Source organism: Paraplanobispora takensis (genome assembly GCF_016863195.1).
In the GTDB taxonomy this organism is placed as follows: domain Bacteria; phylum Actinomycetota; class Actinomycetes; order Streptosporangiales; family Streptosporangiaceae; genus Planobispora; species Planobispora takensis.
On sequence record NZ_BOOK01000014.1, the window covers coordinates 225,217 to 281,955 of the forward strand.

The 56,739-nt window shown below is 72.3% G+C and carries 51 protein-coding genes and 1 riboswitch (2 of these 52 cut by a window edge); of the genes, 18 read left to right on the plus strand and 33 right to left on the minus strand.

Annotated elements, in window-relative coordinates:
* On the plus strand, positions 1 to 205 hold the 3' end of the coding sequence (locus Pta02_RS11315; protein ID WP_203874684.1) for a GAF and ANTAR domain-containing protein. It extends 479 nt beyond the left edge of the window; the window shows 205 of its 684 coding nt (coding positions 480–684); its start codon lies off the left edge, out of view; the stop codon is at positions 203 to 205.
* A 69-nt stretch (positions 206 to 274) separates the two neighbouring features.
* The gene (locus Pta02_RS11320; RefSeq protein ID WP_203874685.1) at positions 275 to 2,383 is read left to right on the plus strand and encodes an ATP-binding protein; all 2,109 of its coding nucleotides are present in this window, start codon (positions 275 to 277) and stop codon (positions 2,381 to 2,383) included.
* 73 nt (positions 2,384 to 2,456) lie between these two features.
* Here Pta02_RS11320 and Pta02_RS11325 read toward each other — a convergent pair whose 3' ends face one another.
* Genes Pta02_RS11325 through Pta02_RS11340 form a run of 4 tightly spaced genes read right to left on the minus strand, consistent with a single transcriptional unit; the run spans position 2,457 to position 5,208 of the window.
* Entirely contained in the window at positions 2,457 to 3,194 is a 738-nt protein-coding gene (locus Pta02_RS11325) for an ABC transporter permease (RefSeq protein ID WP_203874686.1), read from the minus strand.
* A gap of 45 nt (positions 3,195 to 3,239) precedes the next feature.
* Entirely contained in the window at positions 3,240 to 4,226 is a 987-nt protein-coding gene (locus Pta02_RS11330) for an ABC transporter ATP-binding protein (protein WP_203874687.1), read from the minus strand.
* A gap of 38 nt (positions 4,227 to 4,264) precedes the next feature.
* Positions 4,265 to 4,585, minus strand: coding sequence for a winged helix-turn-helix domain-containing protein (locus Pta02_RS11335; RefSeq protein ID WP_203874688.1), 321 nt, complete (start codon positions 4,583 to 4,585; stop codon positions 4,265 to 4,267).
* The gene (locus Pta02_RS11340; RefSeq protein WP_203874689.1) at positions 4,582 to 5,208 is read right to left on the minus strand and encodes a hypothetical protein; all 627 of its coding nucleotides are present in this window, start codon (positions 5,206 to 5,208) and stop codon (positions 4,582 to 4,584) included. Before Pta02_RS11340 ends, Pta02_RS11335 begins: the two co-directional genes overlap by 4 nt.
* A gap of 164 nt (positions 5,209 to 5,372) precedes the next feature.
* On the opposite strand from Pta02_RS11340, the gene Pta02_RS11345 reads away from it, so the two are divergent.
* The 5 genes from Pta02_RS11345 (at position 5,373) to Pta02_RS11365 (ending at position 10,342) form a co-directional block, all read left to right on the plus strand.
* Positions 5,373 to 5,765 carry a GntR family transcriptional regulator gene (locus Pta02_RS11345; protein ID WP_239130196.1) on the plus strand — a complete coding sequence of 131 codons (393 nt, stop codon included), beginning with the start codon at positions 5,373 to 5,375 and terminating at the stop codon, positions 5,763 to 5,765.
* A complete protein-coding gene (locus tag Pta02_RS11350) occupies positions 5,762 to 6,652 on the plus strand; it encodes an ABC transporter ATP-binding protein (RefSeq protein ID WP_203874691.1) in 891 nt (296 codons plus the stop codon). Before Pta02_RS11345 ends, Pta02_RS11350 begins: the two co-directional genes overlap by 4 nt.
* The gene (locus Pta02_RS11355; RefSeq protein ID WP_203874692.1) at positions 6,649 to 7,692 is read left to right on the plus strand and encodes an ABC-2 membrane transporter-related protein; all 1,044 of its coding nucleotides are present in this window, start codon (positions 6,649 to 6,651) and stop codon (positions 7,690 to 7,692) included. Before Pta02_RS11350 ends, Pta02_RS11355 begins: the two co-directional genes overlap by 4 nt.
* A gap of 64 nt (positions 7,693 to 7,756) precedes the next feature.
* Entirely contained in the window at positions 7,757 to 9,175 is a 1,419-nt protein-coding gene (locus tag Pta02_RS11360) for a S41 family peptidase (RefSeq protein ID WP_203874693.1), read from the plus strand.
* 12 nt (positions 9,176 to 9,187) lie between these two features.
* Positions 9,188 to 10,342 (plus strand): alpha/beta hydrolase family protein, encoded by a 1,155-nt coding sequence (locus Pta02_RS11365; protein WP_203874694.1) that lies wholly within the window; start codon positions 9,188 to 9,190, stop codon positions 10,340 to 10,342.
* On the opposite strand, the gene Pta02_RS11370 is transcribed toward Pta02_RS11365, so the two are convergent.
* The 4 genes from Pta02_RS11370 to Pta02_RS11385 are packed head-to-tail and all read right to left on the minus strand — an operon-like array spanning position 10,343 to position 15,865.
* Positions 10,343 to 12,097, minus strand: coding sequence for an amino acid ABC transporter ATP-binding/permease protein (locus tag Pta02_RS11370; protein WP_203874695.1), 1,755 nt, complete (start codon positions 12,095 to 12,097; stop codon positions 10,343 to 10,345). It lies immediately after the preceding gene.
* Positions 12,094 to 13,869, minus strand: a complete 1,776-nt coding sequence (cydD, locus tag Pta02_RS11375) for a thiol reductant ABC exporter subunit CydD (RefSeq protein ID WP_203874696.1) — start codon at positions 13,867 to 13,869, stop codon at positions 12,094 to 12,096. The genes Pta02_RS11370 and cydD overlap by 4 nt, the downstream gene beginning before the upstream one ends.
* A gap of 36 nt (positions 13,870 to 13,905) precedes the next feature.
* A complete protein-coding gene (locus Pta02_RS11380; protein WP_203874697.1) occupies positions 13,906 to 14,664 on the minus strand; it encodes a cytochrome d ubiquinol oxidase subunit II in 759 nt (252 codons plus the stop codon).
* Positions 14,665 to 14,674: 10 nt separating this feature from the next.
* Positions 14,675 to 15,865 (minus strand): cytochrome ubiquinol oxidase subunit I, encoded by a 1,191-nt coding sequence (locus Pta02_RS11385; RefSeq protein ID WP_203874698.1) that lies wholly within the window; start codon positions 15,863 to 15,865, stop codon positions 14,675 to 14,677.
* A 96-nt stretch (positions 15,866 to 15,961) separates the two neighbouring features.
* Between Pta02_RS11385 and Pta02_RS11390 the strand changes: the two genes are divergently transcribed.
* Positions 15,962 to 16,291, plus strand: coding sequence for a PadR family transcriptional regulator (locus Pta02_RS11390; RefSeq protein ID WP_203874699.1), 330 nt, complete (start codon positions 15,962 to 15,964; stop codon positions 16,289 to 16,291).
* A 172-nt stretch (positions 16,292 to 16,463) separates the two neighbouring features.
* Here Pta02_RS11390 and Pta02_RS11395 read toward each other — a convergent pair whose 3' ends face one another.
* Together Pta02_RS11395 and Pta02_RS11400 are read right to left on the minus strand one after the other, a co-directional pair.
* Positions 16,464 to 17,159: a permease prefix domain 1-containing protein gene (locus Pta02_RS11395; RefSeq protein WP_203874700.1), complete on the minus strand. Its 696-nt coding sequence runs from the start codon at positions 17,157 to 17,159 to the stop codon at positions 16,464 to 16,466.
* Between the two features lie 108 nt (positions 17,160 to 17,267).
* Positions 17,268 to 18,464 (minus strand): pentapeptide repeat-containing protein, encoded by a 1,197-nt coding sequence (locus Pta02_RS11400; protein WP_203874701.1) that lies wholly within the window; start codon positions 18,462 to 18,464, stop codon positions 17,268 to 17,270.
* Between the two features lie 175 nt (positions 18,465 to 18,639).
* On the opposite strand from Pta02_RS11400, the gene Pta02_RS11405 reads away from it, so the two are divergent.
* On the plus strand, positions 18,640 to 21,006 hold the full coding sequence (locus Pta02_RS11405) for an ExeM/NucH family extracellular endonuclease (RefSeq protein WP_203874702.1): 2,367 nt from the start codon (positions 18,640 to 18,642) through the stop codon (positions 21,004 to 21,006).
* A gap of 163 nt (positions 21,007 to 21,169) precedes the next feature.
* On the opposite strand, the gene Pta02_RS11410 is transcribed toward Pta02_RS11405, so the two are convergent.
* Positions 21,170 to 21,724, minus strand: a complete 555-nt coding sequence (locus Pta02_RS11410) for a hypothetical protein (RefSeq protein WP_203874703.1) — start codon at positions 21,722 to 21,724, stop codon at positions 21,170 to 21,172.
* A gap of 61 nt (positions 21,725 to 21,785) precedes the next feature.
* Entirely contained in the window at positions 21,786 to 22,370 is a 585-nt protein-coding gene (locus tag Pta02_RS11415; protein ID WP_203874704.1) for a DUF5709 domain-containing protein, read from the minus strand.
* A 128-nt stretch (positions 22,371 to 22,498) separates the two neighbouring features.
* Between Pta02_RS11415 and Pta02_RS11420 the strand changes: the two genes are divergently transcribed.
* On the plus strand, positions 22,499 to 22,954 hold the full coding sequence (locus Pta02_RS11420; protein WP_203874705.1) for a protein-tyrosine phosphatase family protein: 456 nt from the start codon (positions 22,499 to 22,501) through the stop codon (positions 22,952 to 22,954).
* A gap of 58 nt (positions 22,955 to 23,012) precedes the next feature.
* A complete protein-coding gene (gene trxA, locus Pta02_RS11425) occupies positions 23,013 to 23,447 on the plus strand; it encodes a thioredoxin (RefSeq protein ID WP_373872362.1) in 435 nt (144 codons plus the stop codon).
* Positions 23,448 to 23,584: 137 nt separating this feature from the next.
* On the opposite strand, the gene Pta02_RS11430 is transcribed toward trxA, so the two are convergent.
* Complete coding sequence (locus Pta02_RS11430; protein WP_203874707.1) at positions 23,585 to 24,916, minus strand: class II 3-deoxy-7-phosphoheptulonate synthase; 1,332 nt, start codon at positions 24,914 to 24,916, stop codon at positions 23,585 to 23,587.
* Between the two features lie 114 nt (positions 24,917 to 25,030).
* Complete coding sequence (locus tag Pta02_RS11435) at positions 25,031 to 26,284, minus strand: FAD-dependent oxidoreductase (protein ID WP_203874708.1); 1,254 nt, start codon at positions 26,282 to 26,284, stop codon at positions 25,031 to 25,033.
* A 107-nt stretch (positions 26,285 to 26,391) separates the two neighbouring features.
* Here Pta02_RS11435 and Pta02_RS11440 point away from each other — a divergent pair, with 107 nt between their 5' ends.
* Positions 26,392 to 26,898: a GNAT family N-acetyltransferase gene (locus tag Pta02_RS11440; protein WP_203874709.1), complete on the plus strand. Its 507-nt coding sequence runs from the start codon at positions 26,392 to 26,394 to the stop codon at positions 26,896 to 26,898.
* 406 nt (positions 26,899 to 27,304) lie between these two features.
* Positions 27,305 to 27,601 carry a hypothetical protein gene (locus Pta02_RS11445; RefSeq protein ID WP_203874710.1) on the plus strand — a complete coding sequence of 99 codons (297 nt, stop codon included), beginning with the start codon at positions 27,305 to 27,307 and terminating at the stop codon, positions 27,599 to 27,601.
* 61 nt (positions 27,602 to 27,662) lie between these two features.
* Here Pta02_RS11445 and Pta02_RS11450 read toward each other — a convergent pair whose 3' ends face one another.
* From Pta02_RS11450 to Pta02_RS11505, 12 genes are all read right to left on the minus strand, one after another.
* Positions 27,663 to 28,649 carry a phosphotransferase family protein gene (locus Pta02_RS11450; RefSeq protein ID WP_203874711.1) on the minus strand — a complete coding sequence of 329 codons (987 nt, stop codon included), beginning with the start codon at positions 28,647 to 28,649 and terminating at the stop codon, positions 27,663 to 27,665.
* Between the two features lie 29 nt (positions 28,650 to 28,678).
* On the minus strand, positions 28,679 to 29,575 hold the full coding sequence (locus Pta02_RS11455; protein ID WP_203874712.1) for an aldose 1-epimerase family protein: 897 nt from the start codon (positions 29,573 to 29,575) through the stop codon (positions 28,679 to 28,681).
* Between the two features lie 102 nt (positions 29,576 to 29,677).
* Entirely contained in the window at positions 29,678 to 30,685 is a 1,008-nt protein-coding gene (locus Pta02_RS11460) for a LacI family DNA-binding transcriptional regulator (RefSeq protein ID WP_203874771.1), read from the minus strand.
* A 33-nt stretch (positions 30,686 to 30,718) separates the two neighbouring features.
* Positions 30,719 to 32,143 carry a GH1 family beta-glucosidase gene (locus tag Pta02_RS11465; RefSeq protein ID WP_203874713.1) on the minus strand — a complete coding sequence of 475 codons (1,425 nt, stop codon included), beginning with the start codon at positions 32,141 to 32,143 and terminating at the stop codon, positions 30,719 to 30,721.
* The gene (locus tag Pta02_RS11470) at positions 32,140 to 33,021 is read right to left on the minus strand and encodes a carbohydrate ABC transporter permease (protein WP_203874714.1); all 882 of its coding nucleotides are present in this window, start codon (positions 33,019 to 33,021) and stop codon (positions 32,140 to 32,142) included. The genes Pta02_RS11465 and Pta02_RS11470 overlap by 4 nt, the downstream gene beginning before the upstream one ends.
* Complete coding sequence (locus tag Pta02_RS11475) at positions 33,018 to 33,998, minus strand: carbohydrate ABC transporter permease (RefSeq protein ID WP_203874715.1); 981 nt, start codon at positions 33,996 to 33,998, stop codon at positions 33,018 to 33,020. Before Pta02_RS11475 ends, Pta02_RS11470 begins: the two co-directional genes overlap by 4 nt.
* An 82-nt stretch (positions 33,999 to 34,080) precedes the next feature.
* Positions 34,081 to 35,421, minus strand: coding sequence for an ABC transporter substrate-binding protein (locus Pta02_RS11480; RefSeq protein ID WP_203874716.1), 1,341 nt, complete (start codon positions 35,419 to 35,421; stop codon positions 34,081 to 34,083).
* Between the two features lie 1,052 nt (positions 35,422 to 36,473).
* Positions 36,474 to 37,280 (minus strand): calcium-binding protein, encoded by an 807-nt coding sequence (locus Pta02_RS11485; RefSeq protein WP_203874717.1) that lies wholly within the window; start codon positions 37,278 to 37,280, stop codon positions 36,474 to 36,476.
* Positions 37,281 to 37,601: 321 nt separating this feature from the next.
* A complete protein-coding gene (locus Pta02_RS11490) occupies positions 37,602 to 38,300 on the minus strand; it encodes a CHAP domain-containing protein (RefSeq protein ID WP_239130199.1) in 699 nt (232 codons plus the stop codon).
* Positions 38,301 to 38,361: 61 nt separating this feature from the next.
* Positions 38,362 to 38,497, minus strand: a riboswitch (cyclic di-AMP (ydaO/yuaA leader).
* 247 nt (positions 38,498 to 38,744) lie between these two features.
* The gene (locus Pta02_RS11495; RefSeq protein ID WP_203874719.1) at positions 38,745 to 39,572 is read right to left on the minus strand and encodes an aldo/keto reductase; all 828 of its coding nucleotides are present in this window, start codon (positions 39,570 to 39,572) and stop codon (positions 38,745 to 38,747) included.
* A gap of 25 nt (positions 39,573 to 39,597) precedes the next feature.
* Positions 39,598 to 40,176, minus strand: coding sequence for a TetR/AcrR family transcriptional regulator (locus Pta02_RS11500; RefSeq protein ID WP_203874720.1), 579 nt, complete (start codon positions 40,174 to 40,176; stop codon positions 39,598 to 39,600).
* Positions 40,177 to 40,191: 15 nt separating this feature from the next.
* Positions 40,192 to 41,055, minus strand: a complete 864-nt coding sequence (locus Pta02_RS11505; protein WP_203874721.1) for an oxidoreductase — start codon at positions 41,053 to 41,055, stop codon at positions 40,192 to 40,194.
* A 253-nt stretch (positions 41,056 to 41,308) separates the two neighbouring features.
* Between Pta02_RS11505 and Pta02_RS11510 the strand changes: the two genes are divergently transcribed.
* Together Pta02_RS11510 and Pta02_RS11515 are read left to right on the plus strand one after the other, a co-directional pair.
* Entirely contained in the window at positions 41,309 to 42,349 is a 1,041-nt protein-coding gene (locus Pta02_RS11510; RefSeq protein WP_203874722.1) for a hypothetical protein, read from the plus strand.
* A gap of 11 nt (positions 42,350 to 42,360) precedes the next feature.
* Entirely contained in the window at positions 42,361 to 43,599 is a 1,239-nt protein-coding gene (locus tag Pta02_RS11515) for a DUF6716 putative glycosyltransferase (protein ID WP_239130202.1), read from the plus strand.
* A 134-nt stretch (positions 43,600 to 43,733) separates the two neighbouring features.
* On the opposite strand, the gene Pta02_RS41880 is transcribed toward Pta02_RS11515, so the two are convergent.
* Entirely contained in the window at positions 43,734 to 45,080 is a 1,347-nt protein-coding gene (locus Pta02_RS41880; RefSeq protein WP_203874724.1) for an alpha-2,8-polysialyltransferase family protein, read from the minus strand.
* Positions 45,081 to 45,123: 43 nt separating this feature from the next.
* Complete coding sequence (locus Pta02_RS11525) at positions 45,124 to 46,053, minus strand: glycosyltransferase family 2 protein (protein WP_203874725.1); 930 nt, start codon at positions 46,051 to 46,053, stop codon at positions 45,124 to 45,126.
* A 232-nt stretch (positions 46,054 to 46,285) separates the two neighbouring features.
* Between Pta02_RS11525 and Pta02_RS11530 the strand changes: the two genes are divergently transcribed.
* The gene (locus tag Pta02_RS11530) at positions 46,286 to 47,149 is read left to right on the plus strand and encodes an SDR family oxidoreductase (RefSeq protein WP_203874726.1); all 864 of its coding nucleotides are present in this window, start codon (positions 46,286 to 46,288) and stop codon (positions 47,147 to 47,149) included.
* 657 nt (positions 47,150 to 47,806) lie between these two features.
* Here the strand turns inward: Pta02_RS11530 and Pta02_RS11535 are convergent.
* From Pta02_RS11535 to Pta02_RS11545, 3 genes are all read right to left on the minus strand, one after another.
* Complete coding sequence (locus Pta02_RS11535) at positions 47,807 to 49,219, minus strand: phytoene desaturase family protein (protein WP_203874727.1); 1,413 nt, start codon at positions 49,217 to 49,219, stop codon at positions 47,807 to 47,809.
* Positions 49,220 to 49,480: 261 nt separating this feature from the next.
* The gene (locus Pta02_RS11540; RefSeq protein ID WP_203874728.1) at positions 49,481 to 51,598 is read right to left on the minus strand and encodes an N-acetylneuraminate synthase family protein; all 2,118 of its coding nucleotides are present in this window, start codon (positions 51,596 to 51,598) and stop codon (positions 49,481 to 49,483) included.
* A 388-nt stretch (positions 51,599 to 51,986) separates the two neighbouring features.
* Complete coding sequence (locus Pta02_RS11545; RefSeq protein WP_203874729.1) at positions 51,987 to 52,199, minus strand: hypothetical protein; 213 nt, start codon at positions 52,197 to 52,199, stop codon at positions 51,987 to 51,989.
* 207 nt (positions 52,200 to 52,406) lie between these two features.
* Between Pta02_RS11545 and Pta02_RS11550 the strand changes: the two genes are divergently transcribed.
* The gene (locus Pta02_RS11550) at positions 52,407 to 53,327 is read left to right on the plus strand and encodes an NADP-dependent oxidoreductase (RefSeq protein ID WP_203874730.1); all 921 of its coding nucleotides are present in this window, start codon (positions 52,407 to 52,409) and stop codon (positions 53,325 to 53,327) included.
* A 53-nt stretch (positions 53,328 to 53,380) separates the two neighbouring features.
* Here the strand turns inward: Pta02_RS11550 and Pta02_RS11555 are convergent, their stop codons facing one another.
* Entirely contained in the window at positions 53,381 to 54,397 is a 1,017-nt protein-coding gene (locus Pta02_RS11555) for an alpha/beta hydrolase (RefSeq protein ID WP_239130281.1), read from the minus strand.
* 13 nt (positions 54,398 to 54,410) lie between these two features.
* A complete protein-coding gene (locus Pta02_RS11560; protein WP_203874732.1) occupies positions 54,411 to 55,463 on the minus strand; it encodes a LacI family DNA-binding transcriptional regulator in 1,053 nt (350 codons plus the stop codon).
* A 159-nt stretch (positions 55,464 to 55,622) separates the two neighbouring features.
* Here Pta02_RS11560 and Pta02_RS11565 point away from each other — a divergent pair, with 159 nt between their 5' ends.
* On the plus strand, positions 55,623 to 56,739 hold the 5' portion of the coding sequence (locus Pta02_RS11565; protein WP_203874733.1) for a sugar ABC transporter substrate-binding protein. Its footprint extends 152 nt past the window's final position; the window shows 1,117 of its 1,269 coding nt (coding positions 1–1,117); its start codon is at positions 55,623 to 55,625; the stop codon falls past the right edge of the window.

Consider the following 56,739-nt stretch of genomic DNA (forward strand, 5'->3'; position numbering starts at 1 on the left):
CACCCGGCAGCTGCAGGTCGCCCTGAACAGCCGGGTGCTGATCGAGCAGGCCAAGGGCATGCTGGCCGGATACCTGCGGCTGACCCCCGACCAGGCCTTCACCCTGATGCGCGACTACGCCCGCGCGCACCACCTCAAGCTGACCGCGCTCAGCCGTGCCCTGCTGCATGGGGAGATCACCCTTCCGGCACCCTCCCGGGAGTAGGTCCGCTTGCCTGTGGCCGGTACCGGTGGTGCCATGGAAGCCGCCGGATCAACCCAGGCAGGTGGCGATATGGTGATGAACCGGAGAGGGGCGGGCAATCTGCCCGCTGAGACCACCACGCTGATCGGTCGGAGCGCGGAGCTGGACCGGCTGCGGCACATGTGCGAGCGGTCCCGGCTGGTGACGGTGACCGGTCCGGGCGGGGTGGGCAAGAGCCGCCTGACGCTGCGGGCCGCCGCCGAGCTGGCGCCCGGCTTCGCCGACGGGGTCTGGCTGGTGACGCTGTCGCCGCTGGAGATGGGCGCCTCGCTGCCGTACGCGATCGCTGAGGCGCTGCTTGTGGTGAACCAGAGCACCGATCCGATGATCGAGGTGGTGGCCCGCTATCTGGCCGACCGCCGGCTGCTGCTGGTGTGGGACACCTGCGAGCATCTGGCCGAGGCGTGCGCGGAGGTCGCCGAGCAGCTGCTGGCCGCCGCGCCGGGCCTGCGCATCCTGGCCACCAGCCGCCGGGTGCTGGGCGTCCCGTCCGAGGAGGTCCTCCTCCTGGAACCGCTGCCGATCCCCGCCGCCGCGCACTGGGACGGGGACGGGGACGCGGCGGCGCTGCTGGTCGAGCGGGCCGCCGCCGTGGCGCCCGGCTTCGCCGTCACCGAGGACAACCGGCAGGCCGTGGTGCGCATCTGCCGGAAGCTGGACGGATTGCCGCTGGCCATCGAACTGGCCGCCGCCCGGCTGGGCGAGTGGTCGCCGCAGCAGCTGGCCACGCGGCTGGGGGACCGTTTCGCGGTGCTGGACGCGGGTGAGGCCGGCTACGCCGCAGATCCGCCCTGGCATCAGGGTCTGCGCACCGCGATCGGGTGGAGCCACCAGTGGTGCAGCCCGGCCGAACGCCTGCTGTGGGCCCGGGCCTCGGTGTTCGCCGGATCCTTCAGCCCGGCCGCGGCGAGGCGGGTGTGCGCCGACGCCGGCCTGCCCGCCGACCGGATCCCGGCGCTGCTGGCCGCCCTGACCGACAAGTCCATCCTGACCTGGGTGCCGACCGGTGACGGCGAGCGCTACAGGATGCTGGACACGGTGCGCGAGTACGGCGCCTTCTGGCTGGCGCACCTGGGGCAGGAGCACGAGCTGCGGTGCCGGCACCGCGACCACTACCGGGAGCTGGCCGCCGCGGGCGAGGCCGCCTGGTTCGGTCCCGACCAGTTCCTCTGGTTCGACCGGATGAGCGCCGAGCTGGACAACCTGCGCGCCGCGCTGGAGTTCGCCCTGGCCACCCCCGACGATCATTGCGCGGCCGAGCTGGCGGGCGTGCTGTGGTTCGTGTGGTACGCCTGCGGCCACATGCAGGAGGGCCGGTACTACCTGGATCGGGCGCTGGCCGCAGACACCGGTGCGAGCCGGGCTCGCGTCCATGCGCTGGCGGTCGTGAGCCTGCTCACGGCGAGCCAGGGGGACAGCGAGACCGGGAGGCTGCAGGCCGAGGAGTGCCTGCGTCAGGCCGAGAAACACGGTGACGTCCGCGGTCTGCAGCTCGGGCAGGCCCTGCTCCTGGCAGCCGCGATGGTCCGGGGCGACCAGGAGCAGGCGACGGCCCTGACCCGGGACCTGTCGGGACGCATATCCGACGAACTCACCTTGACCTACCACGTGTACTGCCTGTGCGCGATCAGCGTCCACATCATCGCCGGCCGGTTCGGGGAGGCCGTGACGCTGCTGGAGCGGATGCGTCACCTCTGCGAGCAGCATGGCGAGCAATGGCTGCGCGCCTATGCCGACGTCTTCCGTGCCCAGGCCGAACTGGCCCTGGGCCGTCCCCTGGTCGCGCAGGCCCACGCCCGGGCGGCGCTGGAGGTCAAGTACCGCATGCACGACAACGCCGGAGTCGCCATAGCCCTGGACGTGCTCGGTCCGGCCGCCCTCGCCGTCGGCCAGGCCCGGCACGCCGCCTATCTGCTGGGCCTGGCCCACCAGGTCTGGGAGACCGTCGGCCGGCGGCAGGCCGGCATCCCCGCATGGGTCGCCGCCCGCCGGGACTGCGAGGACCGCGCCCGGCAGGCCCTGGGGGAGCAGGCCTATCTGGGTGCCTACGCGGCCGGATACGGCACCGATCTCGACAAGGGCGTCGCTGCGGCGATCAGCGGTCCCGACGCCCGTTCGACGGCACCCGACGTACGGTGACCCGCCACGGGCGCCACGCGCCCGGCGGCGGGCGGAGCCCCGGGGGCCCCGCCCGCCGCCGGGCCCGGGACCCTCAGGAGAAGCGGTCGCCCTCGTCTCGGCGGTAGGCCCAGGCGGCCAGGACGGCGGCGACCGCGGTCCAGACACCGAACATGACCAGCGCCAGCGTGTCGGGGGTGCCGTAGCCCAGCGCCGCCCAGACCAGCTCCACCGCGCCCCGGCTGGGCAGGAACGGCGCCACCGCGTCGATGAAGGCCGGGGGGTCCACCGGGTTCGTCAGCAGGCCGCCGCCCACGGCCATCGGGAACAGGGTCAGCTGCACCACCGCGATCGCGGCCTTGGAGGGCAGGGCGTAGCCGATGAACAATCCCAGGAGCTGGAAGGGGGCCGAGGCGAGCATCAGGGCGAGGAAACCCAGCAGGAACCGTACGGGGGTCACGGTGGCCTCGGTGAACAGCGCGGCCACGATCAGCACCGGCACGATCCCGATGAGCGTCATGGCCAGCGCGTTGAGGATCCTGGCCCCGAACCGCGGCCAGGGCCCGGCCGGGAGGGTGCGGGTGTAGGGGTCCCACGGCTGGGCGCGGTCCTCCGAGACGCCCAGGCCGTGGGTGAACAGGCCGCTGGACATCACCGCGAAGACCATCATCGACGCGGTGGCCAGCGTCGCCCCGACGGGGTCGTCACCGGCGAAGGGCACCACGAAGAAGAGCATCGAGGCGGCGGGGAAGAAGCCGTTCCCGATGACCGCGATCGGCACGCGGACGGTCTCCAGGAACTGATATCGGGTGTGGGTCAGCAGAAGCGACACGGGGGATGGTCCTCTCGTACGGGGGGCTGCGGGCCGTCCCGGGGCTCAGGCGTCCTGGGGCTCGCGGGCGGTGATGGTGAGGAACGCCTCCTCCAGGGAGGTGGGGCGGATCTCCAGGTCGGAGAAGGGCACGTCGGCCCGGACGAGCTCGCGGACCAGGGCGTCGGCGTCGGTGGTGAGCAGGTGGACGCGCTCGCCCTCGCGCTCCGTGCGCAGGACGCCGGGCAGCTCGGGCAGGTCCCCGCCGGTCAGGGCGACGCGGCGCACGCCGGCGATGCCCCGCACCTCCGCGATCGGGCCGTCGGCCAGGACCCGGCCGTGCCCGATGACCACGACCCGCTCGGCGAGCGCCTCGACCTCCTCCAGATAGTGGCTGGTGAGCACCACGGTCCCGCCCTCGGCGTGGAAGCCCCTGATGGCCTCCCACAACCCCCGGCGGGCCTCGACGTCCAGCCCGGTGGTCGGCTCGTCGAGGAAGACCAGCCGGGGATCGCCGACGAAGGCCAGCGCCACGGCCAGGCGCCGCTTCTGCCCGCCGGACAGCCCGCCGATCTGGCGGCGCTCAAGATCTGACAGCCCGAACCGCTCCAGCAGCGCCCCCCGCTCGACGCCGCGCGGGTAGTGGGCGGCGGTGAAGTCGACGACCTCGCGCACCCGCAGCGTCGGCGGGAGTCCCGTCTCCTGCGGGGTGACGCCGATGCCGCGCCGCCGTACGGCGTCGACGGGGGAACCGCCGAACAGCTCCATCCGGCCTGAGGTGGGCCTGCGCAGCCCGACGAACAGGTTGATCAGGGTCGACTTGCCCGCGCCGTTCGGCCCGAGCAGGCCGACCAGTTCACCGGAGCGGATGTCGAGGGAGACGCCGTCCAGCGCCAGCACGTCCCCGTAGCGCCGGGTGACCTCGACGGCGCGGGCCAGGGTCTCGGGCCGCGCTTCCGTGCCCGTCCCGGGGGCGGTCCCGGCTGCCGGGTCCGCGGGCAGAGCCGTCGTCGTGGTCGATGTCGTCGTGGGCCCGGTGGTGGATTCCGTCATCGGACGGTTCCTTTCTCGGAGGAGGCTCGGAAAACAGGTCAGGTGTCTTCGGACGCCGGCGCTCTGGCCGTGTCCAGCAGTTCGCGGATCGCCGCGGTGTAGCCCTCGAAGGCGGCGCGGCCCCGGCGGGTGAGGGCGACGTAGGTGACGGGGGTGCGGCCCTTGTGGGTCTTGACGATCTCCACGTATCCGGCCTCCTCCAGTTTGCTCAGGTGCACCGAGAGGTTGCCCGCCGTCATCCCCAGGAGGTCCTTCAGCCCCGGGAAGGTGATCTGGTCGCCCTCGGCCAGCGTGTTGAGCGTGGCGACCACCCGCAGCCGGGCCTGGGCGTGGATCACCGGGTCGAGTTCGGGGGTCATCGGCGCATCCGCCGGCGCAGTACGAACCCGGCGATGATGGACCCGCCTCCGGCGCCCACCGACATCAGCAGGGCGTGCCAGCCCGGCCCGGCGGCGGTGCCGACCGCGTTGAGCACCGCCACCCCCGCGCCCAGGACGAACATCGGCCGGACCAGCCAGACGGCCCCGCCCGCCATGTAGAGGACGGCGACCACCATCATCGACAGGCTCGACCACAGCAGGCCCTGCTCCGGGATGGGCAGGCTCGGGCCGAACCGGACGCCGATCATCCACATGGCCAGGAAGCCGAAGGCCCAGGAGAAGCCGTACATCGTGCCGCGCTGCTGGGACGCGCCCCGCACGGGGCTGCCCAACTGCCACATCGTCATCGCGCTGACCACCATGGCCAGCGCCATCAGCCCGAACAGCAGCGCCAGCGTGACCCCGAGGGGGATCGCGAGGTACGGGGTGCCGGACAGGCCGTCGCGAAGGAAGAACGCGCCGAACCCGACGAACCAGGCCACGCCCCACGCCAGGTAGTGCGGGACCGGGTTGGGCGCCAGACGGCTCACCGTCGCCGTCTCCTGCTGCTCGATCAGCCGGAGCATCTCCTCCGGGCTCAGCGCCTGCTCGTCGTTGTCCATGCGTTCCTCTTGAAGTCTCAAAGGAGTTTGCATCGCAAACCTCTGGTTTGAACTGTAAACCACATTGCGATGCCAACTCAAGACTCCGGCGCCTTAGGCTTCTTTATCGGATCCATATATGGAAGTATCTAAAGTAATAGGACAATAGATAAATGGAGGAACCGGTGATCGAGTTCCATCTGGATGCGAAGTCCGGCCTCTCGCCGTACCTGCAGCTGGTCCAGCAGGTACGGCACGCGCTCCGGCTCGGCCTGCTGGGTGAGGGCGATCAGCTGCCGACCGTCAAAGAGGTCGTCTCGCAACTGGCGATCAACCCCAACACCGTCCTGAAGGCCTACCGGGAGCTCGAGCACGAGGGCCTGGTCGCCGCCCGGCCGGGGGTGGGGACGTTCGTGACGGCGACCCTCACCGGCACCTCGCTGGCCGCGCACGGCCCGCTCCGGCTGGAGCTGCGGCGCTGGCTGGCCAAGGCCCGGCGGGCCGGCCTCGACGAGGAGAGCATCGAGGCCCTGTTCATGACCACCTTTCGGACCACCGCTCAGGAGGACATAGCGTGACTTCCGTCTTACAGGCCCAGGGACTGGGCAAGAGGTACGGCAGGCGCTGGGCGCTGCGCGAGTGCACCGCCGACATCCCGGCCGGGCACGTCGTCGGGCTGGTGGGCCCCAACGGAGCCGGCAAGACCACGCTGCTGAAGCTGGCCGGCGGCCAGCTCGAACCGACCACGGGTGGCATCACCGTGCTCGGCGGGCGGCCCGGGGGCACGCCCGCCCAGCTGGCCAGGGTCGGCTTCGTCGCCCAGGACACCCCCGTCTACACGGGGCTGACCGTCGCCGAGCACCTGCGGCTGGGAGCCCGGCTCAACCCCCGCTGGGACGCCGCCATGGCACGGGAGCGCATCGCGCGGCTCGGTCTCGACCCCACCCAGCGGGCCGGCAGGCTGTCGGGCGGCCAGCGCGCCCAGCTCGCCCTCACCCTGGGTCTGGCCAAGCGGCCCGAGCTGCTGATCCTGGACGAGCCCGTGGCCTCGCTCGACCCGCTGGCCCGCCGCGAGTTCCTGCAGGGACTGATGGAGGCCACCGTCGAGCACGAGTTCAGCGTCGTGCTCTCCTCTCATCTGGTCTCCGACCTGGAACGGATCTGCGACTACGTGATCGTGCTCGCCGACTCGCGCGTACAGGTCGCCGGGGAGACCGAGAGGCTGCTGGCCACCCATCACCGGCTCACCGGCCCGCGCCGCGATCCCGACCGGCTCCCCGCCGACCAGCACGTGGTCTCCGCACGCCACACCGACCGGCAGAGCACGTACGTGATCCGCACCGACGCGCCGATCCACGACCCCGTCTGGACGGTCACCCGGCTCAGCCTGGAGGACCTCGTCCTGGCCTACATGGACAAGCCCACCACCGCCGACCGGCGAGCCCCCCTGGAGGTCCGGCGATGATCTGGCTGACCTGGCGCCAGCTCCGCGGCGCCGCCACGATGACGGCGATCCTGCTCGTGCTGCTCGCCGCGGTCCTGGTCCCGACCGGCGCACAGCTGGCCGCCGACTACACCGGCGGGCTCGCCGCCTGCGTACGGGGCGAGGACTGTGCGGGCTTCTACGACCAGTTGTTCGACGACTACGAGATCCCCTTCCTGGCCAGCATCCTCGTCGTGCTGGTCCTGCCCGCCATGATCGGGCTCTTCTGGGGAGCGCCGCTGATCACCCGGGAGCTGGAGGCGGACACGCACCTGCTGGTGTGGAACCAGAGCATCACCAGGACCCGGTGGCTGGTGGTCAAACTCGGGTTCACCGGCCTGCTCGCCGTGGCCGCCGCGGGAGTGACCGGTCTGGCGGTGACCTGGTGGTCCGGCCCGCTGGACCAGTCCGCCCCGGGGGGCTTCGCGCTCATGGACCCCCTGGTGTTCGGCGCGCGGGGGATCGCTCCCCTGGGGTATGCGGCCTTCGCCTTCGCCCTCGGGGTGACCGTGGGGATGCTCGTGCGCCGCACCCTGCCCGCCATGGCCCTCACCCTGGTCGTCTTCGCCGCCGTCCAGCTCGCCATGCCCATGCTGGTCCGGCCCCACCTGATCCCTCCGGTCACCTCGGCCTTCGAGCTCGGCCGGGAGAACGTGGGCGGCTTCGGCATAAACCGCGACGGCACCTTCGACGTCCGCATAGAAGCGGCGATCCCCGGTCACACGGGTGCCTGGGTCCTGTCCAGCGAACTGGTCGATCCGTCCGGGCGCACGATCGCCACCAGCGGCGCGGACGGCATCGTCCAGGGGGTCTCCACCACGTCGGGGCCCTGCTCACCGGCGGCGGGACCACCGACCGGGTGCCCGGCCGAGGTCAACCGGCTCGGCTACCGGCAGAAGGCGACCTACCAGCCCCTGGAGCGCTTCTGGCCCCTGCAGTGGATCGAGACCGGGGTCTACGTCCTGCTCACCGCAGGTCTCACGTGGTTCTGCTTCCGGTGGATCCGCAGGCGGATCTCATGACCGGGCCCGCCGAGGTCGTCGACGGACACGGCACCCCGGTCGGGAGACCGGCGAAGGAGGGCCGATGACCCCCTTCAGGACCGCGGCCGCCGGGCTCGCCCTCCTGCTGGCCGCGGCCTGCACGGCGCCGACGCCGCCGCGCAGCCAGGCGAGCGCGGCAGCCGGTACGGCCTGCGCGCGGCCTTCGGGGGCCCCCGGGGCGGAGACGCCCACCACGATCGACGTGATCGAGCAGGCGTACTTCTGCATCCTCGACCGCTACTACAGCGGCGCCGTACTGGACGCCCGCGCGCTGCTGACCGCCGGATTCCTCGCCCTGACCCAGGAGCTCAACCGCAACGGGCGCGACGTGCCCGAGGCGATCATGCCGGCGCTGACCGGTGACAGGAAGGCCGACTGGACCGCCTTCGAGACCGCCTACCGGAAGGTCACCGACCGGGTCCCCGATCTCCGCGACAAGCTGGCCGTCGTCACTCTTGAGGCCGTCGTGGCCGCCCTCGACGACAACCACGCCCGCTGGGCGCACGACGTCGGACGCCCGCCCGACTCCTACGACGGCGACGGCTACGGCCTGGGCCTGCAGACGAACGTCGTCGGCGCGGAGGCGGAGGGCGACCCCGGCGTCACCGTCGCCCCGCTGTTCATCACGGCCGTACAGGGCGGCGCCGCGCAGGCCGCCGGGCTGCGCCCGGGCGACATCATCGAATCGATCAACGGCTCGGCACCCTTCATCGGCGGCAGGGCCGGCCCCGCCATCGCCTCCCTCTCCCCGCAATACCCGGAGGCGAGCCCGGTCCGGCTGCGGCTGCTGCGGCAGAGCACCGGCCACCGCTGGAGCGTGGCACTCAAGCCCGGCCTCTTCGCGCGCGATCCGGCCGCCCTGCGGGTGGTGCAGTCCAAGCTGCTGGAAGACGACATCGCCTACGTACGGCTGCGCGGGTTCGCCTCCGACTCCGCGAAAAGGGTTCTCACGGCGATCACCCGGCTGCGTACCGGCCGGACGTTGTCGGGCCTCGTGCTGGATCTGCGCGGCAACGGCGGCGGCAGCCCCACCGAGGCGGTCCGGTTGCTGAGCGCGTTCGTCCACGGCGAGGTCACCGCCTACCAGTGCACCGTGGACGACGCATGCGAGACCATACGGACCGACGACACCGTCGCGCTGCTCGGCCTGCCGCTGGTGGTGCTCACCGACCGCGGCTGCGCCTCGGCCTGCGAGCACTTCAGCTCCGCGGTCAAGGATCTGCGCGCCGGCCGGATCGTCGGCACCAGAACCTCCGGGACCATCTCCGGCCCGGCCTCCTCCTACCTGCTGAGCAACAACACCCTGCTGGGCTTCCCGTCCAAGCGCCATCTCGGGCCCGACCGCGAGGTGATCGACCGGATCGGCGTGCCGCCCGACCACCATGTCCCCCTGACCGCCGGGGACGCGGCCGCCGGGCGCGACCCCGCCCTGGCCAGGGCCCTGACCTTGCTGCACGAGTGAATGGACCTCCCGATGAGACAGCTCCTGGCAGTCGCCGCGGGACTGGCCGTCCTCGCCGCGTCCGCCTGCACCGCGCCCGCCCCGCCCAGACCCGCCGGCGTGGCGCCCACGCCGACCGGCCCCGCCACCCTGCCCGCCCCCACCGGCGACCATCCGGTCGGCACCACCGTCCTGTACCTGAAGGACACCTCGCGCCCCGATCCCTGGAACCTCGACGCCGACGCCAGGGAGCTCAAGGTCACCCTGTGGTACCCGACCGGGCGGCGGGACGGGCAGCGGGCGCCGTACATGACGCCGAAGGAGTCGGAACTCCTCCTGAAGGGTTCCAGGATCACCGGCGTGCCGTACGACACGCTGAGCAAGACGCGCACGAACGCCGTCAAGGACGCCGACCCCGCAGGGCGGAGGCTCCCGCTGGTGGTGCTCTCACCCGGTTTCACCAAGCCGGTGAGCACGCTCACGTCCCTGGCCGAGGATCTGGCCAGCCGGGGATACGTCGTGGCCGGGATCGACCACCCCTACGAGAGCTACGTCACGACCCTGTCCGACGGGCGGGTCGCCGAATGCATCGCGTGCGACAGCGACGGCGACCCGGGCTTCGGCACGGGGGTGGTGCAGGGCCGGGCGGCCGACGTCTCCTTCGTGCTCGACCGGCTGCCGGCGGAGTGGGAGGGTTCCGGCCGGATCGACCGCTCCCGCATCGCGATGGCGGGCCAGTCGATCGGCGGGGCCGGCGCCCTGGCGGCCCTGGTGAAGGACTCCCGCGTGCGCGCCGGGATCGACATGGACGGCACCACCTACGCCCGGATCCCCGAGGGCGGGTTCACCCGGCCGTTCATGTTCATCGGTTCGCCGCAGCACGTCCCCGGCGGCCGGGACATCTCGTGGGACCGCGACTGGAAGCTGCTGACCGGGTGGAAGCGCTGGATCGTGCTGACGGGCGGGGAACACCAGTCCTTCACCGACGGCCCGCTGCTGGCGGGCGCCCTCGGCGTCACGCCCGCCTACGGCGTGCTGGAGGCGGCGCGCGCCGCCGAGCTCACCCGCACGTACGTGGCGGCCTTCCTCGACCGGCACCTGAAGTCGCGGCGGCAGCCCCTGCTGGAGGGGCCCTCGCCGAGCCATCCCGAGGTCAGGTTCTGCCCGGCGGCGTGCGGCCGATCGTGATCACCGCCGGGAGACCAGCGCCTCCGAACGCCACAGGTCCCGGTAGTAACCGGGGGCGTCCACCAGCTCGTCATGGGTTCCCCGCTGGACGACCACGCCGTTCTCCAGCACGACGATCTCGTCCACCTCCTCCAGGCCGCGCAGCCGGTGCGTGACCAGCAGCGTCGTGTGCCCCCTGGTGGCGTCGAGCAGGTCGGCCATGAGCGCGTCGGCGGTCTCCTCGTCGAGGGCCTCGGCGGGCTCGTCCAGCAGGAGCACGGGCGGGTCGTTCAGCAGCGCCCGCGCCAGCGCCAGCCGCTGCAGCTGGCCGCCGGAGACCGTCCGCCCGTCCTCCCCGAGCGGGGTGTCCCATCCGGTGCGCTCCACCCACGTCTCCAGCCGCGCCCGCCGTACGGCCTCGGCCAGCTCCTCCTGCCCGGCCTCCGGCCCGGCCAGCCGCAGGTTGTCCCGGAGCGAGGCCTGGAACACGTACGGATCCTGCGTCAGCCCCGTCATCACCCGGCGGGCCTCCTCCGAGGACACCTCCCGCAGATCGACCGCCGCCCCACTGCCCCCCGCTCCCCGCGCCCCCGTGTGGTGCGGGGGGTGGCCGGAGTCCGAGCCGGAGGCGAGGGGGTGCAGTCTGATGGTGCCGGACTCGGGCTCGACCAGGCGCATCAGGGCGGCCAGCAGGGTGCTCTTGCCCGCGCCGCTCGGGCCGACGATCGCCACGCGCCTGCCCGGGGTGAGGGTCAGGCTGACGCCGTTCAGGGCGGGGGAGCGGCCGGGGGCGTGCCGGACGACCAGGTTCTCGACCTCCACCGTCAGCGGCCCGCCGGGCACCCGCCGCGGACGCTCCGGCTCGGTGACGGCGGGAGGGGTCGCGCGGACCTCTCTCAGACGGCGCAGGGCGGCGGACACCCCGGTCATCCGCTCGGCCGCGGCGGCCATCGGCAGCACGGGCTCGAACGACACCAGGGAGGTCAGAGCGAGTACGGCGGTCGCCACGCTCCCGGCGCCCGCCGCCCGGGCCGCCAGCACCACCCCGGTGACGGTCAGCCCCTGGGCGAGCACCCCCAGGCAGGCGGCCGCCGCGTTCACCCGTGCCTGACCCCGCTCCAGCACGGCCAGCCGGGCGTCCGCCTCGTCGCAGGCCGCCAGCGCCCGGTCGGTGGCGCCGTAGGCGGCCAGGTCGGCCGAGCCGTGCAGCAGGTCGGCGACCCGGGCGGCCAGCTCCGCCCGGGCGGGGGCGATCCGCGCGGACCGGCGCCGCGTGATCGCGGCGACCCCGGCGGGGAGGGCGACTCCGGCGACCAGCAGCCCGGCCAGCAGCACCAGCGCCGCCGCGGGCAGCAGGAACAGCCCCAGCGTCACCGCCGCGAGCCCGGTCACCAGCGCCGCGACCGCCGGGAGCAGTCCCCTGACCAGCAGATCCTGTACCGCGTCGGTGTCGTCGACCATGCGGCTGAGCAGGTCGGCCCCGCCCTGGTTCAGCGGCCCCGCCGGGACGAGCGCCCGGTAGAGCTCCTCCCGGGTCGTCGCCTGGGCGCGGAGCGCGACGTCGTGCCCTGCCAGGCGCTCGCCGTACCGGAAGACCCCCTTGGTCGTCGCGAACGCCCGCACCCCGACGATCGCCACGCTCAGCGCCGCCAGCGGCGGCTGCTCGGCCGCCCGGGTGATGAGCCACGCGGCGGAGCCGATCAGCCCCAGCCCGGCCAGCTCCGCCGCCGCCCCGGCCGCCATCGCGAGGGCGAGCCGCTTACCTGTCCGGCTCATCGTGACTCTCCGCCCTGCGCCGTGGAAACGCTGTCATCGAACCCGTCGGGAGATACATCCAGGGCGGAGGGTCTCTGGTTCTCGGTGTCGTGCCGGGGGACTCTCCGGTCGGAGACGATCCGGCCGTCGGCGATTCTGATCACCCGGTCGGCGAGGTCGATCATCGCGGGGCGGTGGGCCACGATCACCGCGGTCCGGCCCTCGGCGAGGTCGCGGGTCGCGGCGACGACGGCGGCCTCGCTGCGGCCGTCGAGGCGGGCGGTCGGCTCGTCCAGCAGCAGGGCGTCCGCACCGGGCAGGCAGAACGCGCGGGCCAGCGCGACCCGCTGACGCTGTCCGGCCGACAGGTTCGTGCCGCGCTCGCCGAGCACCGTGTCGTAGCCCTGCGGCAGCTCCGTCACGAACCCGTCCGCGTGCGCGGCCCGGGCCGCGGCGCGGACCTCGTCCGGCGTCGCGCCGGGGGAGCCCAGCCGGATGTTGTCGGCCACCGAGACGGCGAACAGGTGCGGGCGCTGCGGCACGAACGCCGGCCGCCAGGATCCGGCGGCGAGGTCGTCCCCGTCGACCAGCACCCGCCCGCGCTCCGGGGTGACGAAGCCGAGCAGCAGGTGGAGAAGGGTGCTCTTGCCCGCGCCGCTCTCGCCGACCAGCGCCACCCGCTCGCCCGGCGCGATCACCAGCGAGACCTCCTCCAGCGCCGCCTCCCCGCGGCCGGGATAGCGCACCGTGACGTTCTCCAGCCGGATCTCCGGGGCGCCCCGGCCCGGCCCGTCCGCCGAAGGCGCGCCGTCCCCGGCCCCGGACCCGTCCGCGGGGGAGGCGGGCCGCGGGTCCGGCTCCGTCTCGGCGTCCAGTACGGCGAAGGCCTGGTCGGCGGCGGCGACGCCCTCCATGGCCGCGTGGAACCTGGTGCCCATGTTGCGCAGCGGCAGGTAGGCCTCCGGGGCCAGAAGCAGCACCAGCAGCGCGGTCGACAGCTCCAGCGTCCCGCCCAGCAGGCGCAGGCCGATCGGGACCGCGACCAGGGCCAGCGACAGCGACGCGGCCAGCTCCAGCACCAGCGACGACAGGAACGCCACCCGCAGCGTGCGCATGGTCGCGGCCCGGTGCTCCTCGGCGACCCGCCTGATCACCTCCGCCTGGTAGCGGGCCCGGCCGAAGGCGCGCAGCGTCGGCAGGCCCCGCACCACGTCGAGGAAGTGCCCGCCGAGGCGGGACAGGGCCCGCCACTGGCGCTCGGTGACGGCCTTGGTGTGCATGCCGACCAGCGCGCCGAAGACCGGGATCAGCGGGAGCGTGACGAGCACGATCACCGCGCTGGCCAGGTCGGCGGTGAGCAGCCGGACGAGCACGGCGATCGGGACGACGCCCGCCACCGCTACCGAGGGGAGATAGCCGTTCAGGTAGGGGTCGAGGGCGTCCAGGCCCCGGCCGCTCAGCGTCACCAGCTCACCCGAGCGGTGCGAGGTCAGCCTGGCCGGGCCCAGGTCCCGCAGCCGGGACAGCAGCCGGTGGCGCAGGACCGACTTCACCGCGGTCGTGGTGCGCCCGGCCGCCACGCCCTGGACCAGGCCGAGCAGCCCCCGGGCCCCGACGACCAGGGCCAGCGGGAGCAGGGCGGCGACGGCGAACCGCCCGGACAGGACACCGGCCAGCAGCTCCGCCTGGACCAGGACGAGCAGCCCGGCGAGGACCGCGGCGGCCAGGCAGAGGGCCAGGTGACGGCGGACGGCTCGCTCGCTCCGCGCCAGCCGCAGAAGATCCTTGTGCATGCGTGCCTTAGGGGGTCGGGGGTCCCCGTAGGGGCTCTAGAAGAAGGACAGGGTGCGTTCAGGCGCCCGCCCGGGGCCGAACGTGCGCCACACCCATACTTGCCCGCCGAGCATGACCGGCGCGAGGGGCAGGATCATGATGCTGAGCACACTCAGCGTATCGGCGGGGGCGGTGCGGTCCATGATCCAGGGGGCGGATCCGGCCAGCAGCGCCGCGGCGGGCGCGGCGGCCACGCAGGCCGAGACGAGGAGTGCGGTTCCGCCCCGGCGCGCGCCCGTCACCCGGCCGGGCAGCCGCCAGGAGACGAAGGTCCAGCCGTGGAAGGCGAGCGCCGCGGCGACCGCGGCCCCGCCGGCGAGCCCGAGCGGGGTGATCGACATTCCGCTCGCCAGGGCGACCAGGGCGGCGCCCCAGCCGAACGCCAGGCCGTACGACGCCAGGCAGATGATCCAGTCCCAGCCCGCCCGCCAGGCGCGGCCGTCCGCGCGGCGGCGGAACCACAGCCCGGCGTCGCGCAGGATCCACGAGACCAGCAGCGCGACGACCAGCGGGTAGAGGCCGAACAGGACCTCGCCCTCGGCGCGCGGGTAGGCGCCGAAGAGCACGCCGGCCACGGCCACCAGCCAGACCTCGTTGGCCAGGACGAACGGCGCCATGGCGGCCACGATCCGGTCCCGGCCCTCCTGGGTCCTGCCGAGGAACGGCAGGAGCATGCCCAGGCCGATGTCGAAGCCCTCCAGGGCGAAGTAGCCGAGCACCAGGACGGCGAAGACGCCGAACCAGAGGATGTCCATCGATGTCTCCTTACAGGCTCAGCGCGGTGGCGCGCTCGGGGGCGGGGCCGCCGGGGCCGGGGGGAACGCCCAGGGTGACGGCGGCGGGGCCGCGGCGCACGGTGCGGGCGATGAGGAGATAGTCGGCCACCGCGAGCAGGCCGAGCACGGCGGTGAAGGCGACGAGTGAGGTGGTGACCATCCCGGAGGTGAGCCCGGGGGACATCGCGTCGGCCACGGTCAGCTTGCCGTAGATCAGCCAGGGCTGGCGGCCGGCCTCGCGGGCCAGCCAGCCGAGGATCGCGGCCAGGAACGGCAGCGGGGTCAGCATCATCATGATCGGGTGCGCCCACCGCCAGCGCGGCAGCCAGCGGACCGTGGGCAGGAGGAAGAACAACACGACGAACTGGAACAGCTCCCCGATCAGGATCATGAAGCCGAGCCCCGCCCCGGCCAGCGGCTTGCCGCCGAACTTGTCCGGCTGGAACTCCCCGAGCGGGCCGAACTGCGCGAAGCCGAAGGCGACCGCGACGACCGCGCCGACCGCCGCGACGACCACGCCGAGCCGCAGGGACTTGGTGAAGAACTCCCGCTCGGCGCTCCCGCGGAACAGCTGGTAGGCGCTGGCGCCCATGAGCACGCAGCCGCCGGTGAGCAGGGCCGCGCCGATCACGTGGGGGAGGGCGAAGGTGAGCATGGGGTTGGTGAGCAGCGCGCCGAAGTCGGCCAGCTCCAGGTGGCCGCCCCGGTCCACGGCGCCGGCCGGGTTCTGCAGGAAGGCGTTCGCCGCCATGATCCAGAACGCCGAGGCGTAGGCGGTCAGCGTGACGATCCAGATGCACGCCAGGTGGAGCTTCGGGGGCAGCCGGTGCCAGCCGAAGATCCACAGGCCGAGGAACGTGGACTCCAGGAAGAACGCGCCCAGGGTCTCGACGGCCAGCGGGGCGCCGAAGACGTCCCCGGCGTAGTGCGACAGCCCGCTCCAGCTCAGGCCGAACTGGAACTCCATCACCAGGCCGGTCATGATGCCCAGCGCGTAGTTGATCACATAGATCTGGCCCCAGAAGCGGGCCATCCGCTCGTGGACCGGATTGCCGCGGAAGGTCCAGAGCGTCTGCATGATCGCCACGAGGGGGGCCAGTCCCAGCGTCAGCACGACGAACAGGAAGTGCAGGCTCCCCGTCACCGCGAACTGCGTCCGGGCCAGGTCGAGCACGTCCATGGCGTCACCTCAATCATTGTGTCTGTCTACCTATAGACACTCTACATGTAGAACGGCTACATGTAGCCTGTCTATGCGAGAGGTAGGGTGAGGGACGTGAACACCGATGCGCTCCGAGGGCACATGGACGCCCTGCTGCTCTCCGTTCTGGAGGCCGAGCCCCTGCACGGCTACGCGATCATCGAGGCGCTGCAGGCGCGGAGCGGCGGCGTGCTGAACGTGCCGACCGGCACGGTCTATCCGGCGCTGCGCCGCCTGGAGCAGGCGGGATACCTGGCGAGCGAGTGGGCCACCGTGGGCGGGCGCAAACGGCGCACCTACCGGCTGACCTCCGCGGGCCGTACGGCGCTGGCCGGGGAGCGCTCGGCCTGGCGGGAGTTCACGACCACGATCGCGAGCGTGCTGGAGCCGCGCGCCGCCGAATGAGAGTCCCGCGGGGTCACGGGCGCCGGCATGACGGGACCCGGAGCCCCGGCGTCGGGCAGGCTCCGGGTCCGGTGGGGAACGCGGGCGGGGGAGGGGTCAGGGAGCGAAGACGGTGCGGACGCAGCCGTCCTCCGCACCGGCCGCGATCACGGCCGGTGGGGCGTCGGGGAGGTCAGGACGAATGGGCCACGGCCGGCACCCGGTTGCGGGTGATGCCGATGCACCGCGTGGCCAGGGCGACCTTCACGCCCCAGAGGCCGTAGCTCACCGCGGAGGCGACCAGGCCGGGAGGGTAGTCGGAGAAGCCGACCGGGCCGTTCGAGCCGTACATCAGGGCGCTGCACAGCACGAACATGACCGGCACCATGGCCCAGACGAACACCGCCAGCGCCCGGGCCACCCGCTCCGGCCGCCGGATCCTGCGCCTGCCCCGGCCCAGCGCGAGCAGCGCGATCGCGCCGATCGCCCCGATGAGCAGCTGCGTGGCGTCCACCACGCGCGCCACCGGCGCGAACCAGTCCGGCGCGGCCTCGTAGGAGACGACGTCCGCCGGGAAGACCCGCCAGAGCATGTTCCACATGATCGCGGTGATCGGCACGGCGACGAAGAGCAGGACGGCCAGCCTGCGGCCCGCCGAGACCGACAGCTCCTCCTGGTATCCCGGCGCGATCTCCTCGATCGTGCCGAAATCCCGCACCGCGGCGCGCTCGGCCTCGGCCCGCTCCAGGCCGTCGCACTCCAGGGCCTCGGCGGCGTCCAGCAGGCTGTCGCGGGCCTCGGTCATCAGATCGAGCTTGGGACGCCTGGGCCCCCTGAGCGCGCGGCTGAGCCCGGTGACGTAGTCGTCGATGACTCCGGTGCTCGTCATGGTCTCCCCTGTGGTGCGGTCCCGTCGCGGGACTCCGGGCAGCCTCATCCTGGCCGACGCCCGCGGGCCGCGCATCGGGGACCTCCCTGAGAAGACCCGGAGGCCGGGTCATCCCGCCAGGTGCGCCGGAGGCGCGGAGGCGGGCGGGTCGGCGGGAGGAGCGGCGGACCGGCCGGCGGGCGGGTCGGCGGGCGTACCGGCGGGCGGGGAGGACCACTCGTGCCAGGCGTGCTCCTCGGCGATGCGCCGCCGCCCGGGCCACCAGCGCAGGATCGGCCACTTCGAGGGGAACCGCAGGCCCCGGGGGGCGGCGGCGAACGCGCACCCGGTCAGGCGGACCCGGTCGGGACGCGGGAACCCGGCGAAGCGGCAGGCGGTGAGGTCCAGGCGGGTCAGCTCCAGGGACTCGGCCTCCACGCCGCGCAGCGAGACCACCCGGGCCGTGCCCCGCCCGATGACGGCGGCCGGGCCGCGCAGCGTGGCCTCCTCCAGGTCGACCTCCGCGTCCTGCAGGCGGACGGTGAGCTCCCCGGAGGCGTGCAGCCGCCGCAGGTCCACCGGGCAGCCCGCGGCCGACAGCTCCAGGGCGCCGCTCGCCCGGGCCCCGGCCAGGGTCAGGCGCCGGCCGGTCACGGCCGGCGTCAGGTAGGTCCTGGCCGAGAAGCGCACCGCCTCGAACCCGGCCAGGCCGTCGAAGCGGGCCTTGTGGAAGGAGACCGTCCGGCCGAACCGGCAGCCCCGGAACCCCGCGTCGCCGGCGAACCGCGCGTCGTCGAAGCTGGTGAATCCGCGGAACTCGGCGTGACGGAAGGAGGAGGTGCGGCCGAAGCGGGCCGAGCCGAACAGCGCGTCGCCGCCGGCGACCACCCGGTCCAGCGCCGCGTGCCCGGTCACCGTGACGCCGTGCAGGGACAGCTCCCTGGCGAACCTGACCTCCCCGAAGGAGACGTTGCCGGTGAAACGGGCGTCGTAGAAGGAGGCCAGGCGGTGGAAGGCCGCGTGGTCGAAGGAGGCGTCGCCTCTGAACAGGACGGCGCCGAAGCGGGCCTCGTCGGGGAAGAGGGCCCAGTCGAACCGGGCCCTGCCCAGGGTGCGCCGGGTGGCGGTCAGGACCTGCTCCAGCAGGTCTTCGCCGACGACGGTGCCCCGCAGGTCGACGGGGGATCCGGGAGCCAGGCCGCGGATGACCTCGCCGAGTTCGTCACGCTCCAGATGGGCCAGGCAGCGTCCGTACGGCGGCCGCGCCGACCCGGTGCACTCGGGGGAGGCGGCGCAGACGACCCAACCCATGTCGAGGGGTCTCATGTCCCAGTGATACCCCCGTGAAGGGGCAAGTGATACCTGCGAGATCCGGAGCTAGGTCAAGGGCAGCCAGCGTTGGCGTGCGCCCCTCGACATGAAGTGTCAAGATTTCCCGATTTCACCTTCCGTCCACATATAGGGGAATGTAAGCGGATCCAAGGGGCTCTACGCTCCTGCTATGCGTGCTTTATCCCGGGCGTTCGCCGCCCTCGCGGCCGTCGGCGTCACCGCCGCCGGCGTCGCGACCCTCACCACGACCCCGGCCCTGGCCGCGCCGGGCTCCGTCGTCGTCAGCCAGGTCTACGGCGGCGGCGGCAACAGCGGTGCCCCCTTCGCCAACGACTTCGTGGAGCTGTTCAACCGGAGCTCCGCGCCCGTCGCCCTGGACGGCTGGTCCGTCCAGTACGCCAGCGCCACCGGCACCGGCCCCTTCGGCTCCAACGCGGTCGCCTTGTCCGGCACCCTCGCGCCCGGCCAGTACCACCTCGTCCAGCTCGCCGGCGGCGCCAACGGCGCCGCGCTGCCCGCGCCCGACACCACCGGCACGGCCAACATGAGCGGCAGCGCGGGCAAGGTCGCCCTGGTCCGCTCGGCCGAGGGGCTGGCCTGCAACGGCGGTTCCCTGCCCTGCACCCCCGAGCAGACCGCGCTCATCGCCGACCTCGTGGGCTACGGCACCGCCAACTACTCCGAGGGCGCCGCGGCCCCCACACTGTCGAACACGACCGCGGGCCTGCGCAAGGCCGGAGGCTGCACCGACACCGACGTCAACGGCTCCGACATCGAGGCCGGCACCCCGGCGCCGCGCAACCGGGCCACCGCCGCGGCGCCGTGCGGCGACGTCGAGCCCACGCCCACCCCGACGCCGACCGTCACCCCGACGGTGACGCCGACCCCGACGCCGACGACCGCGCCGTGCGAGACCCCGGCCACCCACCAGATCGCCCAGGTCCAGGGCAGCGGCGACGCCAGCCCGCTGGCCGGTCAGACCGTCCGCGTCGAGGGCGTGGTGACCGCCGACTTCCAGGAGACGAACCAGCTCAGCGGGTTCTTCCTGCAGGACCCGACGCCCGACGCCGACCCCGCCACCTCCGACGGGCTGTTCGCCTTCGCCCGCGCCTCCTTCAAGGACGTCAAGGTCGGTGACCGGGTCCTGGTCACCGGCAGGGTCGTGGAGTTCAACGGCTGGACCGAGCTGACCTCGGTCACCGCCGTGGACGTCTGCGGCACCGGCACGATCGCTCCGGTGAAGCAGAGCCTGCCGCGCGCCGAGGGGAAGACCTTCGAGCCGGTCGAGAGCATGCTCGTCACCTTCCCCGAGGTGCTCAGCGTCAGCGACCACTACAACCTGGCCCGCTACGGTGAGATCAACCTCTCCTCCGAGGGCCGGATCTACCAGCCGACCGACCGTCCCGGTGTGGACCCCGCCCTGAACGCCCGCCGTACGCTCCTGGTGGACGACGGCTCGGGTGTGGAGAACCCGCCGGTCACCCCGCACACCGACCCGCGCGTGGTCCGGCTGGGCGACACCACCCTCGGCGTCACCGGCGTGATGGGCTACGGCTTCGGCAAGTACCGCCTCCAGCCGACCAAGCCGATCTCCTTCCTGCGCACCAACCCGCGCCTGCCCAAGCCGTTCCCGGTGATCGGCAACGTCACGGTGGCCAGCTTCAACACCTTGAACTGGTTCACCACGCTGGGTTCGCGCGGCGCGAGCAACGCCGAGGAGCAGCAGCGGCAGCTGACCAAGCTGGTGGCCGCGCTCAAGGGCATGAACGCCGACGTGGTCGGCCTGATGGAGGTCCAGAACAACGGGCAGACCGCCGTGCAGGCCCTGGTCGACGCGCTCAACGCCGAGGTCGGCGCGGGCACCTACGCGGCCCTGGCCCACCCGTACCCGGGCACCGACCTCATCCACGTCGCGATGATCTACAAGCCGGCCAAGGTGCAGCTCGTGGGCGCGGCCCAGTCCTCGACCGACCCGGTCTTCCGGCGGCCCCCGCTGATCCAGACCTTCCGTCGCGTCCAGGGCGGCCAGCCGTTCACCGTCCTCGTCAACCACTACAAGTCGAAGGGCTGCGACGAGGAGGCCACCGGCCCGGACGCCGACCAGGGCGACGGGCAGAGCTGCTACAACGGTGAGCGCGTCCGCCAGGCCCAGGCCACCCTCGGCCTGATCGAGAGCCTGGACCTGCCCAACCCGCTGGTGCTGGGCGATCTCAACGCCTACGGCGAGGAGGACCCGATCGACACCCTGGAGGCCGGCGGCCTGACCAGTGTGACGAAGAAGTTCGTCCCCGCCCCGCTGCGCTACAGCTACCTGTTCGAGGGCCAGATCGGCGAGCTCGACCACGCCCTGGTCGGCAGGCAGCTGCTCAAGCGGGTGACCAGCGCGACCATCTGGCACATCAACGCCGACGAGCCCAGGGCGCTGGACTACAACATGGAGTTCAACCCGCCGGGCCTGTACAAGCCCGACGCGTTCCGCTCCTCCGACCACGACCCCGTGATCGTCGGCCTGACCATCCCCGGCGGCCGGGGCTGATCGAGCCGCCCGCGCGGCCGTACGCACAAAGGACCCGCTCCGCCTGCGCGGCGGAGCGGGTCCGTCGTTTCCCGGGCCGGGTCCCGTCCGCGTACGGACACCTGCTCGCGTACGGGACGCCCTCGTCTCGTGTACGGACGTCCCGTCCGGGGCGGGTGCCCGGTCAGGCGGGCGGGCGGCCGGTCCCCTCGCCGGGCAGGTAGCCGCCGTCGTCCTCGTCGGTCCGGCCGGACCCCGCGTCCGGGTCGTCCACGTCGGAGTCCTTCCAGTCCAGGTCGGCCCCGACGTGCCCCCCGGTGTCCGGGATCCTACGGTCCGGCAGCGGGCCGTCGTCGTCGGGACCGGTCTCCACCGGGCCGCCGGCCCGCCGGGCGTAGTCGGGGCCGCCCTCGGACTCGTTCGGGTCGAAGGGCATGCGGTGCGGCTCGGACGAGGCCGGGGTGTGGTCCTCGATCTCGTCCGTCCTGGCGCCCACCGCCTTCTCGTCCGATCCGGCGATCTCCGGGCGCTCGTCGTCGCGGCCGGTCATGTTCCCCATGGGCTGGGACCAGCCGCTCTTGGGCGCGGCGTCGTCGTCGGGATCGCCGCCCGGCTTGGCGTTGGACCCGCGGATCGAGGCCGGGCCGACGTCACCGCCCATGTTGTGCAGCTCGGGGTCGAAGGTGGTGCCCTTCAGCTGCTCCCTTTCCTTCTCCTTCTCCCGCTCCCTCTGGTTCACCGCGTTCTCCTCTCCTCTGACGGGTCCTCTGACGGGGCCGGCCGGCTCGGGCTCCGGTCGCTCACTCGGGCTCCACCCGCATGGCGGCCTCCTCGGCCGTGTAGCCGCCCATGTCGGGCCCCACCTCGCGGGCGACCAGATCGGGCTCGGCGTCCTCGTGGGCGCCCTCGTCGGGGGCCACCAGCCGCCCGGCGGGGCGGGGGTCGTCCCAGACGGCACCCGAGGGCTCCTCGGGCTGGGCCGGCCACGGCTGGTCGAGGTCGTCACCCTCCTCGAAACGGGTGTCGAGGTCGGAGCCCACCCCCAGGCCGCTCTCCTCCGTCACGCGCGGCTCGGGGCCGGAGGCGCTCAACTCCAGATCGTCCCTGTCGTCATCCATCCGGCCGGCCCTCTGCCCGGGATCGACCCCGAACACCGGCTGCTCCTCGGGCACCTCACGGCGGATGCGGCCCTCCAGCGACTCACCCTGGATCTGCTCGTCGACGGTGGTGCCGAAGTCGTCGAGGGCCATGGGGCGGTCACCGGGAATCGGAGCCTCCTGCGGGTCGACCGCCCACTGCTGCTGCGGGGTGCCGTCCTGGAGGTCCGGAATCCCCTCGTCCTCGAGGCGCGAATGCGGATCGTGCTCCGGAATATTCTCAGTCATCACCACTCCTAGCTGGGTTCCCCCTTCTCCTCCCCGTTTCCCTGCCGTTCGGGGACGTAACAAATCCGGGGAGAACACCCACCGGTACGGGTGAAGACACGACGACCGGATTCCATGACAATCACCGCATGGCAGAGTCCCTCATCAACGCGGTCCAGATCCCCGACGGCACATGGATCCGCGGTCGCGGACTGCGCGACCCGACTCCCATCGGCCCCGTTCCCGACTTCGCGCTCTACCTGGGGCTGTCCCGGCTCCGCAACCGCCACGAGGCGAAGCTGCTGTGGCCGCACGAGTGGGTTCCCTGGCCCGACTACATGCTTCCGCTGGACTGGCACGAGACCGCCCTGGCCATCGTCCGCCTGTACGACCGCGCGCGCTCGGGCGAGGCCGTCGAGGTCGCCTGCAAGGGCGGCGTCGGCCGCACCGGCACGGTCATCTCCTGCATGACGATCCTGGCGGGCCTGCCGGCGCATCTGGCCGTCAGGTGGACGCGCAGGAAGTACAACCCCCGGGCGGTCGAGACGCCCTGGCAGCGCCGGTGGGTGGCCTGGTTCGCCACCCATCACCCGCCGGTGCCGTGAACCCGCCGGTGCCGCGGGCCCGCGCTGAGGTCGCGCGTTTTGGCCGGGGGCGCGGGGGATGGAATGCTCGGCAGGGGTACGGGGTTATGCGAGCCGTACAGAGTCGGAGAAAGAGGAGCCAGTAGTGGCGACCATCGCGGTAACCGAAGACAACTTCAACGAGATCGCCGATCAGGGGATCGTCCTGCTGGACTTCTGGGCGGCCTGGTGCGGGCCGTGCCGGACGTTCGGGCCCATCTTCGAGAAGGCCTCCGAGAAGCACGAGGACATCACGTTCGGAAAGATCGACACTGAGGCCGAGCAGGCGCTGGCCCAGGGGTTCGAGATCACCTCGATCCCGACCGTCATGGCCATCCGCGACGGCATCGTCGTCTTCGCCCAGCCCGGGGCGCTGCCCGAGCCGGCCCTGGAGGACCTGATCAGGCAGGTCCGGGCCCTCGACATGGACGCGATCCGCACCGAGCTCGCCAACGAGATGGGCGCCCAGAACTAAGCCCTGGACCACGCAGGGGACGCGGCCGGCGGGGCGCCGGGTGAACCGGCGCCGTGGCCGGGCCCCCGTCCGGGGCTCCGGGCCTTCCGCATGAGCTCGGAAGGCCCGGAACTCCGGACGGAGCCGGGGAGTCCGGCTCAGACCGAGCGGTAGAGCTCGGCGACGCGGAAGGCGAGGTCCAGCGACTGGCTCCGGTTGAGCCGGGGGTCGCAGGCGGTCTCGTAGCGCAGCGCCAGGTCGTCCTCGACGATCTCCCGGCCGCCGCCCACGCACTCGGTGACGTCGTCACCGGTGAACTCGATGTGGATGCCGCCGGGGTGGGTGCCCAGCGCGCGGTGCACCTCGAAGAAGCCGGCCACCTCGTTCAGCACGTCGTCCAGGCGGCGGGTCTTGTGGCCGCTGGGCGCCTCGAAGGTGTTGCCGTGCATCGGGTCGCAGATCCAGGCCACCTGCGCGCCGCTGGCCGTGACCTTCTCCACCAGCGAGGGCAGGTGGTCGCGGATCTTCGAGGCGCCCATGCGGGTGATGAAGGTCAGCCGGCCCGGCTCGTTGTCCGGGTTCAGCTTCTCGACCAGCGCGAGGGCGTCCTCGGGGGCGGTCGTCGGGCCGAGCTTCACGCCGATCGGGTTGCGGATGCCGGCGAAGAACTCCACGTGCGCCTGGTCGAGCTGGCGGGTGCGCTCGCCGATCCAGACCATGTGCGCCGAGACGTCGTACGGCAGGCCGGTACGGGAGTCGATCCGGGTCAGGGCCCGGTCGTAGTCCAGGATGAGCGCCTCGTGGGAGGAGTAGAACTCCACGGTGTGGAACTCCTCCGGGTCGGCCCCGCAGGCGCGCATGAACGCCAGCGCCTGGTCGATCTCACGGGCCAGCTGCTCATAGCGCTTGCCCGCCGGGGACTCGGCCACGAAGTCCTGGTTCCAGGCGTGCACCTGGCGCAGGTCGGCGTAACCGCCCTTGGTGAAGGCGCGGATCAGGTTCAGCGTCACCGCGGAGGAGTGGTAGGCGCGCAGCAGCCGCCACGGGTCGGGGGTGCGGGCCTCGGGGGTGAACTCCAGGCCGTTGACCATGTCACCGCGGTAGGCGGGCAGCTCCACGCCCTCGCGGATCTCGGTGCCCTTGGAGCGCGGCTTGGCGAACTGCCCGGCCATTCGGCCGATCTTCACCACCGGCACCTTCGCGGCGTAGGTGAGCACGATCGCCATCTGCAGCAGCGTCTTGAGCTTGTTGCGCACGGCGTCGGCGGTGGCCCCGGCGAACGTCTCGGCGCAGTCGCCGCCCTGCAGCACGAAGGCCTCGCCCCGCGCCACCGCCGCCAGTTCGGCCTTGAGGTTGTCGCACTCCCCGGCGAAGACGAGGGGAGGAACGCCGTTCAGCTCGGCGACGACCTTCTCGAGCTCGCCGCGGTCGGGCCAGTCGGGCTGCTGCGCAGCGGGCAGCTGCCGCCAGGAATCGAGGTTGATGCTCACGGTATGACAGGCTATTGCACCCTGCCCGGCGAACTTACCCCTATGTCCACCTATTGAGAACGTCTTTTTCCCTGGTGAGACTCCGCCGGACGCTTCACGGCCCCTCGGCGCGCGTCAGGGGCGGGCGGAGGCGACGGGCGTCCGGACGTGCTCGGGGCGTACGCCCAGCCCGATGAACCGGCGCACCAGGGGGGCGACCACCGGCAGGCGGGAGACGTCGCGCGGGAACCGCACCGGCTCGGCGACCCCGTGCAGGGCCGGGCGGATCAGCCGGTTCTGGACCACGCGCTGGGCGAACTGGGTGATCACCGTCGGCGGGGTGCGCCGTCGCTGGACGCGGGCCAGCAGCGACTGCGGGATCTGCCCGCCGGCCAGCAGCGGCCCGGCCAGCAGGTTGGCCGCGGCCACCGCGTCCTGCACCGCCAGGTTGATGCCGACGCCGAAGACCGGGGACATGGCGTGCGCGGCGTCGCCGATGACCAGCAGGCCCGGCCGGTACCAGCGGCGCAGCCGGTTGAGGGCCACCGACAGCACGCTGACGTCGCCGAAGTCCTCGATCAGATGGACGCGCCCGGCGAGGAACGGCAGCATCCGCGCCACCGGCTCGCGCAGCGCCTCGACGCCGCGGCCCTTCAGGTCCTCGAAGCCGCCCTTGGGGATGACGTAGGCGAGCTGCCAGTAGCTCTCCCGGTTGATCGCCACCATCAGGTGGCCGCTGGAGACCCGCAGGAACGTCTCGCCGGTGTCGCCGGGCTCCCGGGGCAGCCGGAACCAGACCACGTCCATCGGGGCGCCGTGCTCGACCGGCACCAGCCCGGCGGCCCGGCGCACGTCGGAGTGGCGGCCGTCGGCGGCCACGGTGAGCGTGGCCCGGATCTCGTGCTCCTGCGAAGCGCGGCCCGAGCCGTCATCCGAGATGCCGCCCGAGGTGTCGCGGTAGCGGACGCCGCGCACCGCGCCGCCCTCCCGGATCACCCCGGTCACCTCGGCGTTCATGATGAGCCGGAAGCCGGGGTGGCGGGCGGCGGCGGTGGTCACCAGGTTCAGGAAGTCCCACTGCGGGACGAAGGCGATGTAGGGATAGCGGCTGCCGAGCCCGGACAGGTCGGCCAGGGGGATCTCGGCGTCGTCGGTGCGGATCGACATGCGGCGGGCCTTGCGGTGGGGGAGCCGGTGGAACTCCCCGGCCAGGCCGAGCTCGTCGAGGACCTCCAGGGTCGAGGGATGGATCGTGTCGCCGCGGAAGTCGCGCAGGAAGTCGGCGTGCTTCTCCAGCAGCGTCACCGGGACGCCGGAACGGGCCAGCAGCAGCGCGAGCACGGCCCCCGCCGGGCCGCCCCCGGCGATCACGCATCTGTTCTCAGTCATAATTCATCACCCATTGAATTATGGCACGGCCCGGTGGGACGGGGAAGCCTCCCGGGTCCGTCCGGCGGGTGACGTGGGGCGGCCGGGGATGCGGGAGAGTGTCCGGCGTGACGATTTACGAAACCGAACGCCTGATCGTCCGCGAGTGGACCGCGGCCCAGGACGACCTCGACCGGATGACCGACATCTACACGCGCGAGGAGGTGACCCGCTGGCTGCCGCCCTTCGAGTTCGACGCGGCCAGGGCGGTGGAGGGCTGGCGCGCCTTCCACGAGAGGGACCGCCGGTACGGTTCCTGGGCGGTCCAGGTACGCGACAGCGGGGTCGCCGCGGGGACCGTGCTGTTCCGGCCGATCCCGGGCGGGGACGGGGAGGTGGAGGTGGGTTGGCACCTGCACCCCGACTCCTGGGGCAGGGGGTACGCCACCGAGGCGGCCGGGGGCGCGGTGGAGCGCGGCTTCGCCTCCGGGCTGGAGGAGGTGTACGCCCTGCTGAAGCCGGACAACGAGGCCTCCAGGGCGGTGTGCCTCAGGCTCGGCATGACCTCGCTGGGCAGGACCCGCCGCTTCTTCGATCTGGAGTCGGAGATGTTCCGCCTGCGCAGGGACGGCTGAGACTCGGCGCCGGGCCCCGGCGGATCCGGATCTCACGCTCCCGCGGGGCTCCAGGGCTCGGCAGGGTCGCGGGACTCGGGCCCGGCGGCTTCCGTCCGCCGCGGCCCGTCCAGCAGCGACTGGGCGGCGTACACGCCCCCGCCCAGTCGTCACCGCCATGCCCGTGCCGTACGCGTAGGACGCGAAGATCGGCATGCGCCCGAACGCCGCCGCCGAGACCAGCGTCGCCGCGACACCGCGCCGCATCGGCATCCCACCTCCGGGGAGCCGTTGTGGCCGACGGGCAGCCCGGCATCACCCCCTCTGAGCTGCGATATCGCCACTGTGTCATTTCGCGTGTTCAGTCGGTTACATCTCGATAGGCAGGGGTAACGATACGTACGAACCATCATCGGGGGGTTGAGAAATGATCAGCATGCTTCACAAGATGGGCGTGAAGTCCGGCATGATGTACGCCGCCGGAATCGGCTCGATCGGCCTGTCGTTCGTCTCCTGGCTGACGTCGAAGACGGCCGAGAACGCCGGGCTCGACCGGGCCGACCGCTGGGGCATCTTCATCGGCGAGTGGGCGCCGACCTTCTTCGCGATGGGCATCGCCCTGCGCATCGAGGAGACGCACAGCAGCAACGCCCAGACGGCGGAGCGTGAGATGTTCGACAGCACCTACGCCGAGGGCAGGATCCCCTCGCACGCCCGGATGTAGCCGGGGCGGACACACCACGGGCCGTGCCCTCACCGGGGCGCGGCCCGTGGCGTGTTCCGGGTCAGGCGACGGGGGAGCCCAGGAGCTCCAGGGCCCGGACGACCGAGGCGGCGCTGTTGTCGCGCAGGGGGGCGTACTCCTGCTCGGGATACTGCCGGGGCCCGTTCTCCACCAGCAGGATCAGGCCGAGATAGAGCCGGTAGCAGGCCATCCGCAGGCGCGCCGCCTCGTCGAAGGGCACCACGCCGCCCGCCTCGCGGTAACCGGCCACGATCTCGTCGGTCTCCCGCAGCTCACCGAAGATCGTCGGGGTGACGAAGTCGGCCAGCGGGTCACCCCAGAACGCGCGCTCGTGGTCGATGATCGCCTGGACGCGGGGCGCGCCGTTCGGCGGACCGGGGGCGAGGAAGACGTTGCCGGGCCAGACGTCGAAGTGGACCAGGCGGGGGGAGGTCACCTCCTCCAGGGCGCCGGCACGCGACCGGACCGCCGCCATGATCTCCCCGGCCGGGGCGGGCAGCGCGATGTCGTAACGCCGGGCGTCGTCGAGGAGCGCCCCCACCATCGTCAGGAAGGCCGAACGCCAGGTGGGCCCGGTCAGCCCGGCGTGCGGGTAGCCGTACACCTCGCCGGTGACGGTGTGCAGCCGGGCCAGGTGCCCGCCGACCTCCCGCCACAGGACCCCGGTCTCGGGCGGCTCGGCGTGGTTCCACGACACCCCGTCCAGCGCGGACAGGATCAGGTAGTCGCCGCCGAGCACCGGGTCGTCGAACCCGGCCCGCAGCAGCTCGGGACCCGGCAGCGGGGCCAGGCCGTAGACCATGGCCTCGGTGCGCAGCAGGTCGCGCTCATAGCGCAGCTGCTCCAGCTCGGGCGGGGGCGACAGCTTGAGCACCACCTCGCGGCCGTCGTCCAGGGCCAGCCGCCACACGGCGTTGGCGAAGCCGTCGGTCAGCTCGGTGGAGGAGACCACCCCCGCCCCCAGCGCCCTGCGCAGCAGCGCGTCCAGCTGGTCGGGGGCGAGAATCCGTTTGGTCCTGCTGTCCATCGCCGTCCTCTCCGGGGCCCCGCCGGGTCTCAGCAGGGAGAGATCGTCCAAGAGTGCTCGGCCTTGTCGCCCGGCTGGAGCACGATCAGGTCCGTGCCGGAGTTGTAGGCGTCCGGCGGGCAGCTCATCGGCTCGACGGCCAGTCCCGCGTAGCCGAGCCCGGTCCCGGTGCACACCTGCGCCCAGGGCATCGCGGCCGCCTCCCAGGCGATCTCGACGCCCCCCTCCGGGCCGCGCACCCGGACCCGGACCAGCCCGTCGCCGTCCGGGACGAGCCCGGTGAAGGCGTGGTCCACGGGCGTGGCGCCGATCACGCGCGACGTCCGGAAGTCGTACGGCGTCGCGGCGACCTCCTCCAGCGAGCGGGGGAGCAGCAGGTCGTCCACCAGCAGCACCCGATCGGCGGGCACGTGCAGCTCGTAGTCCTCTACGACGGGGCCGGCCAGCAGCCAGGGATGCGGACCGGCGCCGTACGGCGCGGCCTCCCGGCCGATGTTCTCGGCGGTGAGCGTGGTGGTCAGCCCTTCGGGAGTGAGGGTGTACAGCACCTGCAGGGCCAGCGTGAACGGATAGCCGGGGACCGGGGTGATCGTGTGCGTCAGCCGTACGGAACCTTGCCCGTCCCGCTCCTCGGACCACTCCACCGCCTCCCAGTCGACCTCGGCGACCAGCCCGTGCAGGGCGTTGCCCCGGTCCTCCTCGTTGACCGGCAACCGGTGGGTCCGCCCGGCGAAGGAGTAGCGGGCGCCGCCGACGCGGTTGGGCCAGGGGGCCAGCAGTGTGCCGCTGTAGCAGGGGATGGGGCCGTCGGCGGGCCAGCTCGCCACCAGGTCGCGCTCACCGCGGCGGAGTACGCGCAGGGCCGCGGCCCGTTCGGTGATCTCAGCGCTCAGAGCGCCGCTGCGGAGGGTGAACTGCCGGGACACAGGGGTCCTTTCGCCGGGGGAGGGGGACGGGGAGGGCGGTGGGAACAGGGGGAGACCGGGGTCACCCCGGGGTGCGCGGGGGGCGTCCGGGACGGGCGCCGCTCACGCGGAGTCCCGCTCGACCAGGTGGGTGTCCAGGATCACCACGGGCTGCTCGAGCTGCTCGCCGTTGATCCGGGCGACCAGCAGGTGGGCCATCTGCCGTCCCATGGCCTCGGTGGGCTGGTGCACGCTGGTGAGGGTGGGGGAGGAGTGCGCGGCCGCGGGGGAGTCGTCGAAGCCGATCACCGCGACGTCGCCGGGGATGCTCCGGCCCGCCTCGCGCAACACGCGCATCGCGCCCAGCGCCATCGGGTCGGAGGCGGTGAAGACGGCGTCCACGTCCGGGTTGCCCTCAAGGAGAGCGCGCATGGCGATCATGCCGCTCTCCTCGCTGAAGTCGCCGTAGGCCACCATCTCGGGGATCCCGGTGGCCAGCAGCGCGTCGCGGTAGCCCGCCAGACGGTCGACGCCCACGCCCATGTCCTGCGGGCCGGCGATCGTGGCGATCCGGCGCCGGCCCTTGCCCAGCAGGTACTTCACCGCCTGCCGGGCGCCGGCCCGGTTGTCCACGTCGACGTAGCTGTAGGGGTCGAGGCCGATCGGGCGGCCGCCGATGACGGTCGGCACGCCCATCTCCTCCAGCCGCCCGGGCAGGGGGTCGGCGCCGTGCAGGGAGATCAGCAGCACGCCGTCGACGTGCTGGCCCGTCAGATAGTGCTCGAGCCGCTCGTGCTCCTGCTCGGACTGGGCCATCGCCAGGATGAGCTGCAGGCCGGTTTCCGACAGCGCCGATCCGATCCCCCGGATGGTCCCGGCGAAGTAGGGCTCGTCGAAGACCCGCAGCTCCGACTCGGAGACCACGAGGGCGACGGTGTCGGTGCGCCGGGTGACCAGGGCCCGGGCGGCCCGGTTGGGGACGTAGCCGAGCTCCTGGATGGCCCGGTGCACCGCGTCGCGCGCCTTCTCGCTCACCTTGGGTGAACCGTTGATGACCCGCGACACCGTGCCACGGCCGACACCGGCCAAGGCCGCGACCGCCTCGAGCGTCGGACGACGGTCGCCGTTCATCTGCTTCGCCCCCATGGATGGACTCGTAGCGTCTTATTCTGCCGGACCGTTCAGGCCTCCGCGCCTGATGGTCCCGGAATACCAGAGAGCGCTCTCTTTCGGAACCCTGCGCTGGGTCTCGTAGTCGACGTGGACCAGCCCGAACCGCTTGCCGTACCCCCAGGCCCACTCGAAGTTGTCCATCAGCGACCAGGCGAAGTACCCCTGCAGCGGCACCCCCGCCTCGATCGCGGCGTGGCAGGTGCGCAGGTGCGCCTCGATGTAGGCCAGACGCTCGTGGTCCCCCACGGCCCCGGCCTCCGTCATGACGTCGTCGAAGGCCGCGCCGTTCTCGGAGATGACCAGCGGGACCCGCGGGTACTCCTGGGCCAGGCGGACCAGGATCTCGTACAGCCCGGCGTCGTCGATCTCCCAGCCCATGGCCGTGACCGGCCGCCCGGCGTTGACGAACGACACGTGCTCGCTGCCCACCCACGGCGAGCCGCTGTCGGTGGGGGCCGCCGCCGCCGAGGCCGCGCCGCCCGGGACGCCGGAGACGGTGAAGCGGCTGTAGTAGTTGATCAGCAGCATGTCCAGCGGCGCCGAGATGACGTCCATGTCGCCGTCGCGGACGAAGTCGGCCATCGGGCCCAGGTCCTGCAACACGTCCTCGGGGTAGGCGCCCTTCAGCAGCGCGTCCAGGAAGAACCGGTTCTGCAGCCCGTCGATGCGGCGGGCGGCGTCCAGGTCGGCCTCGGAACCGGTCTGCGGGGAGATCGCGTAGAGGTTGACGCAGCCGCCGATCCGGGTGTCCTGACGCTGGGCGCGCATGGCCCGCACGGCCAGGCCGTGGGCGCGCAGCAGGTTGTGCGCGGCGTGCATGGCCTGGGCCGGCTCGCGCCGCCCGGGGGCGTGCTCGCCGGAGGCGTAACCCAGGAAGGCCGCGCACCACGGCTCGTTGACCGTGCTCCAGTTGCGCACCCGGTCGCCGAGCGCGTCGTGCACGATCGCCGCGTAGTCGGCGAAGCGCTCGGCGGTGTCGCGGGAGGGCCAGCCGCCCGCGTCCTCCAGGGCCTGGGGCAGGTCCCAGTGGTAGAGCGTCACCCAGGGGTCGATGCCGCGGGAGAGCAGCTCGTCGACCAGCCTGCTGTAGAAGTCCAGGCCCTTGGCGTTGACGGCACCGCTGCCGTCGGGCTGGATCCGGGGCCAGGAGACGGAGAACCGGTAGGCCCCCAGGCCGAGGTCGGCCATGAGCGCGACGTCGTCGCGGTAGCGGTGGTAGTGGTCGATGGCCACGTCGGCGTTCTCGCCGTTGACCACCCGGCCGGGCTGGCGGACGAAGGTGTCCCAGATCGAGGCGCCCCGACCGTCCTCGGAGACGGCCCCTTCGATCTGGTACGCGGAGGTGGCCGCTCCCCAGGCGAAGTCGGTCGGGAACACCAGGATCGGGCTCTGAGTATGCGTCTCTTGCGTGGTCACGCCTTGACCGCACCTTCCATGAGGCCGCCGACGATCTGACGGCCGAACAAGATGAACACGACGAAGAGGGGGAGGACCGAGGCCGCCGTGCCGGTGAAGAGCATGACGTAGTCGGTGCCGTGCGCCTGGTTGAGAGCGGCGATCGAGGTCTGCACCACCGGGTTGTCCGGGTTCAGCACGATCGACGGCCACATGAACTCGTTCCAGTTCTGCATGAAGGTGAGCAGAGCCAGGACCGCCATGCCGGGCCGTACGGCGGGCAGCACCACGCTGGCGTAGATGCGCATGGTGGAGGCCCCGTCGACGCGGGCCGCCTCGACGAGCTCGTCGGGCACCGCCTGGGTGGTGTACTGGGTCATCATGAAGACCCCGAACCCGTTCACCAGGAACGGCAGGATCACCGCCTGGATCTGACCGGTCCAGCCCAGGTTCACCATCATCTCGTACAGCGGGACGATGCCCATCTGCTGCAGCGGGACCATCATGGTCAGCAGGATCGAGCCCAGCAGGATCTTGCTGCCCCGGAACTTGAGCTTGGCGAAGGCGAAGCCGGCCAGGGTGGAGATGAGCACGACCGAGAGGGTCACGGTCGTCGAGATGATGATCGAGTTGATCAGCCCGGTGGCGAAGTGGGCGTCCTCGGTGTTGAGCAGCCGGGTGACGTTGTCGCCGAGGTTGCCGCCGGGCAGCAGCGGCGGCGGGGTGTCCAGGGCCTCGTCGTTGGTGCGCGTGGCCATGATGAACATGTAGTAGATCGGGAAGGCCGACAGCACGAGCGCGAAGGCGAGGACCACCTTGGTCAGCGGGCCCGCGTCCCAGATGCGGTTCGCCGCCGACGCCGGTGACGCCGGGCGCCGGCGGGTCTGGATCGCCGTCACTTGTTGCCCCCGATCCGGCGGGTGAAGGAGTAGTTGATCAGGATGCCCACGAGGATCAGTGCGAACAGCATCCAGGCGGCCGCCGAGGCGTAGCCCATGTCGAAGTCGCGGAAGGCCTCCTTGACGATGAACATGGCCACCGTCTGGTACTGGCCGGTGGCGCCGCCCGCCATGGTGGGGTTGCCCTCGAACATGACCGGTTCGGCGAACAGGGTCAAGCCGCCGATGGTGGAGATGAAGACCACGAAGACGAGCGTCGGGCGGAGCATCGGGATGGTGATCTGCCAGAACTGCCGCCGGGGCGAGGCGCCGTCGAGGGAGGCGGCTTCGTAGAGGTCCTTGGGGATCGTCTGCATGGCGGCCAGCAGGATGATCGCGTTGTAGCCGGTCCAGCGCCAGTCGATCATCGTGGAGATGGCGAGCCACGCGGTCCAGCTCTGGTTCTGCCACTCGATGGGCTCGACCCCGAAGAAGCCGAGGAACCAGTTGATCATGCCGTAGTCACGGCCGTAGAGCTGGGTGAAGACCACCGCCACCGCGACGACCGAGGTCACCAGCGGCAGCAGGATTCCGAGGCGGAAGAAGAGCCGGCCCCGGATGCGCTTGTTGAGGGCGTTGGCGAGCATCAGCGCCAGGACGAGCTGCGGGATCGTGGAGATGACGAAGATTCCGACGGTGTTGACCACCGCGTTCCAGAAACTCTCGTCGGCGATCAGCTCGATGTAGTTGTCGATGCCGAGGAAGGTCTTGTCCCCGCCGAGCTCCCAGTCGTGCAGCGAGGCCCAGAGCGTGTAGCCCAGGGGGAACAGACCGAAGAGGGCGAACAGCAGGAAGTACGGCGAGACGAGGAAGTAGGGAGTCGCCCGGAGGTCGAACCTGGTGAGTCCGCCCCCGCCCCGTCCCGCGGCCCGGCGCCCGGACGTCCGGCGGGGACCGGAGCGCCGCGGGGGGGCGGGAGTGTCGATGTTCAGGGTCATCGGTGAGCCTTTCAACGCAGGGCAGGCGACGGGCCCGGCGGCGGGGTGGCCGCCGTCGGGCCCGTCGATCGGGGAGAGGGGATCAGCCCGCTGCCTTGGTGCCGGCCTCGACGAACTTGGTCCACGCCTCGGCGTAGGGGATGGAGCCCTTGTCCATGCCCTCCAGGACCTTCTCCGCGGCGGTCTTCACCTGGGCGTGCTTCTCACCGAGGAACACGGGGAGCAGGTTCGCGGTCGAGTCGCCGAAGATCTTGCCCACCGGGGCGTCGTTGAAGAAGGCGTTCTTCTTCTCGGAGACCTTCGGGTCCTGCTGGCCGGACAGGGAGCTCGGGAAGGCGTTGGCCTCCTCGAAGGCCAGGACGTGGCCCTCCTTGCCGGTCAGGAAGTTCAGGACCTCGGCGGCCTCCTTCGGGTGCTTGCTCTGCGACGGGACGGCCAGGTAGGAGCCGCCCCAGTTGCCGGCGCCACCGGGAACGCCGGCCACGTCCCAGTTGCCCTTGTTCTCCTCACCGGCCGCGCCCTCGATCACGCCGACCATCCACGCGGGGCAGCCCATGACGGCGAAGCCGCCCTTCTTGATGGCCGCGTTCCACTCGGGGGTGAAGGAGGCGAGCTTGGCGGTCAGGCCCGCCTCGCTGTAGGCCTTGACGGTGTCGAAGGCCGTCTTGATCGCCGGGTTGGTCTCGATGATCAGCTGGTTGCTCTTGTCGAAGTAGGCGACGTTGCCGTTCTTCGGCGCCTCCTGCGACAGGACCGTGTTGTAGAGGGTGTTCGGGCCGTCGAGGAACTTGGCGTCCTTGACCTTCTCCTGGAACTTCTTGCCGGTCTCCATGAAGGAGTTCCAGTCCGGCCAGAGCTTGGTGACCTCGTCGCGCTCGCCCGGCAGGCCCGCCTTCTCGAACAGGTCCTTGCGGTAGCACATCGCCATGCCGCCGATGTCGGTGCCCAGGGCGAAGAGCTTGCCGTCCTTGTTGACGCCGTTCTCCCACTTGGCCGCGGGGAAGTCGCTCTTGCGGTCCTGGAGACCGTACTGGCCGAGGTCGGTGAAGAACTGCGGACGCTGGGCCATCAGGCCCATGGCGCCCTCGTCGATGCCGACGATGTCGGCGGTGCCGCTTCCGGCCTGCAGCTTCTGCAGCAGCTGAGGAAGGTAGACGTCCTCGAAGCGGTCGGTCAGGTTCTGGTACTTGACCTGGATGTTGGGGTGCGCGGCGTTCCACGTCTCGACGGCCTTGTCGTAGCCGAAGTTCTCGCCACCGCCGAAGGTGTGCACGGTGATGGTCACCGGCTCGGCGGGAGCGGCGGAGCCGCCGCCGCCGGCGGTGCTGGCAGGCTCGTCAGAGCCGCAGGAGGTCAGCGCCAGGGCGGTGGCCGCCGTGACGGCGATAGCGGCGAGCTTGCCGTGCCGCTTGTGGTTCAACATTCCGGACCCCTCTCAGGTGGTCGCCCGAATCGATGGGAGGTGGCATCGCAGACCCGTCCCCGACAGCGTGGTCTGCGATGGGATGGATCGTCAGCGTTTTTGGGAGCGCTCCCACGAAGAGTGGACGATGGGCAACCAGGCCGTCAATATGCCGAAACTCAACCGTTACATCTAGGCCATACTTGCAGGACAAACGGGCATGTTGGCTGCGATACCACCCAACCGGGTGTTTGGGAGCGCTCCCATCGTGGAAGTGCCATCAGGGCGATTACCGGCCCATATGCCGCTTCGAAGGCTTGTGATCACTATGTGACGCGGGTGGTTCGGGCGCCCCGGGCGGGGCGGTGGGCCGGGGGAGATGTTTGGACGCGCCGGCGGTGAGCAGAAGAAAAGGTTCGGGCGGACGGCGGGAGAGAGGCGGACGCGCCAGCGATTCGGTGGGCGCCGGGTTGTGGGGCCGGAGTAAGCCGGGGTGTTGGGACTGGAGTAAGCCGGGTTGTTGGGGCCGGAGTGAAGGCGCCTGAAAAGGAATTCCGGATGATCCGGTTGCGGGGGAAGTGGTGTAAATCACTTGAAATGCGGGGAAATAGATTCGCCTGCCGATGATCCCCGAACCTGCCGGATCCGCACCGGGGAGCACCCGGACGACCTCCTCGCCGACCGGTGGAGACGGAGAGGACGCCCGGCCGGGACGGCGGGCCGGAAGCGCTCTGACGGAGAACCTCGATCGCCATTCGCCCCTCTCGTGGAGACCCGGCGGAGACGGGACGAATTGGCGGATGTCAATGGCCGTGCGAGCGGAAAGGCGTCCGCGGAATAAACGGCGGGATATGCGGCCGGAGAGGGCCGTGGACGGCTCTCTCCTGCGGCGGGTGCGGTGCGTTCTCCGGTGGCGAATGCGGTACGGCGCGCCGTGCGGCGGCGGTGCGGTGCGTTCTCCGGTGGCGAATGCGGTGCGTTCTCCGGTGGCGGGGACGGTTCGGCACGGTGCCGTGCGGCGGCGGGTGCGGGGTGGTGGGGTGCGGTTCCGTGGGGAACCGCACCGGGCCGGGTCAGCTGTTGACGGTCTCGCAGTCGGTCGGCTGGTCGGCCGCGTCGGCGTCCGCGATGTCGCCGGTGCCGGAACCGCAGCTCACCACGGCGTCGAAGCCCCCGTCGTCGGCCACGATGCGGTCGTTGCCGCCGCCGGCCGAGAGGCGGTCGTTGCCGCCGAGACCGTTGATGATCTCCGGTGCGCTGTCGCCCTCGATGGTGTCGCCGAACCGGCTGCCCACGACGACCTCGACGTCGCCCAGCACCTTGTCGCGGTCGATGTTCCCGCCGGCGTTGCGCCCGTCGTTGTTGACGGTGTCCTTCCTGATGAAGACGCCGACGTTCGCCTGGGCGTAGCTGACCATGTCACTGGAGCCCGCGCCGCCCTGGTAGGTGAGGGTGGTGCCGCCGCCGGTCGACAGGCCGGCGTTGAAGACGTCGGAGCCGTCGCCGCCGACGACCGCGCCGGTGAGCGGGACGCGGGCGGTGAAGGTGTCGTTGCCGCCGCCCAGGTTCGCCGACAGGCCGGTGACGCCGGTGCCGCAGTCGACCACCTTGGTGGTGACCTGGGTACAGCCCTTGCCGGGGGTGGCCTTCAGGGTTCCGGTGGTGTTGCTCACGCGGAAGACCGAGCCCACCTTGAGCACCTCCACGGTGTCGTTCACCGCGGTGCCGCCGGGCACGATCGTGATGGCGCCGGACACGCGCTCGACGACGAGGTCGCCCGGAGCGGCGGCGGCCTGGGCCGTGCCGGGGGCCGAGGCCAGGGCGGCGACGAGGCCGCCGAGCATGGTCAGACGCAGCGCGCCTCGCTTGAGGGTGTTCATGTTCGGTTCCTTCTATGTGACGGAGTCAGGAGCGGGCTGAGTCGAGCCCTGCTCACCTTTCGTCCTCATGATCTGAAGGAAGACCGCCCTTATCTGCGCAAAACTGCACACTTCCCGGGCTTTTCGATAGGTAAAGATCCTCACTGCGATCTCGGCCATGCCGTCCGGAGCGAGCCTCGTCATCGGCGTGAGCCGGGCCGGGAGGCCGGACGGGGCGGGCGGGAGGCCGGACGGGGCGGGCGGGAGGCCGGACGGGGCCGGAAAGCCGCGAAGGGGCGCGGCTCGCGTGAGCCGCACCCCTCGGACGTGATGGGCGGGCGGTCAGCCCAGGTAGACCGGGTAGCCGTAGCCGACGACCTGCGACTTGGGGCGGATTCGCTGCTCGACCTCGCCGTTGCCGGTGTTGCCCTCGACCGTGATGATCGTGCCGTCGCCGTTGTCGTGCTCGACGAAGCCGACGTGGTCGATCCCGTAGACGCTGTCGCCGCCGTCCCAGTCGAAGAAGACGACCGCGCCCGGCTCGGCCTTGGTGCCCCAGCGCTTGTTGTTCTTGAACCACTCGGCGTGGGTGACGGTGTAGGCGTCCCAGCCGACGACCGGCCGGATGCCCGCCTGCTCGCCGACCCAGGAGACGAACATGTCGCACCAGGGGGCGTTGGCGTAGCCCCGGACGTTGCCGCCGTCACGCGCGATGGTCTCCTTCACCCGGGGGGAGCTCATGTACCAGGAGTGGAACTTGGTCCCGCCTCCGGAGGAGTTCTCCTTCACGCCGATCTGCTCCTTGGCGATGGCCAGCAGCTGCCGGGCCGACACCTTGGGCAGTCCCTCGGCGATGGTCAGCAGGGGGCTGGCGGACGCCTTGGCGGACGCGGAGCTCGTGGCGGAGGCCCAGGAGAGCTGGGGAACCTCGGCGGCGGGGGCGTTGAGGGGGTTCTGGGCGCCGGTGGTGGCCAGGGCCGGGGGCGCCATGACGGCACCGCCGGTGACGGCGAGCGACATGCCGATGGCGATGCGGGCCATATGGCGCTTCTTGGCAGGGGAAATGCGGCGATGCTTGCCCATAGAGGGGTTCGACTCCTTGATCGGCTTCCATTTCGCCTACCGGGTTAGCTGACGGGTTCGGGCTGGGAAGTGCCCTACAACGGCGAGCGCGTTGATTCACCCCGGAAAACCTGGGTTCCCGGTTCCGCGAGATGCGGATTCGGCGTCCGTGTACCTCCCATCGGCAGGAACCTCGACCTGGTGAGTCACGGTGCGGCAAGGGTCGGGTAAACGGCGTGCCGGAAATTCCCCGCAGTGTTTCCGTACGGCACGCGAAGGTGGAGGCGAGGGTAAAAACCGGGCCCGGCCGGAGAACCGGCCGGGCCGTGGAGAACGGGCCGGACGGGCGTCGCCGGCCCGCCCGGTCGAACAGGTCGGAGTGGTGGCCTCAGCCCGCCCGGTCGAACGGGTCGATGAGCGGCCTCAGCCCGCCCGGTTGAACGTGGCGGGGTCGGGGCCCAGCCGGGTGCCGGTGTCCAGGGCGTCGATCGCGGCCATGTCGCCGGCGTCCAGCTCGAAGCCGAAGACGTCGAAGTTCTCGGTGATCCTGGACGGCGTCACCGATTTGGGGATCACCACGTTGCCCAGCTGCAGGTGCCAGCGCAGCACCACCTGGGCCGGGGTCCTGGCGTGCTTGGCGGCCAGCTCGGCCAGGACCGGCTCCTGCAGCAGCCCGCGTCCCTGACCGAGTGGGCTCCAGGCCTCGGTGAGGATGCCGTGCTCGGCGTGGAAGGCCCGCAGCCCGGCCTGGGGGAGCATCGGGTGCAGCTCGATCTGGTTGATCGCCGGGACGACCTCTCCCTCCTTGAGCACGTGCTCCAGCTGCTCGACGGGGAAGTTCGAGACCCCGATGGCCCGGACCGCGCCGTCGGCGTAGATCTTCTCCAGGGCCCGCCAGGTCTCCACGTACTTGCCGTGGGCCGGGAGCGGCCAGTGGATCAGGTAGAGGTCGAGATAGTCCAGGCCGAGCCGGTCCATGCTCGCGTCGAAGGCGCGCAGGGCGCTGTCGTAGCCGTGGTCGTCGTTCCAGAGCTTGGTGGTGATGAACAGCTCCTCGCGCGGCACGCCCGAGGCGCGTACGGCGCGGCCCACACCCTCCTCGTTGCGGTAGAGCTTGGCGGTGTCGATGCTGCGATAGCCCGCCTCGATCGCGGCGGCGACCGCCACGCCCGCCTCGGCGTCGGGCACCTGCCAGACGCCGAAACCGAGCTGTGGCATCCGCACGCCGTTGTTGAGAGTGACGAATTCCATGATTGTCATACTGTCGTACCGGCCGTCACACGCCCGCGCCGGTCCAGGAGCGGATCAGCGGCAGCAGCGTCCCGTCGACCGCCTCCTCGGCGAACTCCCGGTCCAGCGGCTCTCCCGTGACCAGCAGCCGGTGCCAGACCAGCGCCTCGACCACCGTCCTGAGCCGTGCCGGATCGATCCGCCCGACCGGCTCACCCCGCTCGCGGGCCCGTTCGATCAGCGGGGCGGTGCCGGTGACGTCGGGACGGCGCAGATTGCCGCGCAGGGCCGCGGCCAGGGAGGCGTTGGTGAGCAGCGAGGGAAGGAGGCCGAAGATCATGTCGTGCCGGCGCCGCAGGACCTCGCAGAACCCGGTCACGGCCCCGACGAGGTCCTCGCGCATCGAACCGGTGTCCGGCGGCGGCGGGACGTCGATCTTCGTGTGGTTGCAGATCAGGTCCGCCACCAGGGCCTCCTTGCCCGGCCACCGGCGGTAGATCGTGGCCTTGCTGGCGCTGGCGCGCCTGGCGATCTGGTCGATCGACATCCGGTCGAACCCGACCTCCGAGAGCAGTTCCTGTGTCGCGTCGAGGATGGCGCGCTCACGGGACGGGTCGAGACGCAACGTGCCTCCGATGTGCTACTGGTGCCGGTCGAGCATCTCGAATCGTACGCCGGTGAGCTTCTCCGACTCCTCCCACAGGCGCCGCGTCACCTCCTCGTCCAGCGCGTGGGGCTTCGGCTGCAGCTCCTTCGGCCCGGGGCCGATGAACTCGCCGCCGTGGACGTCCGGGGAGGTGGCCGCGTACAGGGTGGGGATCGCGCCCTTGTCGGGCGTCTGGATCAGCAGCCGGCCGAGCGCCGCGATCGGCCTGGTGAGCGGGCCGAACTTCACGATGCCGGTCATCGTCGTGCCCGGATGCACGGCCACGCTGATCAGCCGGCCCTGCGCCCGGCGCTGGAGCTCGCGGGCGAACATCAGGTTGGCCAGCTTGGAGCGGCCGTAGGAGGAGAACCTGCTGTAGCCGCGCTCCAGGGTCAGATCGTCGAAGTCGATCCTGCCCACGGCGTGCGCGTCGCTGGAGACGGTGACGACGCGGGCGCCGGGCCTGGCCAGCAGGCGCGGCAGCAGGAGCCCGGTCAGCGCGAAGTGCCCCAGGTGGTTGGTGCCGAACTGCATCTCGAAGCCGTCGGCGGTGGTCTGCCGGGGGATCAGCCCGATGCCGGCGTTGTTGATCAGCAGGTCGACCGGTTCGTCCACCTCCGCGGCGAAGGCGCGCACCGACGACAGGTCGGCCAGGTCCAGCCGCCTGAGCTCGATCCGCGCCCCGGGGACCCGTGCAGTGATCTCCCCGGCCGCGGCGCGGCCCTTCTCGAGGTCGCGGGCGGTCATGATCACCCGGGCGCCGCGCGCGGCCAGCACCCGCACGGTCGGTATGCCGATGCCGCTGCTGGCGCCGGTCACCAGCGCGGTGGAGCCTGTCAGGTCGGGGATCTTCCACATGGCGCGCTCCTCGGATGGGCGGATCGAGTGTACGGAACCGTTTCGTACAGCACGCTACGGTGGCGCCCCGCGCCCCGCAAGCCCCCGGCCCCGTGAGTCCCCGGCCCCGTGAGTCCCCGTCCCGCAAGCCCTCCGCCCCGCAAGGCCCCGCCCGCCGTACGGACCTCCTCCCCGGGCGGCGCACACGGGTGTAGGCGGTTGTTCACCCGCGGTTCCCGGGCGCGTAAGGCCGCCGGGCTACGGTGAGGCGATCGTGAACGGGTCATCGCCCGGCGTGGACGAATACGGCCGGGACCACGCGCGGAAGCAGGGTTCGGCCGTCGCCTGGGTGGAGTCCCCGCTGCAGATGCTCTGCGCCGTGGAGGCCCACCACGCCGGGCTGCTGGGCGAGCGCACCCTGCTGGTGCCGCGGGCGAAGCTGCGCCCGCTCACCGTCACCGGCCGCGAGCTGTCCAGGCTCGCCCTGCCGGACGGGCTGGAGCTGGCCGGCCCGGAACCCGGCATGCCCCGGCCGCCGTACCGCCGGACCTGGGTGGTCGGCGACGCCTTCTCCGGGAAGGTGCAGGCCGGCTGGCTGACCGCCTTCCCCCGCCGCATCGTCGTGGTCGACGACGGGCTGGCCACCATCAGGCTCCTGGAGCTGCTCTCCGGGCGGGCGGGCACGCCGCTGCTGCGGGCCCGCGCCTCGGCCGGTCCGCTCAGGACCGCGCTGGGAACCGCCGCCGGGCTGCGGCTGCGCGCCGCCGCCCGGTCCGGCCGACTGTCGATCTTCACGGCGCTCCCGGTGCCCGCCGAGCTGGCGAAGGCCGTACGGGAGACCGGGGCCGATCTGGTCACCCACGACTTCTCCTGGCTTCGTTCCCAGCCGCTGCGCAGGCCCCGTCCCGAAGAGCGCACCGTCGTGCTGGGCACCTCACTGGTCCGCAACGGGCTCATCCACCGCGACCGCTATCTGACCTGGCTGGCCGCTCTGGGCTCGGCCGGGCCCGTCGCCTACTTCCCGCACCGGCGGGAGGACCCGGACGATCTCGCCCGGGTCCGGGAACAGCCCGGGATCACCGTCTACGGCGGCGGCGCCCCCGCCGAGATGACCCTGCGGGGTCTGGCCGCGGAGCAGCGGGTGCTGAGCCTGCCCTCCACCGCGGTCACCTCGCTGCGGGTCCTGCTGGCGGCCCGCGGCGTCGCGGTGGAGACGGTGGAGGTCCCCGAGGAGTGGTGGACCTCCCGGGCGGCGCCGTCACTGCGCTCCCACCTTTCCATGTTCGCCCATCACGACACGGGAGTGACCCGTTGAAAGTCCTGGCCGTGGCCGACTCGGATTCCTACCTGAAGTGGGCCGCCTGCCTGCTCGCGGACCTGCCCGCGGGCTGTACGGCGGAGCTGACGGTGATCCGCACCCCCATCACGCCGTCCCCGGCGCAGATCCACGCCGCCGTCGCCGGGGCACCGGGACACGGGGCTTCCGGGGGGACGGCCGACCCGGCGGTGCTGTCCGCGCGGGCGCTGCGCCGTACGGCCGAACGTCTGCGGCCCGACGCGGTGCTGGTGGCGTGCACCGGGCCCGTGGTCGACATCCTGGCCGGCGAGGTGCTCGCGAACCTGTCGCCGCGGCCGGTGTTCGTGACCGGGCTGCCCGGGATCTCGGTTCCGGCGACCGAGAAGGCGTGGCTGTTCCGCAGCGGCTGCGACCTGTTCGTCCTGCACAGCGGGCGCGAGGTCGAGGAGTTCTCCGAGATCGCCCGGAGGCTGGGCGGCGGCGGCCAGGTGGGCCTGGCCCGGCTGCCCTTCCTGCACACCCGCGGTCCGGGCCGGGAGGACGACCGGTCTCCTGCGCACGGCCGGGGCGGTGATCGGCCCCTTTCGCGCGACCGCGTCGTGTTCGCCACCCAGGCCAAGGTGCCCCGGCGGCGCGAGGAGCGCGAGCGCATCCTCACCGCCCTGGCCGCCCTCGCCGAGCACCGCCCGGACCTGGACGTGGTGGTCAAGCTCCGCGCGCTGGACGGCGAGCGCCAGACGCACAACGAGCGCTACCACTACCAGCGGCTCTGGCAGGAGCTCGGCGGCCGTGAGGACGTGCTCCGCTTCGCCGCCGGGCCGATGCACGAGCACCTGGACCGGGCGGCCGGGTTCGTCACGGTCAGCTCGACCGCGGCGCTGGAGGCGATCGCCCGGTCGGTGCCGCTGCTGGTGCTGTCCGACTTCGGGGTGAGCGCGGAGATGATCAACCTGGTGTTCGAGGGCAGCGGGCTCCTGGGCACCCTCGACGACCTGGCCATGGGACGCTTCCGCACCCCGCAGGAGGAGTGGTGCCGGGCCAACTACTTCCACGGAAGCGCCGATGACGACTGGTCGAGCCGGCTGGTCACCCTGGTCGGCCAGGCCCGCTCCGGCCGCCTGGCGCCCGCGCGCTCGCTGCTGGACGGGCCCCGGTACGCCGCGGCCCGCCGCCGCGCCCGCCTGCGCGTGGAGGTGCCGCCGACCGTGCTGCGGGCCGGCTACCGGGCCAAGCGCCGGATGCGCCGCTATCTGAAGGCCCTGGGCTGAGCGGACTTCCGGAGGCGCTGTCCTGGCCCCTCACGGGCCGTGCCGGGACCGGGACAGTGCCGATCGTGACGGTGCTGATCATGATGGCGCCGTCACGGCGGTGCCGGAGGACGGCGCCGATCAGGGCGGGGCGATCAGGAAAGGGCCCGCGCCAGGCGGCGGCGGAGCCTGTTCAGCGTGCCGGCCGCCGGGCCGCCGGGGACGGCGGGGACGGCGGGGACGGCGGGGACGCCGGAGGGCAGCAGGTCCAGGGCGGCCAGGCGCTGCCGCTTGAAGTAGCGCTCCGGGCCGTGGGCCTCCAGGTAGGCGGCGGCCTCGGTGCGCAGGTCCGGGTGGGCCTCGCTCTGCATGCAGTAGCCGACCGCGCGGACCAGCGCCTCCAGGTCGACCGGCGGGGGTTCCGCAAGCGAGCCGTCCGCCTCCAGCCGCGGCAGGAGGGCGTCGGTGATCGTGACGGGGACGCGGTTGCTGTTCTCGTACGGCGTGAGCCGTTCCAGGACCAGCTCCCCTCCGACGGTCGCCGCCGGGAGGCCGAAATAGCGCCGGGCGGTGATCAGGGCGGTGGAGAAGCAGCCCACCACCAGCTCCGGCCGCGACGAGGCGAAGTACGACTCCGCCGGGACGGTCCCGTCGGCGACGGTGAGGCGGACGCCGAGCTCGGCGGCCGTCTCGCGCAGCTCCATGGCGTGCCGCCGCCCGGCGGCCGGATGCGGCTTGAACAGCACCGAGCCGAACCCCCTGGCGGCCAGCCCGCGCAGCATGCCGGCGTGCAGGGCGGCCTCCTCCTCGGGGGTGACGATCTCCAGCGCGGACAGGTACTGCCCCAGGATCATCGCGCTCCCGGACCCGGAGGCGCCGCCGGATCCGGAGGCGCTGCCGGATCCGGAGACGCCGCCGGGCGCGCTCTCGCCGAGGACGCGCAGGAACGCCCCGTCCGGGATGACCTGCCCCCGCACGCCGTACTCCGACAGCAGCAGGGGCGACAGGCCCGGCACCAGATCGAGGTGGAGCAGCCGGCTGATCCGGCCCGCGATCTCGATGGGCAGCGGGTCGCGGGTCGGGCCGTAGCTCATCAGGCCGTCGGAGTAGACCGTGACGGGGCAGTCCCGCAGCAGCCCGGCGATGGTCCGCGCCGGGGGGACCGCGACGGACTCCACGACCAGCTCGCGCGGGCCGCCGTCCAGGGACAGGCGGGAGGCCAGCAGACGGCCGATCATCGGGACCTCGATGACCCGGGCCTTCCAGTCCGACGGGTGCAGCGGGGCCACGATCTCGTTCCACGACCACACCTCGTCGAAGCGCGGGCGCAGCGCGGCGAACCCGGGCGCCTCGTCCAGCCGGGGGGTGATCTCCGGAACGGCCGCGTTGTTGGAGACCAGCAGGATCCGGCGGTCCTCGCGCGGGCCGAAGGCGCCCTCGTCGACCGCCGCGGCCAGCGTCATCGCGCCGAACAGGGTGGAGGCGTAGAACACCTGGGTCATCGAAGTCTCCGGGGCGTGCGGATCACGGGACGCGGGGCGTCGCTCATCGGGTCTCCATCAGCCGGCGCAGGGTCTCGTCGCGTTCGGGGTCCAGCCGGGTGGCGTCCAGCAGCTCCGCCGGCAGCCGCCGCAGGACCGCCGCGCCCCGCTCCTCGAAGCGGGCGCGCAGCTCCGGTGAGAAGCGCTCGCGCAGCTCCAGGTGGTGGGCCAGCAACGCGCAGAACTGGCGGACCGCCTTGGGCGCGAACTCGTCGGGAAGATCGGCGAGGACCAGCTCGAAGGCGTCGAAGAAGTGCAGCTGGCGCGCGTCGCCGATCTGGGTCAGCGAGCCGGACACCATCCGCCGGTAGAAGAGCCCGGCCAGGGAGACCACGGCGAACGAGCCGGCCTCCCGGTGCAGCCGCCAGATCCACGGCCGGTCCTCGGCGGTGTGCAGGCTCCCGGGGAAGGTCAGCAGCTCACCCAGGTCGCGGCGGTAGATCCCGGCCCAGGCGTAGGGATAGTCGACCATGGTCCTGGAGCGGGCGGGCAGGATGTACTCGCGCGGTTTGAGCACCGTGTCGCGAACCGACAGCGGGGCCCGGTGGGTCACCCGCTTGCGCCCCTCGGCCTGCACGTGGTCCACCCGGACGAAGTCGCAGTCCAGCCGCTCGATCGCGCCGACGAGGGAGGCCAGATAGCCGGGCGCGAGCCAGTCGTCGCCGTCCATGAACGTCACATAGCGGCCGGAGGCCAGCGACAGTCCGAGATTGCGGGCGTCGGCCAGCCCCACCGGGGTCTCGTTGCGCAGCACGACGAGGCCGGACAGCTCGTCCCGGAAGTCGTCGATGATCTGCCCGGTGGCGTCCACCGAGCCGTCGTCCACCACGATGAACTCGAAATCCCGGTGCGCGTTCCTGACCAGCGAGGTCAGCGCGTCGGAGATGTAGAGCCCGGCGTCCCGCACCGGGACGACGACCGACAGCTTGATCAAGTTTTCCCTCGCGGGCTCCGTGCGGATCCGGACGCCTGAACCGTAGCGATCCGCGGAGGTGCGGGGCTGAACACGCGGGGACGCGGCGGTGAACACTGGGAGCGCCGTACATCCGCGGATCCGGACATATCAAGGACATATCCCGTCCTACATGGGTTCTAGCGTGGAGGAACGAGCGGCAATCCGGTACGGCGAGCGAATCCGGTACGGCGAGCAGGGAGGCGGACGCGACATGAGGATCCTGGTGACGGGCGCGACGGGGTTCGTCGGCCGGAACGTGGTCGGCGGGCTCCTGCGGGCGGGGGTGAGCGTGCGTGCTCTGACCCGCGATCCGGCGGCGGCGCGGCTGCCCGGGGCGGCGGAGGTCGCCGGCGGCGACCTGACCGAGCCCGGGAGCCTCGCGCCGGCCCTGGAGGGCGTCGACCGGATGTACCTGTTCCCGGTCGAGGAGACGGCCGAGGAGGTGATCCGCCTGGCGCGCGGGGCCGGGGTGCGCCGCATCGTGGACCTGTCGGCCGCGTCCGTCACCGCCGGCCTGCACACCAACCCGGTGGAACGGGCGGTCGAGGAGTCGGGAGCGGAGTGGACGCACGTGCGGCCCTGCGGGTTCATGGCGAACATGCTGCAGATCTGGGCGCCGTCGGTGCGCGCCGAGCGCGTCGTCCGCTACCCCTTCGCGGACGAGCCGATGAACCTGATCCACGAGGCCGACATCGCCGACGTGGCCGTGGCCGCGCTGCTGGAGGACGGCCACCACGGCCGGGCGTACACCCTGACCGGACCCCGGACGATCACCGTGCGCGAGCAGGTCCGGGCCATCGGCGAGGCGCTCGGCGAGGAGGTCCGCTACGAGGAGGTGACGCGGGAGCGGGCACGGGAGCTGATGAGGGCCCAGGGCGGGTTCGCCGCCGAGAGCGCCGACCTCATGCTCGGCTTCGTGGAGTACGGCGGCGAGCGGCCTTCGAGCGAGGACGGCTACGCCGACCAGGACTGGTCGGCGCTGATGCGGGTGTGGCCCGACGTTGAGAAGGTCACCGGCCACCCGCCCCGCGACTTCGCCCGGTGGGCCGGGGACCACGCCGACGACTTCCGCTGACCGGCGAGCGGTACGGCCCGCGGCCCGGATGGGTGGGTCCGATCAGTGGTCGTGGGCATCGCGGACGGGGTGACGGGCCAGAGGGGTGAGGCCGAAGCGGCGGGCGGGTATGGCGGTGCGGACCGGGTGACGGGCCCGTCCGTGAGAAGGGTCCGTTCGGGTGGGGGTGTACCCGTGTTGCCCGCCCGCAGGGCGGGTCCGGGGCGGGCCGGGTGCTGCCCGCCCGGCTCGCGTCACATGACAACCCGATGCGCACGTTCTGGGTGATGTTCTGAGGTCCGATCCGCCGCCAGGGCGGCCGGCACCTTCCCCTTCTTCCCCGCACCGGTGATGATCGGCAAGCCGGGGCGCCTGGTGATCTACTGCCACTCGTGGCCGAGGACAGCCGGAACAGCCCATCCGCACCCGGCGCTCGGCGACTCTCGATACAGCCGACACCCCGGTGGCCGAGGCAGGCTCGACTGCGGTGCGGCGCAGCCTGGGTGGGCGACGCGCGGCCCACCGGGAACGTGCCTCACGGGTGGGCCCTCCTCCGAACGGACATGCCCTGCGGATGGGCCTGCCACCCGGCCCGCGCCCGCTCTCGGCTTCAGGGCCTGCTCGTTCACGCGTCCGGAATGTCCGGTCCTTCGGCGGGGAGGATCCGCGGCGGGCCGGTCAGCCGGCGCGCAGCGCCAGGCGGGCGGCCTGGTAGCCGCCCATGCCGTGCACGCCGGGGCCGGGCGGGGTCGCGGCCGAGCACAGGTAGACACCGGGCAGCGGGGTCCGCCAGGGCCGCGCGGAGTACACCGGGCGGCCCGCGAACTGGCGCAGGTCGGCGGCGCCCGCCCCGATGTCGCCGCCGACGTAGTTGGCGTTGTGGCGTTGCATGGCGGCGGAGTCCATGGCGTGCCGGGCCAGGACGCGATCGCGGAAACCGGGGGCGAAGCGCTCGATCTGGTCCTCGATCGCGGCGGTCATGTCCACGGTGGAGCCGTTGGGGACGTGGCAGTAGGCCCACAGGGTGTGCCCGCCCGCGGGGGCGCGGGAGGGGTCGGCCACGCACGGCTGCACCAGCAGCACGTACGGACGCTCCGGATGCACGCCCCGGGCGACCAGGGCCTCGCCCAGCGCGATCTCCTCCAGGGTGCCGCCCAGGTGGACCGTACCGGCCCGGCCGACCGCGGGGTCCTTCCACGGCACGGGCCCGTCCAGGGCCCAGTCCAGCTTGAACACTCCGGGCCCGTACCGGTAGCGGGCCAGGCGGCGGGCGTAGCGCGGCGGCAGCCGGTCGCCGGCCATGGCCAGGAACTGGCGCGGCGTGACGTCCAGCAGGACCGTGCCCGCGGGCGGGAGCTCGGCCAGGGAGGAGACCCGGTGCCCGGACACGGCCTCACCGCCCAGCTCGCGCAGCCGGGCCGTCATCAGGTCGGCCAGCCGCTGCGAGCCGCCGCGCACCACCGGCCAGCCCGCGTGGTGGGCCAGGGACGCCAGAAGCATCCCGAAGCCGCCGGTGATGGGGGAGCGCAGGTCCAGCATGGAGTGGGCGGCCATCCCGGCCAGCGCGGCCCGGCCCTGGACGGTGCGGAAGGCCGTCCGGGCCAGCATCGTGGCCGGTTGCAGCCCGAGCACCCCGAACCGGGCGGCGGCCAGCGGCGCCCGGGGCAGGCCGAGCGGGGCCAGCAGGGTGTCCACCAGCGGTTCTCCGGCGCGGGCGGCCGCCCCGATCACGGCCTGCCAGGCCCGCCCGTCCCGGCCGAGGCCGGCCGCGGTCCGCGCCGGGTCGCGGTGCACGAGCACCGCGGAGCCGTCGTCGAGCGGGTGCGCCGCGGGGACCGGGGGATGGGCGAAGTCGACGGGCAGGCCGAGCGCGCGGAAGGCGACCGAGACCCCGGCCATGGGCAGCACCGTCGCGCACACATCGTGGACGTGGCCCGGCAGCGTCAGCTCCTCGCTGCGCAGCCCGCCGCCGAAGCGCTCCCCGGCCTCCAGCAGCAGCACCCGGCGCCCCGCCCGCGCCAGGAGCAGTGCCCCCGCCAGGCCGTTCGGCCCGGAACCGACCACCACCGCGTCGAACCCGTCTGCGCCCACACCCGCGCTCCCGTCTCACTCCGGTCCCACCCGCACGGCGTCCAGCACCGTCGCACCCGTCGCATCCGTCGTGCCGCCGCAACGCCGTCACACCCGTCGAACGCTACGGCACCCCCTCACGGACGGCCGGAGCGGCGTCCGCGAGCGGCACGGCGAGGCGCTCCACGCTCCGACTGTCCTCCATCCGGGGGTCACACCGTGGTCCCGTCCCCTTCGGGGCGGGGCGCCGCGCCGACACCCCGCCCGGCGAAGGACGTGTCGTCAGACCGTGACGCGGCGCAGGCGGGACTTGGGGGCCTCCTCGCCGGGGAAGACCCGCTTGACGCCGTCGCCGAGAGCGGTCTCGATGATGCGGATGTCGCGGACCAGGTGCTCCAGGCCGGACGGCTCCAGCGAGGCCGCGTGGTCGGAGCCCCACATGGTCCGGTCCAGCGTGATGTGCCGCTCCACGGTCACCGCGCCCAGCGTGACGGCCGCCAGGGAGATCTGCAGGCCGCGCTCGTGGCCGGAGTAGCCGACGGGCACGCCGTACCGCTCCTGGAGGGTGACGATGGCGCGGAGGTTGGCCTCCTCCGGAGGCAGCGGGTAGGTCGAGGTGGCGTGCATCAGCACCAGCTTGGAGGTGCCGAGGATCTCCACGGCCCGGTCGATCTCCTCCAGCGTGGACATGCCGGTGGACAGGATGATCGGCTTTCCGGTCGCGGCGAGCGCGCGCAACAGCTCCAGGTCGGTCACGCTGGCCGAGGCGACCTTGTGCGTGACGACGTTCATCTCCTCCAGGAACTCCACCGACGGCACGTCCCACGGCGAGGCGAACCAGTGCAGGTCGCGCTCGGCGGCGTACTTGGCGATCTGGGTGTACTCGTCCACGCCGAACTCGGTGCGGATCTTGTACTCCATGTAGGTCATCTCGCCCCACGGCGTCTGCCGGATCTGGTCGCGCTGCTCCAGCGGTACGCAGATCTCCGGGGTGCGCTTCTGGAACTTGACCGCCTGGCAGCCCGCCTCGGCGGCCACGTCGATCAGCCGGCGCGCGATGTCCAGGTCGCCGTTGTGGTTGATGCCGATCTCGGCGATCACATACACCGGCTGACCGGCGCCGACCAGCGCGTCACCGATCTGGACGGGCTTGGCGACCGGGGACAGCCGCAGCTCGGCGCGGGGCGCGGGGACCTCGGCGGCCTCCTCCGGGCGGGCCGCGAGGACCCGGTCGCACAGCTCCCTGACCGCGCCCGCCCCGCCCGGCCGGGTGAGCACGATCCTGGCGGCGGCGCGGACCCGGGGGTGGGCGTCGGGGACCGTGACGGGCCAGCCGACGTCGCTCATCGGGCCCAGGTCGTTGACGTCGTTGCCGACGTAGGCGACCCGCGCCGGGTCCAGTCCCTCGATGGCCAGCCAGTCGCGCAGCACGGTCCGCTTGTCGGTCAGGCCCTGCAGGACGGGGACGCCGAGCTTGCGGGCACGGGCCGCGACCACCGGGTTGTGCTCGGTGGACATGATCATCAGCTTGACGCCGGAGCGGCGCAGCAGCGAGATGCCCATGCCGTCGGAGCGGCTGACCGCGACCATCTCGCGGCCGTCCTGGTCGACGTAGGCGCGGTCGTCGGTGTGCACCCCGTCGAAGTCGGTGATCACGGCGTCCACGTCGATCGGCTCGGGCCGGTCGACGAACGGCGCCAGCGCCCGGACGACCTCCAGGTCCTCCGGCGTGTCCACCTCGACGGCGTGCTGCGAGGGAACCGGCTGCACGGCGACGGAGCCGAAGAACCGGTGCCCGTGCTCGCGCAGGCCCTCGGTGCGCATCACGTAGAACGCGCCGGTCTCGCGGTAGTGCGGCTCCCGGTCCTGGCGGCGCGGCCGGGACGCCGGGTCGTGGTTCACGCCGTTCACGGTCGTGACCGCCGCGGCCCCGTCGCGCGCCTCCCAGTTCGCGGCCTCCCCGTTCGCGGCGCCCTCGGCGCTCCACAGGAACTCATGCGTCTCCAGCCCGGAGAAGACCACGTCGGCGGTCCCGTCGAGGACCTTGACGATCGCGGCGTCCAGGTCGGAGGGATCGATGAACGCGCTGGTGCACTGGACGAGCACGACCACGCCGGGGTCGGCGGGCAGCCGGTCGAGCGCGTGCAGGACGGCGGACTCGCTGGAGGCCGTCGCACCGCTCAGCTCGCCGGGCCGCTCGACCACGACGGCGCCGGCCGCGCGGGCGGCCTGGGCGATCTCCGGATGGTCGGTGCTGACCACGACCTCGTCGATCAGCCCGGCCTGGACGCAGGCCCTCACCGCGCGGGCGACCAGGGGGATTCCTCCCACGGGGGCCAGGTTCTTCAGCGGGACGCCCACCGAACCTCCGCGGGCGGGAATGACGGCCAGGACTCGCAAGGTGACTCCTCTTACCTACGGCAGCACCCCTGAGCTGGGGTGTTGAGAACGCTAGCCAGGGGGGTGGCCGGTAAGGGGTGCCTGAGCTGAACGCCCAGAGTCGCCCGGCTGAACTTTCCGCACGGCCCCTGCCGTACGGCGGGCGGGAAAAGCCGCGCGAGGAGCGGCGGGAGGTGGAGGAGGGCCTTCGTCACACGCCGGGCCGTCACACGCCGGGCCATCGCGCGGATCTCGTCACGCGGACCTGGTCACGCGGACCTGGTCACGCGGACCTGGTCACGTGGACCTGGTCACGTGGACCTGGTCACACGGAAGGCGCCGCGGGCGGTTCACATCGTCCGCGGCGCCGATGGTCCGGAGCGTCCGTCATGGGACGCCGGAGTGCCCGTTACGGGGTGAAGGTGTCCGGCAGTTCTTCGGTGTTCTGCCTGGACTTGTTGCCGGGCTGCTTGGACGCCTGCCGGTTCTTGTTCCCGGACTGCTGCTGGGCGCGGTTGCGGGACTGTCCCTGTCCCTGGCTCCTGCCGGTCGTGCTGTCGTCGCCGTTCGGCATGTTGGAGCCGCTCCTGGCCTTGCCCCGACTCTGATCGGAGTTCGTCATGCTTCTTCCCCCGTTGAATGACAGGTTGTCGAGCACGTGATAACCGGAAATAAAGTCGACAATCACGATCTATAGATCTTTAACGGACACGACACCCATCCCTGGCGTCCGGTTTACGAGTCCTGCAGCAGTTGACCTCAACGAGACTTGAGGTTGCATCGTGATGATCGGCCGGGCGCCGTCCGGTGCCCGGGGAAGGGACTGATCATGAAAGCGGCCGTGTTCGTCGTGCCCGGCGGGCCTGAAGTGCTGGAGCTGATGGAGGTCGAGGACCCGCAGGCCGGGCCCGGCCAGGTGCGGGTCAGGGTGCAGGCCGCCGGCGTGCAGCCGTACGATCTGGCGATCCGGGCCGGTTGGATCCCCCCGGGGGTGGAAGCGGTCTTCCCGCGGATCCCGGGCAACGAGTTCGCGGGCGTGGTGGACCAGGTCGGCCCCGGGGTCGCCGGGATCACCGGAGCCGAGGTGGGCGCGGAGGTCATGGGATTCACCCGGCTAACCGCCTACGCCGAGTACGTGGTGGTCCCCGCCGATCAGATCACCCCCAAGCCGGCGGGCATGCCGTGGGAGGTGGCCGGCGGTTTCCCCGCGGCCGTCATGACACCGCACATCGCCCTGCGGGAGCTGGGCGTCGGCCACGGTGACACGGTGCTGGTCCACGCCGCCGCCGGAGGGGTCGGCACCGTCGCGGTGCAGCTGGCCCGCGAATGGGGCGCCACGGTCGTCGGCACGGCGAGCGAGGCCAACCACGACTATCTCCGCTCGCTCGGCGTGATCCCGGTGACGTACGGCGAGGGCCTGGTGGAGCGGGTGCGGGCGGTCGCGCCCGGCGGGGTGGACGCCGTCCTCGACGGGGCCGGCGGCGATGCCCTGACCGCCTCGCTCGAACTGGTCGAGGACCCCGCGCGGATCATCACGCTCGTCGAACACGCCGGGGCCGCGGAGCTGGGCGTGCGGACCACGCCCGACAAGCGTTCCGCGGACCGGCTGGCCGAGGCGGCACGGCTCTACGAGGAGGGGCGCCTGCGCCTCCACGTGCGCGGGACGTTCCCGCTGGAGCGGGCGGCCGACGCCCACCGGGAGGTCGCCACCGGGCACGGCCGGGGGAAGGCGGTCCTGCTCGTCGGCTGACCCCCGCAGGCCCGGACGGGACGCGCCGCAGGCCCGGATGGGACGCCCGGGGGTCAGGCGGCGACGCCGACCGCGGTCATGAGCATGGGCAGGGCCCGTTCCAGGCCGCGCCTCCAGTACGGCCAGACGTGGGTGCCGGGGCCGTAGAAGTCGGCGGTGACCTCGACCCCGTCCCGCTCGGCGCGTTCGACGAACTCCCTGGACTGACCGAGCAGGGTGGCCTCCCCGTCGTCCCTGCCGGTTCCGGAGACGTCCAGCGGGCCGGGGGAGCCGTCCCCGCAGGAGACGAACAGCCGTACCCCTCTCAGCCGGGACGTCAGGTCGACCGGGTTGTGGGCGGACCACTCGGGACCGCCCACGGCGCCCCACAGGTCGTCGGGGTCCTGACCGTAGCGTCCCAGCAGCCAGGGGGCGCTGTGCGTGGTGTCCAGCACCCCGGAGAAGGAGGCCGCCGCCCGGAACACGCCCGGGTGGCGGGCCGCGTAGGAGATCGCGCCGAAGCCCCCCATCGACAGCCCGGCCACCGCCCGCCGGTCCCCGGCGCCGTAGTGCCGCTCCAGGACCCCGCGGACCTCGGTCAGGTGGAAGGTCTCCCATCCCGGGCCGTCGCGCCAGTCGGAGTAGAAGCCCACCATCCCGCTCTCCGGCATGACGACGATCACCGGGTACCGGGCCGTGAGCTCCGCCGCCCCGCCCTCCGACGCCCAGGAGTCGTAGGCGGGCTGGCAGCACCCGTTCAGCAGGTACAGCACCGGCCACGGGCCGGAGCCCGGCGTCCACCCCTCGGGCAGCAGCACCCTGGCCCTGGCCTCGCGGCCCAGCGCGGCCGAGGTGATCGTGAGCACGTGGTCCCGGCCGGTGCGGCGGTCCACGCGGAAGCCCGGCACCGCCCGCGCCCCCTGCCGCGAAGCCTCGGCGGAGGGGCCGGCGCCCGGCCGGGCCGAGACGCCGGTTCCTGGGGAGGCCGGGGTCCCCGCCCCCGGAGACGTGGAGGACAGCGGCACCCACAGGGCCAGCGCCGCGACGGCGATCACCAGCCCCGCGATCAGGAGCGGCGCCGGGCGCTTCATCCGGTTCACGCGATCAATCCTGTCCCGCCGCACCGGCCACCGGAAGCCCCGTCCCGGAGGAGGCCCATCGGGACAGGGTCGAGCCGCGCACCACGAGCTCGGGCGCGAAGAGGTACTCGGCGGCCTTGGCCGGGCGGCCCTTGATCTCGTCGAGCAGGGCGCGCACCGCGGCCACGCCCATCGCCTGGACCGGCTGGCGGACCGTGGTGAGCGGCGGATCGGTGAACGGCATCAGGGGCGAGTCGTCGGCCCCCACGACCGAGACGTCCTCCGGCACGCGCAGGCCGCGCCGCCGTACGGCGCGCACGGCGCCCAGCGCCATCAGGTCGCTGCCGCACACCAGCGCGGTCGCGCCCCGATCCACCAGCAGGGACGCGGCCATCTGGCCGCCCTCGACGTCGAAGGGGGCCAGTTCCACCAGCTCCTCCCCGGCCGGATCGCCCAGCTCGCCCATCGCGGCGCGGAACCCGGCCAGCCGGCGCCGGGAGGTCGAGTAGCGCAGCGGCCCGCCGACGAAGCCGATCCGCCGGTGGCCCAGTCCGATCAGGTGCAGCGCCGCCGTGTGGCCCGCCGCGACGTCGTCACAGGAGACGCACGTGACGCCCAGGCCCGGGATGTCGCCGTTGACGAACACGATGGGCAGCCGCTGGCGCCGCAGGTCCCGGTAACGGGAGGACTCGATCGTGGTGTCGGCGTGCAGGCCGGAGACGAACACGATGCCGGAGACGTCGCGGTCGAGCAGCATCCCGACGTACTCGTCCTCGCCCGCGCCCTCCGGGGTCTGCGTGCACAGCACGGCGGTGTACCCGTGGCGGGCCAGGGCGGTCTCGATCACCTGGGCGAAGAAGGGGAAGACCGGGTTCTGCAGCTCGGCGGTGATCAGCCCGACGAGTCCCGAACTGCGAGGCCGCAGCCCGCTGGGGCGCTCGTAGCCGAGCACGCCCATCGCGGTGAGCACCGCGTTGCGCGCCCGCGGGCTCACCCCCGGACGCTCGTTGAGCACCCGCGAGACCGTCGCCTTGCTCACCCCGGCCTGCCGGGCGATTTCGTCGAGTCGTGCCGCCATGGTGGCCGATTGTGGATCACTCCGCTGAAACTCTGCAAGAGATCCTGAAACTTTGCAGCAAATTCCTGCAAGGCATTCCAGGTGGGATGAACCCGCTGTTAACTTCGGCGCACATCGCGGTGCACCCCCTGAAAACCCCCTCCCATCTGGAGTCCGACCGTGCGCAGATCCACCCATGCCCTCGCCGGAGCCCTCGTGCTCGGCCTCACCCTCACCGCCTGCGGCGGGGGAGGCGGCGCCGCGCAGCAGTCCTCCTCGGCTCCGGCCGCCGCCGGTGACACCACCCTGCTCATCTGGGCCGACCAGAAGCGTTCCGCCACCCTCAAGCCCTTCGCCGAGGCGTTCGCCAAGGAGAACGGGATCAAGGCAGAGGTGGTCGTCGTGGCCCAGAACCAGCAGCAGACCTTCACCACCGCCTCCCAGGCGGGCAAGGGCCCGGACGTGCTCGTCGGCGCGCACGACTGGATCGGCAACCTCGTCCAGAACGGGCTCATCGACCCCATCCAGATGACCGAGGAGCAGTCGTCGGGGTACGTGGACGTGGCCCGCAAGGCCGTCACCTACGACGGCCAGGTGTACGGCGTGCCGTACGCGGTGGAGAGCCTCGCCCTGTACCGCAACACCGAGCTCGCCCCGGACGCGCCGAAGAGCTTCGACGAGGTGGTCGCCACCGGTAGGAAGCTCAAGGCCGCAGGGAAGGTCGAGGAGATCGTCGGCTATCCGGTCAGCCAGCAGAACGGCCAGTCCGGCGACACCTACCACCTCTATCCCCTCTACACCTCGGCCGGGGGATACCTGTTCGGCACCACCCCGGACGGCGACCCGGACCCGGCCGACCTGGGCGTGGGCACCAAGGAGTCGGTCGCGGCGTTCGAGCGCATCGCCGGGCTGGGGGAGAAGGGCGAGGGCGCGCTCAAGCGCTCCTTCACCTCCGACAACGCCGCGTCGGCCTTCTACGAGGGCAAGACCGCGTTCATGGTCTCCGGGCCCTGGCGGCTGGCCGACGTCCGCACGGCGGGCGTGAAGTACGACATCACGCCGGTGCCCGGCTTCGAGGACGGCGGGCCCGCCCGGCCGTTCGTCAGCGTGCAGTCCTTCTTCGTGGCGAGCAAGGGCAGGAACAAGGCGCTCGCCCAGGAGTTCGTCACCGGCAGCCTGGCCTCGCCCGAGGTGGCGCAGGCGCTGTTCGACGCCGACCCGCGCATGCCCGCGCTGAAGCAGGCGCTGGAGTACGCCGCGGGCAAGGACCCCGACCAGGCCAAGTTCCAGGCCGCCG

Bases quoted from the DNA above. Each gene is read 5' to 3' on its own strand.
- Pta02_RS11545 (WP_203874729.1), bottom strand. From the start codon at position 52,199: ATGACGAACTCCGATCAGAGTCGGGGCAAGGCCAGGAGCGGCTCCAAC.
- Pta02_RS11335 (WP_203874688.1), bottom strand. From the start codon at position 4,585: ATGACCCCCGAACTCGACCCGGTGATCCACGCCCAGGCCCGGCTGCGG.
- Pta02_RS11370 (WP_203874695.1), bottom strand. From the start codon at position 12,097: ATGAGCCGGACAGGTAAGCGGCTCGCCCTCGCGATGGCGGCCGGGGCG.
- Pta02_RS11505 (WP_203874721.1), bottom strand. From the start codon at position 41,055: ATGTGGAAGATCCCCGACCTGACAGGCTCCACCGCGCTGGTGACCGGC.
- Pta02_RS11385 (WP_203874698.1), bottom strand. From the start codon at position 15,865: ATGGACGTGCTCGACCTGGCCCGGACGCAGTTCGCGGTGACGGGGAGC.
- Pta02_RS11450 (WP_203874711.1), bottom strand. From the start codon at position 28,649: ATGGACAGCAGGACCAAACGGATTCTCGCCCCCGACCAGCTGGACGCG.
- Pta02_RS11445 (WP_203874710.1), top strand. From the start codon at position 27,305: ATGATCAGCATGCTTCACAAGATGGGCGTGAAGTCCGGCATGATGTAC.
- Pta02_RS11560 (WP_203874732.1), bottom strand. From the start codon at position 55,463: ATGGCGGCACGACTCGACGAAATCGCCCGGCAGGCCGGGGTGAGCAAG.
- Pta02_RS11485 (WP_203874717.1), bottom strand. From the start codon at position 37,280: ATGAACACCCTCAAGCGAGGCGCGCTGCGTCTGACCATGCTCGGCGGC.
- Pta02_RS11555 (WP_239130281.1), bottom strand. From the start codon at position 54,397: ATGAAGCGCCCGGCGCCGCTCCTGATCGCGGGGCTGGTGATCGCCGTC.
- Pta02_RS11495 (WP_203874719.1), bottom strand. From the start codon at position 39,572: ATGGAATTCGTCACTCTCAACAACGGCGTGCGGATGCCACAGCTCGGT.
- Pta02_RS11360 (WP_203874693.1), top strand. From the start codon at position 7,757: ATGACCCCCTTCAGGACCGCGGCCGCCGGGCTCGCCCTCCTGCTGGCC.
- Pta02_RS11550 (WP_203874730.1), top strand. From the start codon at position 52,407: ATGAAAGCGGCCGTGTTCGTCGTGCCCGGCGGGCCTGAAGTGCTGGAG.
- Pta02_RS11415 (WP_203874704.1), bottom strand. From the start codon at position 22,370: ATGACTGAGAATATTCCGGAGCACGATCCGCATTCGCGCCTCGAGGAC.
- Pta02_RS11460 (WP_203874771.1), bottom strand. From the start codon at position 30,685: ATGAACGGCGACCGTCGTCCGACGCTCGAGGCGGTCGCGGCCTTGGCC.
- Pta02_RS11530 (WP_203874726.1), top strand. From the start codon at position 46,286: ATGAGGATCCTGGTGACGGGCGCGACGGGGTTCGTCGGCCGGAACGTG.
- Pta02_RS11435 (WP_203874708.1), bottom strand. From the start codon at position 26,284: ATGACTGAGAACAGATGCGTGATCGCCGGGGGCGGCCCGGCGGGGGCC.
- Pta02_RS11340 (WP_203874689.1), bottom strand. From the start codon at position 5,208: ATGGACAACGACGAGCAGGCGCTGAGCCCGGAGGAGATGCTCCGGCTG.
- Pta02_RS11365 (WP_203874694.1), top strand. From the start codon at position 9,188: ATGAGACAGCTCCTGGCAGTCGCCGCGGGACTGGCCGTCCTCGCCGCG.
- Pta02_RS11320 (WP_203874685.1), top strand. From the start codon at position 275: ATGGTGATGAACCGGAGAGGGGCGGGCAATCTGCCCGCTGAGACCACC.
- Pta02_RS11420 (WP_203874705.1), top strand. From the start codon at position 22,499: ATGGCAGAGTCCCTCATCAACGCGGTCCAGATCCCCGACGGCACATGG.
- Pta02_RS11490 (WP_239130199.1), bottom strand. From the start codon at position 38,300: ATGGCCCGCATCGCCATCGGCATGTCGCTCGCCGTCACCGGCGGTGCC.
- Pta02_RS11330 (WP_203874687.1), bottom strand. From the start codon at position 4,226: ATGACGGAATCCACCACCGGGCCCACGACGACATCGACCACGACGACG.
- Pta02_RS11355 (WP_203874692.1), top strand. From the start codon at position 6,649: ATGATCTGGCTGACCTGGCGCCAGCTCCGCGGCGCCGCCACGATGACG.
- Pta02_RS11380 (WP_203874697.1), bottom strand. From the start codon at position 14,664: ATGGACATCCTCTGGTTCGGCGTCTTCGCCGTCCTGGTGCTCGGCTAC.
- Pta02_RS11475 (WP_203874715.1), bottom strand. From the start codon at position 33,998: ATGACCCTGAACATCGACACTCCCGCCCCCCCGCGGCGCTCCGGTCCC.
- Pta02_RS11395 (WP_203874700.1), bottom strand. From the start codon at position 17,159: ATGACGAGCACCGGAGTCATCGACGACTACGTCACCGGGCTCAGCCGC.
- Pta02_RS41880 (WP_203874724.1), bottom strand. From the start codon at position 45,080: ATGACCCAGGTGTTCTACGCCTCCACCCTGTTCGGCGCGATGACGCTG.
- trxA (WP_373872362.1), top strand. From the start codon at position 23,013: ATGGAATGCTCGGCAGGGGTACGGGGTTATGCGAGCCGTACAGAGTCG.
- Pta02_RS11480 (WP_203874716.1), bottom strand. From the start codon at position 35,421: ATGTTGAACCACAAGCGGCACGGCAAGCTCGCCGCTATCGCCGTCACG.
- Pta02_RS11405 (WP_203874702.1), top strand. From the start codon at position 18,640: ATGCGTGCTTTATCCCGGGCGTTCGCCGCCCTCGCGGCCGTCGGCGTC.
- Pta02_RS11400 (WP_203874701.1), bottom strand. From the start codon at position 18,464: ATGAGACCCCTCGACATGGGTTGGGTCGTCTGCGCCGCCTCCCCCGAG.
- cydD (WP_203874696.1), bottom strand. From the start codon at position 13,869: ATGCACAAGGATCTTCTGCGGCTGGCGCGGAGCGAGCGAGCCGTCCGC.